General features: G+C 42.5%; 49 protein-coding genes (1 of these 49 running past the window's edge). 26 read left to right on the top strand and 23 right to left on the bottom strand.

Annotation, left to right across the window (positions count from 1 at the left end; genetic code table 11):
• The first annotated feature begins 326 nt into the window (after positions 1-326).
• On the top strand, positions 327-773 hold the full coding sequence (locus tag MSSIT_RS07160; RefSeq protein ID WP_048171202.1) for a universal stress protein: 447 nt from the start codon (positions 327-329) through the stop codon (positions 771-773).
• 225 nt (positions 774-998) lie between these two features.
• A complete protein-coding gene (locus MSSIT_RS07155) occupies positions 999-2249 on the top strand; it encodes an MBL fold metallo-hydrolase (protein WP_048171200.1) in 1251 nt (416 codons plus the stop codon).
• Positions 2250-2689: 440 nt separating this feature from the next.
• On the opposite strand, the gene MSSIT_RS07150 is transcribed toward MSSIT_RS07155, so the two are convergent.
• The gene (locus MSSIT_RS07150) at positions 2690-4096 is read right to left on the bottom strand and encodes a lipocalin-like domain-containing protein (protein ID WP_048171198.1); all 1407 of its coding nucleotides are present in this window, start codon (positions 4094-4096) and stop codon (positions 2690-2692) included.
• A gap of 676 nt (positions 4097-4772) precedes the next feature.
• Here MSSIT_RS07150 and MSSIT_RS07145 point away from each other — a divergent pair.
• Entirely contained in the window at positions 4773-5318 is a 546-nt protein-coding gene (locus MSSIT_RS07145) for a ferredoxin domain-containing protein (protein WP_048171196.1), read from the top strand.
• A 71-nt stretch (positions 5319-5389) separates the two neighbouring features.
• Here the strand turns inward: MSSIT_RS07145 and MSSIT_RS07140 are convergent, their stop codons facing one another.
• Positions 5390-7381 (bottom strand): DUF460 domain-containing protein, encoded by a 1992-nt coding sequence (locus MSSIT_RS07140; RefSeq protein ID WP_048171194.1) that lies wholly within the window; start codon positions 7379-7381, stop codon positions 5390-5392.
• A 508-nt stretch (positions 7382-7889) separates the two neighbouring features.
• Positions 7890-8846: a serine/threonine-protein kinase RIO2 gene (locus tag MSSIT_RS07135; RefSeq protein ID WP_048171192.1), complete on the bottom strand. Its 957-nt coding sequence runs from the start codon at positions 8844-8846 to the stop codon at positions 7890-7892.
• A gap of 387 nt (positions 8847-9233) precedes the next feature.
• Here MSSIT_RS07135 and MSSIT_RS07130 point away from each other — a divergent pair, with 387 nt between their 5' ends.
• Positions 9234-10412, top strand: coding sequence for a hypothetical protein (locus MSSIT_RS07130; protein ID WP_048171191.1), 1179 nt, complete (start codon positions 9234-9236; stop codon positions 10410-10412).
• Positions 10413-10868: 456 nt separating this feature from the next.
• On the opposite strand, the gene MSSIT_RS07125 is transcribed toward MSSIT_RS07130, so the two are convergent.
• On the bottom strand, positions 10869-11480 hold the full coding sequence (locus tag MSSIT_RS07125) for an orotate phosphoribosyltransferase-like protein (protein ID WP_048174579.1): 612 nt from the start codon (positions 11478-11480) through the stop codon (positions 10869-10871).
• Positions 11481-11874: 394 nt separating this feature from the next.
• Here MSSIT_RS07125 and MSSIT_RS07120 point away from each other — a divergent pair, with 394 nt between their 5' ends.
• From MSSIT_RS07120 to MSSIT_RS07110, 3 genes are all read left to right on the top strand, one after another.
• Positions 11875-12306: a metal-dependent hydrolase gene (locus tag MSSIT_RS07120; RefSeq protein WP_231590459.1), complete on the top strand. Its 432-nt coding sequence runs from the start codon at positions 11875-11877 to the stop codon at positions 12304-12306.
• A gap of 224 nt (positions 12307-12530) precedes the next feature.
• Positions 12531-13097, top strand: a complete 567-nt coding sequence (locus MSSIT_RS07115; RefSeq protein ID WP_048171187.1) for a plasmid pRiA4b ORF-3 family protein — start codon at positions 12531-12533, stop codon at positions 13095-13097.
• 567 nt (positions 13098-13664) lie between these two features.
• Complete coding sequence (locus MSSIT_RS07110; protein ID WP_048171185.1) at positions 13665-14177, top strand: metal-binding protein; 513 nt, start codon at positions 13665-13667, stop codon at positions 14175-14177.
• On the opposite strand, the gene MSSIT_RS21140 is transcribed toward MSSIT_RS07110, so the two are convergent.
• Positions 14159-14632 carry a hypothetical protein gene (locus MSSIT_RS21140; RefSeq protein ID WP_052721563.1) on the bottom strand — a complete coding sequence of 158 codons (474 nt, stop codon included), beginning with the start codon at positions 14630-14632 and terminating at the stop codon, positions 14159-14161. The two genes, MSSIT_RS07110 and MSSIT_RS21140, sit on opposite strands and share 19 nt — an antisense overlap.
• Before the next feature lie 22 nt (positions 14633-14654).
• Positions 14655-14822, bottom strand: coding sequence for a hypothetical protein (locus MSSIT_RS23000; RefSeq protein ID WP_156158809.1), 168 nt, complete (start codon positions 14820-14822; stop codon positions 14655-14657).
• 341 nt (positions 14823-15163) lie between these two features.
• Between MSSIT_RS23000 and MSSIT_RS07100 the strand changes: the two genes are divergently transcribed.
• The 3 genes from MSSIT_RS07100 to MSSIT_RS07095 all read left to right on the top strand — a co-directional run bounded on the left by MSSIT_RS07100 (position 15164) and on the right by MSSIT_RS07095 (position 17703).
• On the top strand, positions 15164-16339 hold the full coding sequence (locus MSSIT_RS07100) for a multidrug effflux MFS transporter (RefSeq protein WP_231590458.1): 1176 nt from the start codon (positions 15164-15166) through the stop codon (positions 16337-16339).
• A 33-nt stretch (positions 16340-16372) separates the two neighbouring features.
• Positions 16373-16501, top strand: coding sequence for an antitoxin VapB family protein (locus MSSIT_RS24630; RefSeq protein WP_231590457.1), 129 nt, complete (start codon positions 16373-16375; stop codon positions 16499-16501).
• A gap of 269 nt (positions 16502-16770) precedes the next feature.
• A complete protein-coding gene (locus tag MSSIT_RS07095; protein WP_048171180.1) occupies positions 16771-17703 on the top strand; it encodes a hypothetical protein in 933 nt (310 codons plus the stop codon).
• An 87-nt stretch (positions 17704-17790) separates the two neighbouring features.
• Here the strand turns inward: MSSIT_RS07095 and MSSIT_RS07090 are convergent, their stop codons facing one another.
• A complete protein-coding gene (locus MSSIT_RS07090) occupies positions 17791-18450 on the bottom strand; it encodes a flavodoxin family protein (protein ID WP_048171178.1) in 660 nt (219 codons plus the stop codon).
• A 286-nt stretch (positions 18451-18736) separates the two neighbouring features.
• On the opposite strand from MSSIT_RS07090, the gene MSSIT_RS07085 reads away from it, so the two are divergent.
• Positions 18737-20416: an ABC1 kinase family protein gene (locus tag MSSIT_RS07085; protein WP_048171175.1), complete on the top strand. Its 1680-nt coding sequence runs from the start codon at positions 18737-18739 to the stop codon at positions 20414-20416.
• Between the two features lie 150 nt (positions 20417-20566).
• On the opposite strand, the gene lon is transcribed toward MSSIT_RS07085, so the two are convergent.
• Both lon and MSSIT_RS07075 read right to left on the bottom strand, forming a co-directional pair.
• Positions 20567-22957: an endopeptidase La gene (gene lon, locus MSSIT_RS07080; protein ID WP_048171172.1), complete on the bottom strand. Its 2391-nt coding sequence runs from the start codon at positions 22955-22957 to the stop codon at positions 20567-20569.
• A gap of 101 nt (positions 22958-23058) precedes the next feature.
• Positions 23059-23478, bottom strand: a complete 420-nt coding sequence (locus tag MSSIT_RS07075; protein ID WP_048171170.1) for a MarR family winged helix-turn-helix transcriptional regulator — start codon at positions 23476-23478, stop codon at positions 23059-23061.
• Between the two features lie 466 nt (positions 23479-23944).
• On the opposite strand from MSSIT_RS07075, the gene MSSIT_RS24625 reads away from it, so the two are divergent.
• Positions 23945-24250: a protein-tyrosine phosphatase family protein gene (locus tag MSSIT_RS24625; protein WP_231590456.1), complete on the top strand. Its 306-nt coding sequence runs from the start codon at positions 23945-23947 to the stop codon at positions 24248-24250.
• 106 nt (positions 24251-24356) lie between these two features.
• On the opposite strand, the gene MSSIT_RS07065 is transcribed toward MSSIT_RS24625, so the two are convergent.
• The gene (locus tag MSSIT_RS07065) at positions 24357-25649 is read right to left on the bottom strand and encodes a Fic family protein (RefSeq protein ID WP_048171167.1); all 1293 of its coding nucleotides are present in this window, start codon (positions 25647-25649) and stop codon (positions 24357-24359) included.
• Positions 25650-25951: 302 nt separating this feature from the next.
• A complete protein-coding gene (locus MSSIT_RS07055) occupies positions 25952-26158 on the bottom strand; it encodes a hypothetical protein (RefSeq protein WP_048171162.1) in 207 nt (68 codons plus the stop codon).
• Between the two features lie 346 nt (positions 26159-26504).
• Between MSSIT_RS07055 and MSSIT_RS07050 the strand changes: the two genes are divergently transcribed.
• A complete protein-coding gene (locus MSSIT_RS07050) occupies positions 26505-28343 on the top strand; it encodes a M3 family oligoendopeptidase (protein WP_048171161.1) in 1839 nt (612 codons plus the stop codon).
• Between the two features lie 575 nt (positions 28344-28918).
• Here MSSIT_RS07050 and MSSIT_RS24620 read toward each other — a convergent pair.
• A complete protein-coding gene (locus tag MSSIT_RS24620; RefSeq protein ID WP_082089118.1) occupies positions 28919-29155 on the bottom strand; it encodes a hypothetical protein in 237 nt (78 codons plus the stop codon).
• A gap of 242 nt (positions 29156-29397) precedes the next feature.
• Here MSSIT_RS24620 and MSSIT_RS07045 point away from each other — a divergent pair, with 242 nt between their 5' ends.
• Positions 29398-30579 carry a tetratricopeptide repeat protein gene (locus MSSIT_RS07045; protein ID WP_048171159.1) on the top strand — a complete coding sequence of 394 codons (1182 nt, stop codon included), beginning with the start codon at positions 29398-29400 and terminating at the stop codon, positions 30577-30579.
• A gap of 149 nt (positions 30580-30728) precedes the next feature.
• Here the strand turns inward: MSSIT_RS07045 and glgP are convergent, their stop codons facing one another.
• Positions 30729-32408, bottom strand: coding sequence for an alpha-glucan family phosphorylase (gene glgP / locus MSSIT_RS07040; RefSeq protein WP_048171157.1), 1680 nt, complete (start codon positions 32406-32408; stop codon positions 30729-30731).
• Positions 32409-32835: 427 nt separating this feature from the next.
• Between glgP and MSSIT_RS07035 the strand changes: the two genes are divergently transcribed.
• Positions 32836-33006 carry a hypothetical protein gene (locus tag MSSIT_RS07035; RefSeq protein WP_156157334.1) on the top strand — a complete coding sequence of 57 codons (171 nt, stop codon included), beginning with the start codon at positions 32836-32838 and terminating at the stop codon, positions 33004-33006.
• A gap of 54 nt (positions 33007-33060) precedes the next feature.
• On the top strand, positions 33061-34275 hold the full coding sequence (locus MSSIT_RS07030; RefSeq protein WP_048171152.1) for a HEAT repeat domain-containing protein: 1215 nt from the start codon (positions 33061-33063) through the stop codon (positions 34273-34275).
• Here MSSIT_RS07030 and MSSIT_RS22995 read toward each other — a convergent pair.
• On the bottom strand, positions 34268-34438 hold the full coding sequence (locus MSSIT_RS22995; protein WP_156158808.1) for a hypothetical protein: 171 nt from the start codon (positions 34436-34438) through the stop codon (positions 34268-34270). The two genes, MSSIT_RS07030 and MSSIT_RS22995, sit on opposite strands and share 8 nt — an antisense overlap.
• A 238-nt stretch (positions 34439-34676) precedes the next feature.
• Here MSSIT_RS22995 and MSSIT_RS07025 point away from each other — a divergent pair, with 238 nt between their 5' ends.
• The 6 genes from MSSIT_RS07025 to MSSIT_RS07000 all read left to right on the top strand — a co-directional run bounded on the left by MSSIT_RS07025 (position 34677) and on the right by MSSIT_RS07000 (position 41142).
• Positions 34677-35669 (top strand): GAF domain-containing protein, encoded by a 993-nt coding sequence (locus MSSIT_RS07025; protein WP_048171149.1) that lies wholly within the window; start codon positions 34677-34679, stop codon positions 35667-35669.
• Between the two features lie 377 nt (positions 35670-36046).
• Complete coding sequence (locus MSSIT_RS07020; protein WP_048171147.1) at positions 36047-36487, top strand: pyridoxamine 5'-phosphate oxidase family protein; 441 nt, start codon at positions 36047-36049, stop codon at positions 36485-36487.
• A gap of 423 nt (positions 36488-36910) precedes the next feature.
• On the top strand, positions 36911-37315 hold the full coding sequence (locus tag MSSIT_RS07015; RefSeq protein ID WP_048171145.1) for a pyridoxamine 5'-phosphate oxidase family protein: 405 nt from the start codon (positions 36911-36913) through the stop codon (positions 37313-37315).
• A gap of 175 nt (positions 37316-37490) precedes the next feature.
• Positions 37491-37700 carry a hypothetical protein gene (locus MSSIT_RS07010; protein ID WP_048171144.1) on the top strand — a complete coding sequence of 70 codons (210 nt, stop codon included), beginning with the start codon at positions 37491-37493 and terminating at the stop codon, positions 37698-37700.
• A gap of 155 nt (positions 37701-37855) precedes the next feature.
• Complete coding sequence (locus MSSIT_RS07005) at positions 37856-38752, top strand: DUF1638 domain-containing protein (RefSeq protein ID WP_048171142.1); 897 nt, start codon at positions 37856-37858, stop codon at positions 38750-38752.
• A 182-nt stretch (positions 38753-38934) separates the two neighbouring features.
• Entirely contained in the window at positions 38935-41142 is a 2208-nt protein-coding gene (locus MSSIT_RS07000) for a sensor histidine kinase (RefSeq protein ID WP_048171140.1), read from the top strand.
• A gap of 109 nt (positions 41143-41251) precedes the next feature.
• Here the strand turns inward: MSSIT_RS07000 and MSSIT_RS06995 are convergent, their stop codons facing one another.
• Positions 41252-41983 carry a YkgJ family cysteine cluster protein gene (locus tag MSSIT_RS06995; RefSeq protein ID WP_048171138.1) on the bottom strand — a complete coding sequence of 244 codons (732 nt, stop codon included), beginning with the start codon at positions 41981-41983 and terminating at the stop codon, positions 41252-41254.
• 256 nt (positions 41984-42239) lie between these two features.
• Here MSSIT_RS06995 and MSSIT_RS22990 point away from each other — a divergent pair, with 256 nt between their 5' ends.
• Together MSSIT_RS22990 and MSSIT_RS06990 are read left to right on the top strand one after the other, a co-directional pair.
• A complete protein-coding gene (locus MSSIT_RS22990) occupies positions 42240-42383 on the top strand; it encodes a hypothetical protein (RefSeq protein WP_156158807.1) in 144 nt (47 codons plus the stop codon).
• 499 nt (positions 42384-42882) lie between these two features.
• The gene (locus MSSIT_RS06990; RefSeq protein ID WP_048171136.1) at positions 42883-45018 is read left to right on the top strand and encodes a sensor histidine kinase; all 2136 of its coding nucleotides are present in this window, start codon (positions 42883-42885) and stop codon (positions 45016-45018) included.
• A 31-nt stretch (positions 45019-45049) separates the two neighbouring features.
• On the opposite strand, the gene MSSIT_RS06985 is transcribed toward MSSIT_RS06990, so the two are convergent.
• From MSSIT_RS06985 to MSSIT_RS06965, 5 genes are all read right to left on the bottom strand, one after another.
• Positions 45050-46165, bottom strand: coding sequence for a transglutaminase domain-containing protein (locus tag MSSIT_RS06985; protein WP_048171134.1), 1116 nt, complete (start codon positions 46163-46165; stop codon positions 45050-45052).
• A gap of 139 nt (positions 46166-46304) precedes the next feature.
• Positions 46305-47141, bottom strand: a complete 837-nt coding sequence (locus MSSIT_RS06980; protein WP_048171132.1) for a helix-turn-helix transcriptional regulator — start codon at positions 47139-47141, stop codon at positions 46305-46307.
• Positions 47142-47237: 96 nt separating this feature from the next.
• Entirely contained in the window at positions 47238-48473 is a 1236-nt protein-coding gene (locus tag MSSIT_RS06975) for an ABC transporter permease (protein WP_048171130.1), read from the bottom strand.
• A 35-nt stretch (positions 48474-48508) separates the two neighbouring features.
• A complete protein-coding gene (locus tag MSSIT_RS06970) occupies positions 48509-49942 on the bottom strand; it encodes a COG1361 S-layer family protein (RefSeq protein WP_048171127.1) in 1434 nt (477 codons plus the stop codon).
• A gap of 9 nt (positions 49943-49951) precedes the next feature.
• A complete protein-coding gene (locus MSSIT_RS06965; RefSeq protein ID WP_187151879.1) occupies positions 49952-50890 on the bottom strand; it encodes an ABC transporter ATP-binding protein in 939 nt (312 codons plus the stop codon).
• Between the two features lie 1503 nt (positions 50891-52393).
• On the opposite strand from MSSIT_RS06965, the gene MSSIT_RS06960 reads away from it, so the two are divergent.
• Complete coding sequence (locus tag MSSIT_RS06960; protein ID WP_048171125.1) at positions 52394-52675, top strand: DUF4405 domain-containing protein; 282 nt, start codon at positions 52394-52396, stop codon at positions 52673-52675.
• Positions 52676-52761: 86 nt separating this feature from the next.
• Here the strand turns inward: MSSIT_RS06960 and MSSIT_RS06955 are convergent, their stop codons facing one another.
• From MSSIT_RS06955 to MSSIT_RS06945, 3 genes are all read right to left on the bottom strand, one after another.
• Positions 52762-53988, bottom strand: a complete 1227-nt coding sequence (locus tag MSSIT_RS06955) for a helix-turn-helix transcriptional regulator (protein WP_048171123.1) — start codon at positions 53986-53988, stop codon at positions 52762-52764.
• A 127-nt stretch (positions 53989-54115) separates the two neighbouring features.
• Positions 54116-55144 (bottom strand): hypothetical protein, encoded by a 1029-nt coding sequence (locus MSSIT_RS06950; RefSeq protein ID WP_231590455.1) that lies wholly within the window; start codon positions 55142-55144, stop codon positions 54116-54118.
• A gap of 158 nt (positions 55145-55302) precedes the next feature.
• Positions 55303-55710 carry an ArsR/SmtB family transcription factor gene (locus MSSIT_RS06945; RefSeq protein WP_048171118.1) on the bottom strand — a complete coding sequence of 136 codons (408 nt, stop codon included), beginning with the start codon at positions 55708-55710 and terminating at the stop codon, positions 55303-55305.
• 1367 nt (positions 55711-57077) lie between these two features.
• On the opposite strand from MSSIT_RS06945, the gene MSSIT_RS06940 reads away from it, so the two are divergent.
• Positions 57078-57671, top strand: the 5' portion of a protein-coding gene (locus MSSIT_RS06940) for a hypothetical protein (RefSeq protein ID WP_048171116.1). The gene runs 396 nt beyond the window's last position; the window shows 594 of its 990 coding nt (coding positions 1-594); the start codon lies at positions 57078-57080; its stop codon lies beyond the right edge, outside the window.

Below are 57671 nucleotides of genomic sequence, written 5' to 3'. Positions count from 1 at the left end.
CTTATATTTAGCTATTAATTTAAATGAGATCCACGAGTTCAAGAGAATAATTTCTCATCCTTGCAGGTATTTCTACATACCATACATCTTTTAATTGTGCTATCTTTTTAGCTATTGTTTTTTCTTGGTAATGAGAGGGTGGTCAAAACTTTGCCTGCGCAAAAAGGAGAAAACAATTAAGTATCATTTTCGGATGTACTGGATAATATCGACAGATTGATCAGTAGTTTTTGTTTCTTTTAGAATAGTAGTAGAGGAAACCGTGAGTAATTTTTTCGTATTCAGGAAGTTGAATGTAAATTAAAATCTAAAATGGGGAACAATATATGTCGAGTGAATTATACCGAAACATAGTGATCGCATCTGATGGGTCCGAGAATTCCCGGAGAGCTATTTCTTGTGGTATTGAGATTGCAAAGCTTAGCGGAGCTACCATCCACGCCCTTTATGTGGTTGATACACCCTCTGTAATTTCTGAAGATTGGACTGCTGGCAAAGAAGCGATCCGTGAAATGATGATGAACTCTGGAAAAAAAGTAATATCCAAAATTAAGAAGATTGTAGAGGAATCGGGTGTGGAGGTCAAAGAGGTTCTTTTAGAGGGATATCCGGCTAATGAAATAATCAATTTTGCAGAAAATAACAACATGGACCTGATAGTAATGGGAACACTCGGAAAAACAGGATTTGAAAGGCTTCTGATGGGAAGTGTTGCGGAAAAAGTAGTAAGACATTCAAAAGTCCCTGTAGTAGTTGTCCGGGATGGGAATTAAGAGAACTCGAAGTGCTAAATTATACTCCAAAAATGTTTCTGTAGAATTGCGGGTCAAGAGAAATAAGAGAATTTTTCTGGTGCAGAGGAAGAAAACTGAAAATACCATTTTCGGAGAGGAAGATTACCGGATCATAACTTTTAAGGGCTGTAAAGCCAGATTTATTTCAAAAAGAATTTTGAAAAGCTTATTTGAGAAATTGAAGCATAAAAAAATATCCAAGGAGTGTTTGTTCTGGAGTTTAGTTTTAAAGGAGGATGCAGGGAAGTCGGACGTTCGGGTTTGCTTGTCAATGAGGAAATTCTGCTCGATTACGGTATAAAAGCCGGAGAAATCCCCGAATATCCCGGAAACGGCATGGAACCGAAAGCCGTGCTTGTATCCCACGGGCATCTGGACCACTGCGGGGCGGTCCCTAACCTGATGTATATGAATCCCGAAGTTTTCATGACGCCGCCAACGGCAGATTTTACCAATCTTCTTGGGAGAGATACCCTCAAACTTGCAGAAACAACCCTTTCGGGTGTAGCACCTTTTGACCCCAACGACCTTCAAAGGGTTAACCAGCTGACCCGAAGAAAAGATTACGGGGAGACCTTCAAAACTCACGGGTACAGTGTCTGCTTCTATAACGCAGGCCATATCCCCGGAGCTTCCGGAATCCATCTTGAATCCGAATCGGGAGAAAGTCTCTTTTATACGGGTGATTTCAGCATGAAGGAAACGAGGCTTGTGCCGGGAGCAGAAGAGTTTCCAGAAGCTGATACGCTTGTGCTTGAGAGCACATACTTCGGAGAGGAGCATGTCCCGAGAAAAGAAACCGAAGAAAAGTTTATTGATTCTGTCCTTGAAACTCTGGAAAGGGGAGGAACTGCCCTTATCCCTGCTTTTGCAATAGGCAGGACGCAGGAGATCCTTATGCTGCTCGACGCCCATGGGATCACGGCTTATGTGGACGGAATGGGCAGGGATGTATACAAACTCCTCCGGAAATATCCCGAGTACCTGAGGAATCCGGAACTTCTGGACAGGGCTTTCGACCGGGCTATTTCCGTAAAAGATAAGCAACGGGAATCCGTTCTCAAAGAACCTTCGGTTATTGTCACTACAGCCGGAATGCTGAACGGCGGGCCTATACTCTATTACCTGAGCCAGCTTTACAGGGACTCGAACTCTAAAGTCCTGCTCACCGGCTATCAGGTTGAAGGCACAAATGGCCGGCTGGCACTGAAACACGGCGTCATCGAGACCAGAGGAGATGTCCTTGCCCTCAAGCCCAAAATAGAGCAATACGACTTTTCCGCACACAGCGGGGACAGCGAGCTTAAAAAACTTGTGAAGGATTTCTGCAAAAAAGGCACGGAAAGGGCCTTTGTAATGCACGGGGACAAAACAGAGGCTTTCGCACAGTGGATCTCTGAGGAAATCGGTGTGGAAGCTTATGCACCCGCAAACGGGGAATCTTTTACCTTTTAAAGATAAAAGGAAAGGATAAACAGTTATTAAAAAAGATTCTTAAACATCTTTTTCTATTTGTGGTTTTATTGCACTCGTTGGACAGAATTTCTGGTATTTAAAGCATCCAGATATATTCATTATCAACAAGGGCTTGATCACCATCCATTTCAGAAAACACTCATCGAGCACTGATGGATCATCGCGAGGTAGAACTACTCCTTAAAGAAGGCCGGATGTCCGCTGGGCTCTATCAACAGGGTTGCCGTCCGGTGGTGAGCCGGATAGCCCTTATCCAGTCATTATTAGGCCCTCGGTCGGGTAATCAAGTCCTGCCACTGGAGATTTCCAGTTATTCAAGTCCCCCACCACGGACAGACCGAAGCCTCCCCAGTCGATTTAGCGTCGCCGACGTTCCACATCGGCGACGCGGTTACCTGTCCAGGTCCCAGAAGAGAGGTTCAGTTTTGTTTCTGCACGCTGTGGTTCAGACCGCCGTCGAAACGGATATCTCCCGGAGCAGTAGCTTCGGGAAGCCCGCGGGCGTTTGGCGCTCCTAGTGGAGGTAGCTGCGCCAGTTCACAGAACCCTTCTGCTACCACCGGTCCGTCAATCGAGCCACTATGGAGCTCCAACGCTCCCTCTATAAATGGACCCGCAGCGCCAGCGCTCTCCTGGGAGGGAGTGGCTGACGGGGATACGTAGAAAGTCCCTTTAGGCGTCTTTAGTTCGCCCCACCACGGGTACGACATATTCGTTATCGGCGACGTCCACCACTTGATCGGTGTGTACACGATGGACGGCCCGAACGCGAACTGCGGTGGCTGGCCCTTGGGTACGAAAGCGAACCGGTTTTGTTGAATCTGCGGAGAGTCCCAACCCATCATACCAGCTGTTATGTTGTAAGGTATGGTGGTAGGTACAACTCCCGCAGGACTGCCGTAATACTGCCGCCAGGTGAATGAATCCCCATTGGGGAAACGGGCATAACCCCAGAAGTATCGGAGCTGTTCAGGTGACTGGAAGTTGCCCCACTGGTGTTCGAACCAGGCCGTGCCTTCAATCTCATGGACAACGCCGTCATCCAGGGTTACCGTGCCGTTCATTTCCATCTCCGGGGCTACGTAGTAGTATGAAAGACCGTACATAGTCGAAGGGTTCTGGTCGTACTGGTCATTGAATCCGATGTTTTCCAGCCCCCAGTAAGCCATTGGAATGTAGCCTGGGACCTTTACGACCCCGGTGACGTCAAAGTTGTACGGAGTGCCGGCGGTCATATTACTCTCGTTTGTCGCCCACCCTTTGAAATTCCACCGTTCCTGGGAATAGCTGTAGTTCGTGGCAAAACCCTGCTCCTTACCAACCTCACCGACCGTATAATTAAAATCCCCATTGGATCCCGTGGTCACAAACTTGCCCGTCGGGTCAATGGCATGACCGTAAAACTTGGCTTCGTCTTTGTCGAGGTAGGCCATGAGAACCCTGGTGTGGGGCCTTTGTATGTCATTGCGCCAACCCTGTTGGAAATCGCACACAAACAAAGATATGTTGTGGCCTGTCGTCAGGTCCTTGCCCAGTAATGTGAAGTAGTGCCACTCATCGAAATCGTTAAAGTGGTAGGTCGGTCCGCTATGCCACTGGTGGTCCCTGGGAAAGTGGTAGAGTCCCTGTTCTTCCGTGTTCAGCCCCGGGCTCGTGAGCCACGGTGCGGATTCTTGGGCCGAAGTTGTTGTGTTCATTGAAGTTTCATTATCTGCTTTGACTGCGATGGTTCCTGCAGGTTCTGATGCTTGCGCGGCGCTAAGAGGAATAGCTAAGCATAGCAATAGTAGAGAAACTATCAATCCGATTTTCAATCCAATTTTCATTCTTTACTCCCCGTATGCGAATAGACCATTGGGTCTGCTTTATGAATTCGTTAAGCAGATTTTGCTCTATCAATAAATCATCCAGATTCATTTTTTTAGAAGATTACTATTGGATAAATTCTATCCCCATATTATATGCCGAAAAAATGGGTCTAAATTATAGCAATATTAGTATCTAGAGAATATAATATAATAAGAATTATAGATATGGATACCAATATTCAAAATTCGAATAGGATACTCGATATTAATGAAAAACCGACGTTATCTAGTCGGTGTTTCAGAATATCCTCTACAATTGCATGGAGCCGAAAACAATCATGATCTCGCATGGGTACCTTGACCACTAAGGGCTGTCCCTAACCTTATGTACTGAATCCTGAAGTCTTAATGACTCCGCCTACCTTAGAGTTTACCTTCCTTCTCGGGAGAGATACCCAAAACTTGCAGAGACAACGCTTTCGGGTGTATCCCCATTTGACCCTGATGACCTCCAGAAACTTTTACGGATAACCAGAAAAAAGATTGTGGGGAAACTTTCAAAATCTACGGCAACAGGGCTTGCTTCCACAACGCAGGCCATATTCCGGGAGCTTAGGGAATTATAGAAAAAAATGCAAAAGCTTTTCCGAAGCCTGCGAAATGCTTAAGCCCCGAAAATTCCAATAATCCATGCATGATTCTCAATCCCGAATCCGATGTAATCGAGACACTTGCAAAGAGCATCCTTCTGGCTGCCCGGACTGCCCCGAAAGCCAAAGGAGTAGACGACATAGTAACTGCCCTCGTTGAAAAAGAAGATATTGAAGTCCTTGCCTCGGCCATGGAAAAGCTGGCAGATACAAAAGGCGAAGGCTTTGCCTTCCTGAAAAGAGATGCAGGAAACCTTAGAAATGCCGGGTCTGCTATCCTTATAGGAGTAAAAGCCAGTGGAGCTGCAGGCTTAAACTGCGGAGCCTGCGGGTTTAAGACCTGTGCAGAAATGCTGGACCGGCAGAAGGTTGAAGCAGAATTTAAAGGGCCGAACTGCATGCTCAAGTATGCGGACCTGGGAATCGCTGTAGGAGCAGCTGTTGCAAAAGCCAAGGACTTCTGTATTGACAACAGGGTCATGTATTCGATAGGTGCGGCTGCAAGGGTCTCCGGCCTTCTGGATGCAGATGTTGTTTTTGGAATTCCGCTGAGCGTTACCGGGAAGAATATCTTTTTTGACAGAAAATGAGCTTCCGAGGAATAAGATAGGAAGAGGGACAGGAGGGAGGAATAGAGAAAGGGAACACGATAGAAGGAACCTTAAATGAGGCCTCTCCTCCTTTCACTTCTGTACTCATCAAAGAGACTCTGAAGTTCGTCTTCTTTGGCTTTTTGCCGTCTTTTTTCAGCTTCTTTTTCCCATGCAGCAATTGCAGCCTTCAGGGCTTCCGGTTCTGCCATTGCAAAATCTTCAGCTCTTTCAAGCTGGACATTCCTTAAAACCGGCACATCACCCTTGAAGAAAGTCTCCTCTGCTGCGTGAGAGATCTCTTCAGGAATAATTACAGCCCGGGCTCTGGCTTCTACAAGGATCTGGGCGGTTGCAGCTCCGCCTCCGCTCGGATTATCCAGAAAAACGATGTCTCCTTCTTTGAGTCCGTATTTTTCTTTAGTTTCGGCAATTGACTCCTTTGTAAAGGCGGAAATAACCTTTACAGGAGTGCCCTCGCCTCGAATTTCCATTTTCTGGATTTTGCGCAGTTTGTTGCTTCTGCGCCTGAGTTCTTTTACGGTTTTGTTTTTGTTGCTGAGCTCTTTTTTCAGGCTCTCTATAGTGCTATCCCTGATCCGGATCTCTTTTGATTTCCGGACTTCGCCATAAACTTCCTTTTTGAAGCCCTTCAACCTGAACTCAAGTTTTGAGATTCTCCGGTCTTTTGCTAGCAGGGCATGTTTCAATTCCTCCACGTAATCCTGAAGGTTCTGAATCTGTTCTCCCTGCCTCAGGACAGTATCTCGCATTTTCAGGAGTGATTCGTCAACTGCCCTTTCCTCCGGCTTTTCAGGAGCTGCCCGTGCTCCAGGTTTTTCAGGAGCTCTTGCTGCAGCCCGGACTTTTTCGATCGCAGATTCGATCGAGTCTCCGCGGATTACGTGGAGCTTTATCAGCTCAAGGTCTGCATTCTCCGGAGCTTTCTTTTCAATCCGCGTGAAGATGTTCTTGTAGCTCCTGTAGGTGAGAAGGGCAGCAGTTAAGGCGTCCCTCTCGTGGTCATTGGAATAGCCGAAAGGTCTTCCAAGCGCGATTTTTTCCTCGGCAGAAACCTCAATCCCTGGGCTTGCAGGGACTGCGTTGAAGCTCCTCCTGATTTTTTCAACCGATCCCGGCATTGGAGTCACATCGCTTGCGATCACTGCAGGTTTTCCATATTCGGCAATGAGCTTGACAACTTCATCAGGAGCTATTCCCCTGAAGCTTTTCAAATAAAGAAGCTCGCCATCAAGAGAAAGAATAGCTATGCCCACGGTTGTTCCCGGATCGATTCCTACGATTGTGAATTTACGCCGGGGGTTTTTCGGCTTCAGGGGGACATACCGGATTTTATCACGTTCGACACTTCTCACACTTACCTGCGCATCGTTGCTTGCCATAGGATGTATTGGAATCTCTCCACGCTTTGCATAGACTGTAAATTCTGACCTCACATAGCCCCCGAACCCTTTTACGTTTACGGTTTCGAACCTGATGCCTTTTTCCCGTGAAAGGTCCTTGAGGACATTTTCAATCTCCCTGCTCCTCTGAAGCACGGCTCCGTGCACTTTTCTTCTGTACCGGTTCTGGCTCCAGCCCCCCCGCCCGAGTGAACGGGCTCGGCTAACCTTGATTTTCGTAATGTCTTCAAAAAGAGAGACTTCGTGCCCCACTCCAAGGTCTGCAAGCCGGGCACAGGCTTCGGCTTCATCATTGGGGTTTTCAGGGTTAAAGGAAAAACCATGTTTTTTCGCAAGCCTGACAAGAGGTTCCGGGCGAAGCCCACCGGTAACCTGAACAAGTTTAACCCCATCGGGCAGACGTTCCATTATCGAGATAAGTTCGTTTCTGTCCGCAGCCAGTTCAAAAATATTGTCCACAGCTATGATATCCGGCCTGTCCCTCTGGATCATATTCAGAATCTTCTGACGGCGAAGCATACTGTAATGGGTAACTTCTCCGTCCTTCAGTATAGCCAGAGCATAGCGAGGAAGTTCCTTTGCCCTTGGGGAACCCCGGGCAATATCAATTCCGTAAATTATTCTGTTTTGCATGAACACCTATATTTTATTTCTTGTTGAATATATATTTAACTGATTTCTACCTTTATTTTACAATATCAACATAATCTATAAAGTCCAGCTCTTTTATCTCAGCTGACCAAATTATCTCAGCTAGCTTCAATTTGCTTTTTTAACTTCAAATAGCCCTGAATAACTTCAATTCCCTTAGCTTTCTTTAATTAGCTCCATTTCCCACAATTAACTTTTTCATCGAGAGAAGTTAAAAAATAAAGCTTTAAAGAGAGTTGGAAAAGGAAAGCACATTTACAACTATATAGACAGTTCAAAACAAAAATCTGTTCGGTGGAACAATTTAATTCCCCGAATTTACCAGGCAATTACTCCCTTTCACATATCAAGTGAAATCGACAAGATCCCAGGTGAATTTAAATTATTAGTGTCTGAAATGAAGTAAAATTAATAACTTCCGGGATGAAGTGAAATCAATAAGACCTGGGGATTATTCAAATAGAAAAAAACCTCAGGCTTTACATTTAAGTCACATTTAAGTTTCTTCAGTTTCTTCAGTTTCTTCAGTTTCTTCAGTTTCTTCAGTTTCTTCAATGCTTTTCTCTGCTGCACTTTTGATCTCTTCAAGAACTTCTTCAAGTTCTCTTTCAGTGTTATATTTTCGGGAGAAATGGGTCAGGACATTTGAGACATCCCGTTCGAGAATTTCGTCAGCATGAGGATGATCCGGAGTTACATACTGAGGCCAGTCGATGAACTGGACACTATCTTCGGATACAAATATGTTATATTCGCTTAAATCGGCATGGATGAAACCCAGCGAATAGGTTATTTTTACCTGCCTGAGAATCTCATCAAGATACCATTCAGGATCCAGAAGTTTTGTTTTTGAGAGCAGATTGCCTTTTGCGAGTTCCATAACAATTGCATGCCTGTTCTGGTCCAGGGGTTTTGGGAGAGACACCCGCGGGTACAGCTGGGTCATAACCTCATATTCCCTCTGAGCCGCAAGCCGGGAAGCATAAATCCAGGAGAAATGCTCTCTTTCCCCGAGGTGTTCACGTACTCTTTTTATCTGTTTGAAGCTGGTCCTGCCTTCCCTGTGGAACTTGATTATGACCGGATAAGGTTCCCCTATTGCAAGCTCAGACTGCCGAATCGCTTCATAAACAACAGACTCCTTACCTACCCCGATTTCGTCCCCTATAGCGCTGATACTTTTTCTTTTCACAAAGGCATTGAGTGCAAGGGCATCGTAACCCTCAAAATAAATCTGAAGACCTTCATAAGGCCGGACGGTTCTGACCACAAGCTTGTCCTTGACAAGCCTCTTCAGCCTGTATTCCAGTTTATCGAAAGGCAATTTGGTGTATTTATTCAGTTCTTCTACTGGCACCCACTCAAAATGTTTCATTCCTGTCTCGATGCCTGTAAGTATCCTGAAATCCTTTGCATCGAGTTTCTTGAAAACTTTTAGCACTTCGTCGATCATCCTATCCAATTATACATATCACCTTCGATATTTAAATGATCGCCCGGATCTCGATACGCTGGCACACTACCGGTCCTGGATCTTTATTTTGAAAGTGTGTTAATATAGGTGAACTTTGATTTTGCTCCTCAGTTTTCCTGGCAGTATATAATAATAGTATATCCAGGATAGAACATTATCTAAATATAAATAGAGTACCTCAATTAGAATATTTAGTGAAAATAAAGAATTTCCTGAGCGAAATTTATTGAAAAAGAATGTAAGTTTTCAGCAAAAGTAATCCCAAAGTAAATAATACCAGGAGATCAATTTAATACCAGGAGATCAATTTAATACCAGGAGATCAATTTAATACCAGGAGATCAATTTAATACCAGGAGATCAATTATGCGATTCCCTAATAGAATTTCCGGAATCAAATTTGCAGGATTATTAACCATCGTTGTTTTAGCTTTTTCTACTTTTGAATATACGAACTCGGACCCGGATAAAAACGGTTCAAACGCCAGTTCAGATGAAAAAATGAGAACTGCAAAACCTGATGAAAATATTACGTTTGTTACTGCTGGTTCATCATTTTCGCCAATTATAACAGTTACAGGTAATCCTGAAATACAATGGGTATTTGGTGACGGTTCAACATCTGATTCTACGTCTCCTACTGTAAATTTTGGTTCAAGGAAGAGCAGGGAAAACACTTTGGTAGTAACACCGTGGAGTGCAGTAACCAAGATCAATATAGGCTATGACGGTTCAGATGGGGGGGTAACTCCAGGTTCCGATACAATAGAAAATTTAAAACAACAGGATGTAATAGCTGTTACTGGTCTGGAGAATGTTGCACCGTACCTCCAGGTATGGGCCTCTAGTTATAATCCAATAACTTCGCTGGATTTCAATAACTTCACGGCACTGCATACGATTGAGTGTTTTTATTGTACATCACTGAATACCATCAGACTCCGTAATGTTCCTTCTCTGACCAGGCTTTGCCTCGAAAATTGCAACATTTCCGAGCTTGATCTATCGGAAGCTCCTTCTCTGGCTGATCTTCGCGGAGCATCTCAAAGAAGTCGAACATACACAATAAATTGGGGCACTACCGGGGCTAATCTATGGCATATATGTGTTCGAGATAACCCACAGATGACCACCACACTCCCGGTCAGCCAGTTTCCACTCATTAAAGACTTTTATGTATGGAACGGAAATCAAAGCGGCACTCTGCACCTAACTTCAACAAATTTGAAAAAAGTTCTATCCTCCAATAATCAATATACTGCAGCTAATTTTTCTGGTTGTTTCCCAGCTGGTGGAAGATGTACTGTGAATATTTATGATAACGACCTTACAAGTTTAGACATTTCCGATGACCCTGGTTTATTTTATTTAAATGCCAGTCTTAATTCACTAAATCAAACAACAGTAGACGGGATACTCCAGATACTGGACTCTTACGATACAAATGGTGGGTACGTAGACTTAACCGGAAATGCTGCACCTTCAAGAACAGGAGTAGCACATGCAAATAATTTAGCTGCCAGGGGATGGAAAGTTCAAAGTTGAAAATACACCGGCTGAAAAGGCTGTCCGACAATTTACTTTCAGACAAAAAACAGAATTCTACTTGAGACTGATTCTTTTTTGAAAATAAGAAGCCCTTATATAGCCCGATCTTTTCCGCCATATATACCTGGAACATGCACATAGACCTGGAAGTTAGTCTAAGAAAACCAGAGCTATCCGTTTGGAATAAGGATAGATATTAATGATGACAGGCATGAAGACTTTGCCTTAGTTTCACCCATAGGACGATAAACCCTTCAGGTAAGGATTGACTTTCTGAGGGTCAAAAGCGAAATAACTTAGAGCCATTTTTACACTGTCTGTAACTATTTTTCACAAGCACCCAATCGATTTTGTTCTAAGATGATTTGTTCTAAGATGATTTGTTCTAAGATGATTTGTTCTAAGATGATTATGTGTTGTCTAAGTTATTTCATAACGGACCCCAGTTATTTTTTAGTCCACACGCGCAATTCTTACAAGAGACCGAATCGGAACATTATATATTGTATCTACACCTTTTTTGTCGACCAATACCGCTACAACTCTTGGCTTTGCATCCATTTCTTTCAGCTGCTCAATCACTTCCATACTGGTTGAACCGGTGGTAATAACATCGTCCACGATAACGCAGTTTTTACCGGCAACGGACCCGAAATTTCTGCTTATGGTCCCTCTGTTGCCTTTGTGAGCGAGATCCTGCCCTTTACGATGATAAATCGCTAAATCCGCATCCAGTTCATATGCAATCATGCTTGCCAGGGGAATCCCATTGGCAGCAATGCCAACGACCACGTCTACCTCGGCGTCTGCCTTTTCCAGGGTTTCAAGCACCATGTCGCAGAGTGCAAGCGAGACGTTGTGGAGACGTTTGGCACTTTTCCCTATGCTGCTCCAGTCCACAGAAATATCTTTTGGAGCGGGAGTTACTTCTTCTTTTTTTGAACGGGTTAAAAGCCAGGTAACCGTTTCTCTTGAAACATTGAGTTCATCGGCAATCTGAGCGCTAATAAGCCCATTACTCTGTAATTCCGCAGCTTTCTCGATTAAATCTTCGATATTCTTCATACTTATATTCCTACCTGAAATTTTATCCGGCTGCATTTCCGGAACCTCTAAATTAAGACAGGATATAATATTAAGCGTTATATCTTTTTTCAGCTAAAGATTGATTCTTTTATAATTTCCCCTTTTTTAAGAGGAAAGCTGCAGATGAGGGTAGATATCCCCTATATTGAAATTTTTCTGCAGTCCATACACCGCTTTTGCCAGATAACGATATTCTTAATATTTTTTATTCGTTAACCGATGACAAAATATACACCAACTCGGGACCAATAATCCATTCCAGCCAGTTCACTATGGCGCACTTTAAGTCAATACGTTGCTATTTCTGTAAAGTTCTGCAAGAAACAGATATTTATACCATATTTATATGTAACTAAAGTACCTTTTAATGTTGATGCTTCTTTTTGGACACATTGGCGTCACGCTGGGGGTATTTTTCGGAGTTGCGTTTTTCATACCGCAATTAAGGACTATTATCGATCCGACATATCTGGTTATTGGATCGCTCCTTCCAGACTTAATAGATAAACCGCTGGGAATGGTTATCTTTTCTTCTACCATTGCAAACGGACGGATAATAGCTCATACATTGTTATTTCCTTTTACCCTCTTTCTGACAGGTTTATACTTATATAATGAAAGAGGAGATATCAAAGTTCTTACCCTTGCAGTCGGTTCCATTTTTCACCTTATGGAAGATAAGATGTGGGCATCACCTCGAACTTTATTTTGGCCTTTCCTGGGATGGCGTTTCCGCAAAAATCCGCATCAAACTGGACTAAAATACTTATTAAAGCTTTTTAAAAGATCTTTTAGAGAGTTATAAAACAACCGATACTTATCATTTGTCACATATTAAAGAACATTTTAGATACTGTATATTATTTTCTGGTTTTTTAACGATCCCAGAAGGTATTAAAAAATATCAAATTTTGAGTATGAAAAGTAATTTTCGGATATCATACATATGAGATTCCATGAAAAGAGGACAAAAAGATCCCAAAAACTAAAATAGAGAGATTCCGATAAATTATTTCTGGTGAATATTCTATGAAAAAGACTTTCGAGAAAGTTTATCAGCTAAAACTTTCCATGAAAGGCATTACCCCTCAGATCTGGAGGCGTATACAGGTACCGGAAAATTATACCTTCCTTAACCTTCACAATGCTATCCAGGCTGTAATGGAATGGGAAGATTACCATCTGCATGAATTCGAAATGCCAAACCCGAAGACAGGGATGCTGGATAAAATCGGGACGGAAGGCGAAGATTTTGAAGGATTGGGAGAGCCTCTAGTCCCGGAAAATAAGACTAAAATATCCAAATATTTCACACCGGAAAATAAGATTGCTCTGTACACCTACGATTTCGGGGACAACTGGCAGATAAAAATTAGGCTTGAAAAAATTCTTTCACGAGAAGAAGGAGAGGAGTATCCCGTATGTACTGCCGGAAAAAGAGCAGCTGTCCCAGAAGACATCGGGGGAATATGGGGCTATGAAGATATGCTGGAGATCCTGAAGAACCCGGAACATGAGGAATATGAAGATACTGTAACATGGCTGGGAGAAGATTTTGACCCCGAATACTTTGACCCGAAAGAAGTTTCTTTCTGAGATTCAAAAATTTCAAGTTTGTACTTTCAAAAGGGTTTAGACGTAAAAATCCACTTGCAGTGCAGAGATGCATGGTTTGCACTGAAAAGGTCTTAAAATGAATCCTTGAATGAGTCAGATTTTTCCATTCCAGTCCTGTAATCGCTCATAATTGCTTTTTCCTTTTTCTTTTCCCGTTCTTTTCCTTTTTCATTTCCTTTTTCATTTCCTTTTTCTTTTCTAATCTTCTACCAATTTTAGCTTCCTTATTGTTTCTTTACAAAATCTATGTCGGATATAATAGATCCTTTCATTCCACAGTAAAGGGATTCCATAGTACGCACTCTGGCTACACCAGAGATAGAATTTGCAAATTCGTAGCAAGATTTACTAGACACGGACTAAAAATGGAACCCATTTTATTCGAACTCCATCGGTAACCGCCCAAATGAATTATTAACCATTACTGTCTAATTAAATAAATTATATAAATCGTTGTATAAAAAATTGAGGAAGTATAAGTATCAGTTAGATGAGAAAAGGTTTCGAGTCAGATAGCTACTCTCCGATTTAAAAACGGTGTTCAGAATGCCCAATGGAAAAACTCACACAAAAATAAACATCACATTGCTGTTTGCTATATTGCTAAGTTTACATACTCACTATATAAAACTGCATATTCCACCGGAATATCTTGAGTTTGATACTATTGCAATATTTTCGTTTGCACTTATATTCGGGACATATTATCTCAGTCCTGACCTTGATATCAAAAGCGGACCCTTCAAAAGGTGGGGAATCCTCAAATACATCTGGTGGCCTTATCAAAAAATATTCAAGCACCGTGGAAAACTGCACCATCCATTATCAGGTCCCATCATAATTATTTCAACTGTAAGTTTATTCATCATAGCGCCTGTTGTCAAGTTTCTCGACCTTGACATAACTCAAATCCCGACAAAATATTTTATTTCATTATTAACAGGAATTGTTGTCTCTATTGAAGCACATATAGTTGCGGATATGATATACACCAAAGTAAAAACAAAATCCACGAAAATAAAAAAGAAACTGAGAAATATTCACACCAGCAGGTCGTAAAAATAGAATAAAGCAGCTGTCAATTCATTTTCGAAGAATAACATGCCGCTGATCTTTAGATACCCTAATGTGATACGAAGGTCAGCGGAAAAGTCAAAATCGATATGCGGGAAAATTTCTTTGAATGCATCATAGCTGCATTCGAGCAGTTCATTTTCATGAGGATGCGAATCAACGGCATCCACTCCCGACATCAGTTTTCCAAAGCTGCAAAAGACTTCATCCCTGTTTTTAGCTGAAGGGTTGTTCAGAGTTTCATTCAGGGCAAGGAAGCTTTCCCAATCTTCTTTTCCTAGCCGTCTTATCCGGGTCTTCATTATGTTTACGGCATACTTTTCTTCGCAGGGGCCCTTTACGATTAGAATCAGTTTTTTACCAACTGAGGGATAGTTGTGAATATAAAACCGAGCATAGCCCCACAGGAAAAACCTATCAAGGTTATCGCAGAGCTCCAATTTCTTCCAAAACTTCTTTAAATTACGTTACCTGACCTTCAAGAGTTGTTTTCGTCTGGAGGAGGTCAAGGACTCCTCGAAGGGCGGAGAGTTTCCTTGCAACATAGGCCATTTCTCCGGAGGCACCTGGTCCGCCGTGAGTGAAGGCTATAGCAAAGAGCAGATTTCTATATTTTCTCAGATTTTCCATACCTGTACCAGGTTTAAGCCTCTATGGTTTAAAAATTGATTGATTTTCAAAATTATTGAGACCGACCTTTACTTTCGAAACTGTTATATACAACTCGTTTCCTTCGATAACCATTGTGGTTAGTTACACATGTAACTATATGCCCGATTGACAATCAGATATAATAAAATTCAAGATAATAAACATTTCAAGATTAACAACCATTTAAAAAACAATAACTATTTAATAATTGCTATACTGATAAAAACGAAATAAAGGATCCCATTATGGCTTTTCAACAAAAAAGAAATGATAAAATAGATTCTAAAATTAATAAGGCAACTAGTTCAGGAGATTATAATTTGAAGCGAAATTTAAAAGGAACCTTACCGCTTCTGGCCCTTCTTACGGCCTTTCCTCCTCTTTCCACGGACATGATCTTGCCGGCCATCCCCTCCCTTGCCGAAACCTGGGGCGTTTCCCTGTCGGTAATTAACCTGACCCTTATCTGCTTCTTTGTGACCTATGGGTTTTTCCTGCTCTTTTACGGCCCTATTTCCGACAGATTTGGCCGCCGCAGGCCCCTTCTTTTCGGGCTTGCGGTATACATAGTGGCAAGCTTGCTCTGTGCCTTTGCGTCCAGTGCTTCCATGCTAATAGGCTTACGAATACTGCAGGCTGCAGGAGCGGCTGCCAGTTCCTCTATCTCCATGGCCATGACCAAAGACATTTTCTCCGGACAGGAAAGAGAGAGGATTCTGGCTTACATTGCGGTTATAATGGCGCTTGCTCCCATGCTTGCTCCGGTCATTGGCGGTTGGGTCCTTGCAGATTTCTCCTGGCCCTGGATCTTCTTCATTCAGGCAGTTATGGGTTTAATCGGGTTGATCGGAGTTCTCCGCTTTCCGGAAACGCTTCCAGAGGTTTCCGATACTCCACTTACCCGGATAATGCACACCTACAGCCGGCTGCTGTTCAACCCTTCTTACATAGTCATGGTCCTTGTAATGTCAGCAAGTCTTTTTCCCCTGTACAGTTACATCGCGGGCTCTTCTGACATCTACATAAACGGGTTTGGCATGACCGAGCAGACATACAGCTACTTCTTTGCTTTCAATGCCATGGCTCTGATGATCGGTTCCTTCTCCTGCCTCCGGTTGACGAGAAACATCAGATCAAAGCACCTGATGACGGTCGGGTTTGCAGGAATTTTTCTGGGCGGACTTTTCCTTCTGTTCACTGGCCAGCACGGTCCCTGGAGCTTTGCGCTTCCTATGTTCCTGATCACATTTTCCCTGGGCCTGAGCCGCCCTCCGAGCAACAACCTTGTGCTCGAACAGGTCGACCGGGATACGGGCTCGGCTTCTTCCCTGCTGATCTTCTGCTACTTTACACTCGGGGCTGTCGGTATGTGGTTTATCTCCCTGGAATGGGCGGATAAGATCCCTGTACTCGGAGCAATCGCCCTTGGCTGCGGAGCTATGGTACTTGCTACATGGGTTGTTTTACAGAAGAGAGGGATCAGGGGAGCTGTCTGAATACCGGGCAAACGTAGAACTTTACTTCTGTGTATGCATACACAGATACATGAATACAAAGACGATTCCAATCCGGGACGATACATACAACCTGCTGAAAAATGCAAAACTGAAGGAGAAAGTTTCAGCGACGTTATTGACCGCCTGCTGGTGAAAGAATAAGGAAATCTGTCGGTTTATTTTGGGGCATTGAAATATGAGGAATTTCTGGAGGGACTGGAAGAGGATTCCAGGAAAATAAGGGAACTTTCAATTTTTTGATCTAAGAGCCTGCAAAGTGAGCCTAAATTATTTATTATTTTAGCATGTAGAGTGTACTGTTACAGGCAACTAAGAGATATTATTCCCGATATTCTTTAAAATTGAACTTCTAATTCGGAATAATAACAAGCTCTTCAGTTTACCGACGTTTTCCCGGAGTTGAGAGTGCCATGAAAAAACAAAAAGCCATACTGATATTACTATTATTCCTTCCCCTCCTTTTTGTACTGTATTTATTCGGGCCTTTTATACTAATGTCTTTTATCGACAGTTCCTGGTACTATTCCGAGGACGTAGATATCGGGTCTCTTGATTACAGTTCCGTGCTAACGAAAGCGGAGAATGCCGGCTATGAAGTGGAAGGTTCCTGGCCCTGGCCCGGAAACTTTTCGGGTTTTGAACCGGGGGATGTGTCTGAGGTCAGGGAAAACTTCGGAAGTGCTGCGCTTGTGCAGAATATAAGGCTTAATAGCGAGAACTCCGAGCTTATGGTCTTCGTCTGTGAAAACGGATCTGAATCCGGGGGCCAAACCTGTGTGGCTGTTTCGAACCTCAGCCACGCTGACCCCGAATCTCCCTTACAGCTATCAGAGTTCCCGGAAGATTCCTGGATGCTTGAGAAACTCGGACTCCTCTTCGGCCCGGATGAAAATGCTCCGGAGAAGTATCTTGCGGCTCTGAAAAAAGCCGCACAAAACCAGACCTGGGATGCTGAAATACAGATGAACGAATCTCCCAATTTCCCGGCTGTATATGCCTATCTTTTGGAAAACAGTGACGAGCCCAGCTACGAGTCCGGTTTTGGTCTTAATGCATACCCAACTGAAGTCTTTTTAAAGGACGGGAAACGGCTGGGTTCCGTAAAATACTCCATCCCGAAGGCAAAGGTAACGACTTATGATGAAGGGAACAGGTACATAGTTGAACTCGATTCCTCAGGAAAGGTCAAACTCGAAATCGTAATGCCTGTAGGAAGCAGCGGGGAATCGATACCCGAAGAGGAATACCGGGCGGTTTTCAGGGAGATGTTTGAAGAACTGGGGTTTTCTCCTGAGGCAGCTGACCGCTTTGAATTTTTTCACAGCTCTTCACGAATATGGTGAAATAACAGATATGAAAAGTGAGAATAGGTGAAAAAAGCAATATTAAGGAGCTTATCATTTAACTCAAACATTATTGCTTTTACTTCTTTACTCAAGAGCTTTTTGCCGTTTCACGAACCGTGCTCCCATCTCAAAGGCTTTTTTGCAGTCCTGCGGAAACACTTCTTTTCGCCTTTTTGCTTTTTCCTCGGGATCAAACCTGTCAGCAACGTACTTTGAATAATCATCGAACTGGTAGGTATCGGTGCTGTAAAGTGATTCGGAATCTCCGAAGATTCTCTTAGCAAGATTCTCATTCAATTCGATAGTTTTCCTGAGCCCAAACATATCAAAATATTCTTCCTTTGCTCCCATCGTGTAGATGAAACCAACAGGGGTGTTTTTTGGGTAGAGGGAAGGCAAGCTATTGGAATATGTGAGGTATGGAAATACATAGCGTTCCATGAACGATCTCATCTCGCCTGTCAAATTCCCAAGATAGATTGGAGATCCCAGGATTACAGCATCAGCATCTTCCAACCTCTCAAGTACAGGTGTCAGCTCATCTCTCATTGCGCATTTTCCATAGCTTTTCCCGCCTTTCAATTTGCAGGCAAAACAACTTGTGCAGCCTTTAAAATCGAGGTCGTAGAGGTGGATTATTTCTGTTTCCGCGCCCTCCGAAGCTGCGCCTTCAAGAGCTTTTTCCAGCAGGGTGGCTGTGTTCCATTTCTTTCTGGGGCTTCCGTTTATGGCTATTACTTTCATGGTTTTACCTTCATTTTCATTCTATTCAGATTTTTAGGAATAGGGACCGATCAGTTAACAGAGAATAGAGTTTCCAGTCAGTCTAATAATGTCCTGTTTTTATATAAATAAGCATAAAACCCATGAGTCTTTAGCTGAGTGGTAGTTCATATAACTCTTTGACAGGATGATCCAGAATTGAGAGGAACCTTAATTAGATACAAAAAAATATTATATGTGTTTTAATAAACTCATTCCCGGAATAACTTCGGTACTCATCACAAAAACATCAGGCTAATGACTTTATATGCTGCATAAAAGATTCCGCCGTTATTCAATGTTGAAAAGATACGGCCAGATAATTGAGGTTCTCCAGAAATACGGGTTCGGATATATTGTTGACCAGATTGGTCTGGGCAGTTTCGGAGACTTTACTTCCAGGCTCAAAAAACAGGAAAAAAGAGATGAACATAATCTCTCAGGCCCGGTTAGAACTCGCAGGATCCTCGAAGAACTCGGTCCGACCTACATCAAGTTAGGCCAGTTGCTGAGCATGAGGCGGGACCTCGTTCCTCTTGAATACGCCGCCGAATTTTCAAAACTTCAGGACGATGCCCCTTCCTTTGGTTTTGAGGAAGTTGAGCTGATTATAAGAGAGGAACTCAGACTTCCTGTTGAGGAATTGTTCGAGTCTTTTGAGAAAAAACCACTTGCATGTGCGTCAATCGGACAGGTGCATCGGGCAAAGCTAAAAAATGGTGACGACGTCGTTGTGAAGGTCCAGCGTCCTGGAATAAAAGAAGTAATCGAATCCGATCTGGATATAATGTACAGTTTATCCGGGCTTTTGACCGAACACATCCCCGAAGCCAGACTTTACAGGCCGGTTGAACTTGTTGACGAACTATCGCGCAGTATTCTTGCAGAAATAGATTATTCGCAGGAAGGCTGGAACACAGACCGGTTTGCAGAGAATTTTAAGGACAGCGAGCAAATCCACATCCCCAAAGTGTACTGGGATTATACAGGCACCCGTGTGCTGACCCTCGAATATATCGAAGGGATAAAAGGAGGGCGCGTGGATTTACTTGAAAAGCAGGGGTTTGACAGGAGTGCAATAGCTCTTGCAGTTGCAGGTTCTTTTCTTAAGCAGGTCTTTGAAGACGGTTTTTTCCATGCTGACCTGCATCCAGGGAACATCCTGATAATGGAAGATGGAATAGTAGCATTTCTTGATTTCGGAATGGTTGGGCACCTATCTTCAGAAACAAGGGATATGTTCCTGAACGGGATGACGGCAATGGTTAAAGGGGATAGCTCTCTTTTTGTTGAAACCCTGCGGGATATGGGAGGTATAGACTCGCATGTGGACACAAAAGTCTTGAAAGTGGATTTTGATTACTTCCGTTCCAAATATTACGGCAGGGCTCTGAAAAATCTCGATGCTTCGGTAATAATAGAAGAGTTAATAGAGGTCCTGAGAATGAATCAGGTTAAAGTGCCTTACAATATTACGCTGCTGGTAAGGGGTACGCTTGCTGTTGAGGGGTTCGGGCTGATAATCGATCCCGATTTGAATTTAGCCGAGCTTGTAGAGCCTTATGCGAAAAACGCAATAAAAGAAAGTTTTTATCCGCAGAACATTGCCAGGGTACTTTACGACAACATTTCCAGCTGGTCCCGCATATTCCAGAAAGCCCCGACAAAAATCTCCCATATCCTCGATAATGCCGAAAATGGTTATCTGGGAATAAAGCTTGAGTCCGAAGAGACTAAAAGGCTGATCTCAGAGATAAATACCGCAAGCAACCGGTTGTCTTTCAGCCTGATCATTTCTGCCATAATCGTTGCTTCATCCCTGATAACTCAGACAAACATGAAACCCCTTCTCTGGGGAGTGCCTCTTCTGGGAATATTCGGTTTCCTTCTTGCCAGCATTTTTGGGATGTGGCTTGTATTCAATATCTTCAGGACAGGCAGGATATGACTTTCGGCTATTTTCCCATTTTTGAATTAAGAGTTTGAATTCAGCTTTGAGTGGATGGACGGGGTAGGTTACGTTTCTGGAAGCTTTAACCTAAACCCCATCTTTGAATATCTCCCTCCCCGGTCATTGCCCTGTCCTGCACTTTCAAACTCAAACATTCTGGGTAGCTGCGAAGCTGTTCCCTGAAAACGACGACGACAGCACCTGTCCGGGGAGGTCAATGCCAAGTGCCTCTTTGAGGACCTCCTCAATGGTCTCTACAGGCACGAATCGAAGCTCGTTTCTAACGTCTTCGGGCACGTCCTCAAGGTCTCTTTCGTTTTCTTTTGGCAGGATTACTTTCTTTATACCTGCCCTATGAGCTGCCAGGACTTTCTCTTTTATGCCTCCAACGGGAAGTACGGAGCCGCTCAACGTTATTTCCCCTGTCATGGCAAGTTTGGGGTCAACAGCTTTGCCGGTTATGAGGGACGTAAGGGCGGTAAAGAGGGTCACACCTGCTGAAGGGCCGTCTTTTGGGGTTGCACCCGAGGGCACGTGGATATGGACATCGCTTGCCGTAAAGTTAAAGCTGTTTTCGGTGCTGGCAAGTCTGGACCTGACAAGGCTCAAAGAGATCTGTGCCGACTCTTTCATCACGTCCCCGAGCTGGCCTGTAAGGGTAAGCTTACCGTTTCCGGGCATGAATGTGCCTTCAATGAAAAGGATGTCTCCTCCTACAGGGGTCCAGGCAAGGCCGGTTACCACTCCGGGAACATTTTCTTTTCTGGCTTCTTCCTGCCTGATTATCTCTTTTCCGAGAACCTCTTTGAGCATGTCCGCTCTGACCACGTAAGGGAGATCGGTTTTTCCCGACACGATCTTTTCAGACACAAACCTTGCAGTCCTGGCAAGCTGTTTTTTCAGTCCACGGACCCCGGCTTCGCGGGTGTATTTGTCAATGATTCCTTTCAGGGCTTCATCTTCAATTTTGAGCTTGTCCGCATCAAGGCCGTGTTCTTCCAGTATACAGGGCAGCAGATGATCTTTTGCAATTGCAAGTTTTTCATTTTTCGTGTAACCCGAGATCTCGATAGTTTCCATTCTGTCAAGCAGAGGCCAGGGGATACTTGCCAGTGAATTGGCAGTGGCTATGAAGAATACTTCGGACAGGTCATACGGGACTTCCAGATAATGGTCCGAGAATGTGTTGTTCTGCTCGGGGTCAAGGACTTCCAGAAGGGCACTTGCCGGGTCTCCTGCGTAGGAAGTTGAAAGCTTATCGACCTCGTCGAGGATGAAGACCGGGTTTTTCGTACCTGCTTTCCTCATGCCCTGAATAATTCTTCCGGGCAGGGCTCCTATATACGTTCTTCTGTGGCCTCTTATCTCGGCTTCGTCCCTTACGCCTCCGAGGCTAATCCTGACATACTCCCTGCCGAGGGCATCTGCAATACTTTTTCCGAGGCTCGTTTTCCCGGTGCCGGGCGGGCCCGTAAGGAGCAGAATTGAACCCTGTTTTTCCTTTTTCAGTTTCATTACCGCCAGGTGCTGGATTATCCTTTCCTTGACCTTTTCAAGCCCGTTATGGTTGCTTTCAAGGACACGGCGAGCTTCGTCAATATCGATGTTCTTTTTCTCCTCCGTCACCCAGGGAAGGTCGAGCATGAGGTCCAGGTAATTTCTGATAACAGAGCTCTCAGGATTGTGGGGGCCCCCGGTTTCGAGTTTCTTCAACTCTGACAATGCCTTCTTTTTGACCTCTTCAGGCATCGTTGATTTTTCAATCCTTCCCCGGTATCCGCCCTCACCGGCAGAATCGTCAGTTTCGTTAAGCTCTTCCTGAATGATCTTGAGCTGTTCCCGAAGCATCGCTTCCCTATGCGATTTGTTTACCTTTTCGGAAACTTTTTTTGCCATTTCCATCTGGATTTTTATGTTTTCTTTCTGCTTCATCAGGATCTCGAGGAATGCGAGGTATCGCTCACGGACAGAAACTATCTCAAGAAGGGCCTGCTTTTCTTCGAGCTTTATAGGGATATACGGCATGACAAAGCCCATTATCTGGTCAATGGAATTCATCTTCTCGATCGGCCGCATAAACTGCTCCGAACTCTGGAAACGGCTGCTGATCTCATGGATTGATTTTTTGACATTAGCCAGCATTTCCATCTGAACGTCTTCATCGAGGTCCGGAAGGTCCATTACAGGTTCGAATGCAGCGTAGAAAATCCCGTCCTTCCGGGTAAGCGATACTGACTCTACCCTCTGGACAGCCTTTGCAATAACAAGATAGCCCTCATCTGCAGGCTGGACAAATCCAATTCTCAGGAGATTTCCTGTCCTGTACAGTTTATCCTCTGTCAGGTCGGAAGGTTTCGTGCCGCTTTTTACTGTCAGCCCGATGGCATATACAGATTCGGCGTTTTTCATGTCGTTCAGGAGGATTTCTCCCGTGACTTTGTCAGCAAGGAATTTGGCCCGGCTTTTCGGGTAGGCCACTACCTCAAAAAGCGGCATTACAATGCATTCTCTGTTTTCATCGGGTTGTTCTGGATACATTGTCAATCGTCTCATTTTTTCTAAAGTTGTTTTTTCAGTCTTTCAGGCCATTCCAATTATTTAGTTTGAATTAACCTAACTTTTCTGCCGGACAAAAAAAATTACCACACCTTTTCAAGGAGGTCGATAAGCGTGTCAATTTCCTTCTCGTCCAGAGAACCTGCCATTTTTTCAATGACCCTTAACAATGCGTTTTCTTCGGCACGAGCTATTCTCCGTCCTTTTTCAGTCAGGCGAATGTAGAAAATTCTCCCGTCCTCCGGGGATTTTTCTTTGTACACGCAGTCCATTTTCACGAATTTGTTGACCATCTCTGTGACGGTTGGCTTTGAATTTCGGGTGATTTTAGCAAGCCTGCTAAAAGTCACGTCTCCATGTTCATCAATAATCTTCAGATATCCGATCTGTTTAATAGTGATATCAGATAACCCACATTCCGAGAGGATCTCACAGGAGCATTCGCTTTTGGTTTTGATCAGGCTTTCAAAGACTAATAACAAATGCTCTTTTTTCTCTGTCATGCTGGGTCCGGGTTATTAGTTAGGTATTACCTAATTAAATAGTTTTTGGTGGGAGGTAAGTTTGGCTTTATTTTTATCAATTCGATTCATCTTGATAGATTCTGATAACAAACCACTCAGAATGGAGAACCTCAATCAACCTTTTTGAATACGAAAATAAACTCTTTTCCAGCCTTCCTTTTTTCAACATATTCCAGTTCTTCCAGATGAAAAAGGTCACTTTATATTTCCTGCCCCTCATACTCTTAGCATTATGCCCTCTTTGTTGAGTCCAAGGGAGATGCCTTCAATAGAAGGTATCCGAATTCCACTGAATTTCTATGTCGTGCTCAAAGAGCCTGTTCTTCTTGCCGGCATGTCTCGGCCACGGGAGTCTACCCCCTGGGAGAAAATTGGGGAAGCCGGTTTTTCAAACGTAGTCTGTCTCAGCAGTTAGGAGGTTACTTACGACCCTTATCCTCTCAAAGTGCTGTTCTCTGCAGAATTAGAAGACCTTTATTTCGGCTATGGGCCGGAGAACCCTGAAAGAGAGGAGCGGCTTATCAGGCAGGCAACTGCTGTTATAAGAGCAAAAATGGATGAAGGAGAAGGGATTGTTGTCCACTGCCTGGGGGGCATAGGCAGGACAGGCACGGTTCTCGGATGTGTGCTCAAAGACTTTGGTTTTCCGGTGGGCGAGGTACTGAACTATCTTGATGAACTAACTATGCATAGGGGCTTTGGAGGGTGGCCTGAAACTGAATGGCAGGAAGAAATGGTACGAAAATATTAACAAAATTTTAAGCTTTGTTTGACGACTTTTTGATGAATTCTAATAAAAATTGATGAGAGTGCTTTTTTAATAGATTCCGATAACAAACCACTCAGAATAGAGAATCTCAATCAACCTTCTTAAACATGAAAATAAACTCCTTCCCAGCCTTCCTTTTTTCAACATATCCCAGTTCTGCAAGCCGGAAAAGGTCACTTCTGGCTGTAGCATACGCCACACTGTAAATGGTCACTATTTCTTTGATTGTGATGGGTTTTTCAGGCTGCTTCAAAAACTGCTTTAGGATTTCTGCCTGCCTTAAAGTAAGATTTCCGGATTCGGTAATGATTTTCAGGGCTTGAGCCTGCTCTTTTTGTTTTCTTTCCAGATACTCGAGGGTGTCATCAAGGGCTTTTTGTATGCAGTCGAGGTTGTATTTGATGAAGTACGTGAGGTCGCCGGAATCCTCGGGGGTACGGTCGGATTCGGTATAGAGGTAGGCATTTTGATACCTTTTTTTCGAATTATTTATTACTCTTGAGACTGCCATGTACTCGAAAAGCCAGTAGTCGTTTTTGATGAGATACCAGTAAAAAAGAGCCCTTGCGGTCCTGCCGTTTCCGTCGTTGAAGGGGTGGATGTATCCTAGCAGGAAGTGGATGATTATACCCTTTATCACGGGATGAATGAAATCTTCATCCTTGCTGTTGGCAAAATCACATAATTCATTAACCAGCTTCGGGACTTCGGTGTATTCCACAGGTTTATGAAGCAGTGTCCCATCATGGGAAAAAACTGCAATTTCATTGTTTTCCCTGAAATTGCCTTCGTATTGGGTTTGTTCAAGTGTTCCGCCTGTAATCATCCTGTGAATTTCTAGAATTCGCTCAGAGGTGAAGGCTTCGTTTTTTAAATCCACGATATACTTTACTGTATCGTAATTGTTTACAATCATTTTTTCGTCTTTATTTTTGGGCTTCCTTTTCTCCTGCAGCATCCTTTTTGCAACTTCCCTTGTAGTTGCTGCTCCTTCTATCTGGCTTGAAGCGATTGCCTCTTCCATCAGGGAGCTGATAATGTATTTCCTTCTATTGTCCTGCAGGGCTTCAAGACTACTGAGCAAGTTTTCCGCTGCTGATTTGTCGAGGATATGGAGTTTTTCCTGAAATTCATCTATTAAGTTATATTTAAAAACCCAGTTCCCAAACTTCAGGGATTTTGCTTTTAATTCCCTCAACATTTTCATTAAATTCCATACGATTCCCGGGTCAAGAGGGAGTTTTCTGTGTTTTAACTCCTCCCAGTGCAGATACCTTTCATTGTATGCATAGACTAAATCTGCAATTTGATCGTCATGAAGAAATTTTTCAGCTTCTTCAAGGGTTTCATTTGAAAATTCAGGAACTTCCGGGAGTTTCATATTACCAATCTATCAATTTGATCTGTTTTGATAGATATTGATAGTTATATCCTATATTTTTTTCTATCAATTTGATTGATTTTGATAGATATTGATAGATTTTGATAGTAAAATCGAGGATAGACGGCTTGACATCAGCCAATAAAAAAAAGAATAGGAGAGGTAATTCAGAGATGTAATTCAAAAATAATTCTGCTTCTTCAATTTCAAAAAGAGTTTAGTGCATAGCTAATAGTGTATAGCTAAGTAAGTACCTTTAGTACACTTATACTACTCTTTCCGGATTCCTGTTACTTATTTTTTCAGGCATTATAGGCATCATAGAGCTGCCAGACCCATATAATCGCCCATATTAAAAATCCGGTTCCGAAGAAATGCATGGCTCCTGTAACCATGAAAGCTAACCAGATGCCGATTGCTTTAAGAAAATCTCCTTTTACAAGCTGCCCCAGACCGGGTACGAAAAAAGAAAATAGGGCGGGAACTCCGTGTGTTCTCCTGCATTCCATATAACTTACCTTTTTTAAGAACTTATCTTTCTAAGAACTTGTTTTGTAAAAACTTAATGAGAGGACGGATATAAATACTTCGATCCTGATGAGTCTTTTTCCTTGAACCAGTCTCTCAACCGCAATCCGTAGAACTGCAATTATAAGCTTTAGATTTTAGTTTGCGTTTCTGAACACTTTTTGAACAGCAGGTTCATATGAGTTAGTCCCGATATAATGAGTATTAGTCCCGATATATTCTCAGTCAGAAATATATGTTTTCAGTAAACTGGTTTTTACCGTCTTTTCAGGGTATGGGACTTCCGAAAAAGCAGAGAAAGCTTCCGGAAGCACAGGAGAGAATCACATGTTTAAAGAGCTTAATCCCGATGAGGTTACAACGGAATGGAACGATGCCTATATTTTCAGCAGCAGGGATGCTGCCCTTGAAAAACTTGGAGCACTAAAAAAGAGCCTGGAAGAGATAAACGAGACGTATCGTCCGGAATTTGAGAAGCTGTCCGGGACTGTTTTACTCGGATATCTGGAAGCCGAAAAAGAGTTTTCAAGATCTATTGACATTCTCTATACCTATGCATACACTCAGCTCAGCAAAAACGTGAATGAGCAGTTCTTTATGTCTCTTCTTTCGGATACTCAGGACCTGCTTACCGAATATAAAAAGGTTAGCGCCTTTTCAACCGTGAAACTGACCTCGCTCAATAAGGAGGATTGGGACCGGCTCTTTTCCGAAGAGCCCGGACTTGAGTCATACAGGGCTTATCTTGAAGCAACCTATATGAGGTTTGTAGAGCACAGGCCGGGCGATGAAGCTCAGGCCGTATATCTGGCAGAGCTCGAAAATCAGCGTATGAAACTGGAGACCGAAGCCCTTTCCAGAATCACCAATACAGTCACCATGGCAGGAAGCATAACTCTTGATAACGGGGAAGAGTTTTCAGTAAATTCCCAGTCTTACAATACCCTGCTTTCAATTGACCGGAGCCGGGAAAACAGGAAAAGGTGTTATGATAAGAGGTTTTACCACCTGATTGACGAATCCGATTCAATGGCTTCTTTGTATGCGGAAAAAGCCCGCTTTGACGATCTTGTTGCAGCACAGCTGAATTACCCTGACTTTTATGAAGCCAGCCTGTATAGTCTTTATCTCACAAAAAATCAGGTTGATGATATGAATACGGTTTTTAAGGAAAGAAAAGCCGTATTTGAAGCTTATAATGAGTTCAGGAGGAAAAAACTAGGGCTTGAAACACTAAAGCCTTATGACCTTATGCTGCAGTTGACGGACCAGCCCGCTAAAAATTATACTTACCTGGACGCTGTGCATGAGATCCAGAAATCCTATGCCGGGATGGATCCTCGTTTCAACGAAATTTTCTTAAAAACGGTAACCGGAAATTTCATCGACGCATATCCATCCCCCGAAAACGGAAAACAGCCAGGCGGTTACTGTTACGGCCTCTATGCCCTGAAGGCTCCTGCCCTGATTTTCATGAACTACAACGGCATTATAAGTGACCAGAAGACCCTCACCCATGAACTGGGGCACGGAATCAACTTCTATCTGATGGGCAATTCCGTGGATTATCTCTACTGCACGGGCCAGATCTATGAAATGGAGGTCCCGTCCACTTTCAATGAAGAACTCTTTGTCGATTATGTGGTCGAAAACTCGGATAAGGAAACCGCAGTCGCTGTGCTTGCCCAGCACATTGGGGAATACCAGAATTATTTTACCCGCCAGCCCATGATTACGGAATTCGAATATAAGGCTCACCAGCTCTGTGCTGAAAAAAGCAATGAAAACGGAACTGTCAGCGGAGCAGAACTCAATGCCCTCTGGACCGCCCTTTCTAAAGAATACAGGAGCGACTCGGTAGAATATTACGCTGAAGATTCTGCGGAATGGACCTACATTAACCACATCTACCTGACAAATAATTACTATACATTCAATTACGCGATTTCAAAAGCAATAACACTCGCCCTCTTCAAGCAATACAGGGAGGAACCTGAATCCTTCAACAAAAACTACATTGCCTACCTCTCAGCAGGTGCAATAATGCCTCCCGAAGAAAAACTCAAGCAATACTTCGGGATAGAAATCAACAGGCAGCTCTTTGAAGATGCCATGGATGTCGTGGAGCTGAGAATTCAGGAATTGAATGAACTGGGAAATAGATGACGACGGAAATAGATGACGAAACTGAATTTCCCTTAAACCTTTTTTCCATTTACTCTTTTTTGGCGGTTCACAAGGAAATAACGAATTCTGAACTTTCTTCCCTGTCCAAAGCACATTTCCCTTGATCCCGGGAACCTGGTTTAAATAATCCACTAAATTTCAGCGCCTCCGCCAGCTTGTCTGGCGGCTTTTCCCAAAAAGAAGAGAATACAGATTTGAATGAAAAATAAGACATAAGACCTAAATTTGTACTCATTTGGCCTTTGTACTCATTTGACCTGTTTGCTTCTCTTTTTCACTCACAAGCGTTTCAGAAGCTTTTAATTGCCTTACATGCTGTTTTTATTCTTCTTTACGTTCTTTTTTTCTTCATTTTTGTGGGAAAGACCGCTCTCCTGCGTCGAGCGGGAAAGAACGACAAAATACAGTGAATATGGTTTCGCGGGTTAGAGAAATCGTAAAGAACCCACCTGAGCGAAGTAAGTGAAAAGGACCTCGTGCTTCGGAGCGGAAATAAGGTAGATCTAAGGCATGTGAGAGTAAAGGCATGTGAGAGTAGATGACCTATTTTGCATTCAGGCGTTGTAGGCATCATAGATCTGTGCGACCCATACAACCATTCCCATTAAAATCCCGATTCCGACAATGCTCATGAATGCACTGATTAGCAGGGCTGCCCAGACGCCAAGTGCCTTTGATACCTGCCCCTTTACAAGCTGGCCCAGGCCGGGGATGAAAAAAGAAAATAATGCTGGGGCTCCATGTGTTTTCTTGTAGCTCGTAAGTTTACCCTCCCTTCTTTTAGAAAATATGTTGAAAATCTGCTGACTGATTGCTGGTTACCAAAAATATTCGTTACTTTAATTAATTTGTTTATTTATTAAAATTAGGGTAATAAGTTCTTAGTAACATGAATGACTTCAAGCTTCAAAAGGACTTTAAGAAAAGCTTTGAAAGAAAACACTGAAAAAAGCGACAAAAAAGACTTAAAAAGACTTATATTCTCGGAACTCGAAAACACCGGTAACTCAGACCAAAAAGTTCAACGAAAGTTATGATCCGCAAAAAACAAATCGAAAAGCCCTTTGAATGGGACCCGCCTGCTCCTTCAACAGTCTATATTAAAATCAAAAATATCCCCTACGAGACTTTTAAAACTAGGCTGAACCAGGGGCTGGTTACTACCGATATTGACCAGATACGGTACCGTCTGGAGAGGCACATCTACTGCTGCGGGGTCTGTTCGAAGTACATAAACGGGTACTGTATAATCACTAACCGAAGGGCCGAACCTGGCTGGATCTGCAAGTCTTTCGTGCCAAAAGAGGAGTTCATATATCTTGATGCCAGGTCTGCCCGGGGGGGCTCGGAAGGGTTCAGGTACCTCTCGGAAACCGGGCTTGAAAGAGATAGAACGGAAGATAAAGGGGAAGCCGGAGGTACGGAAACCGGAGGGGAAGAAGGCATTTACGAAGAAGGAGTTGCTCTTTATAGGCAGGGGAGGTTGAGGCTTGCACTCAAAGCTTTTGACCGTGTGCTGGAAGAAAATCCTCTGGATTTTCCGGCCCTGTACCATAGGGGAAATTCCCTCCTGAAACTCAAACGCTATGAAGAAGCTCTTGAGACCTTTGAAAAGGCTTCGGAAATCAAGTCTGAGAATGCAGGGCTCTGGACTAACATGGGTTTTGCTTTAAAAAAGCTTGAACGTTTCCGGGATTCACTTGAGGCTTTCGAAAAATCCATTTCCCTGAACCCTGTGCAGAAAAACGCCTGGGAAGGCAAGGACTCCGTGCTCTCTCTAGTAAACCTGTGTGAAGAAAAGCTCAGTGAGTATGAAAAAACCCTGGGAAAAAATCCCGGGGACCCCGATGCCCTGTTTGAAACCGGGAAACTCTGGCTCAGGCTTGGTGAGCAGGAAAAAGCTATGCAGGCGTTTAAAAAAGCCCTTGAGGTGAAACCTGAAAATGCCGAAGCCTGGCAGCTCCGGGGAAAAATCCTCTTTAAAGCCGGTTCGGAAAAAGAGGCTTTTCATGCTTTTGAGAAGGCAACCCGGCTTAAGCCCGATAATCCCGAAGCCTGGTATGAAAAAGGAAAGGTTTTCCTGAAACTAGGAAATCTGAGAGCTGCTGAAAATGCTTTTAAGATTGCAGCCGACCTCTGGGAGAGTAAAGGGTTTAAAACAAAAGCTGAAAATGCTCTTGAAAGTATTCGTAGAATGGACCCAGGAAAAGCATAAGTTTTTCCGGACTTTTTCCTGTGGTTGACCTTTTCTTTAACTTGCTTTTTCTTTAACTTGCTTTTTCTTTCAATTGATCTTTTTCTTTCAATTGACCTTCTTTATCTGACTTTCTCCTTCAACTTTTCCTAACAACCGATTTTTAGAAATTACAGGTAAGCATGCGTAACATAACGCCGCATCATCCGGTGGCTGTTGAAATAATATGCAATCATGCCTATCGAGTTGTTAATCAGTTTAAACCATTCGTCTCTGCGTTCGTAATAGGTGGGAACGATAATGTAGTAGAGTTTGTTGTAAAGGTCGTCAAGTTCGGCAAGCCTTGCTTCCTCTCCCGAGAGGCGTTCTTCGAGCCTGGGTCCTATGGACCAGCCGGTTACCCCTTCGATCCACCCTTCAATCCACCAGCCGTCAAGCACGCTGAAATTTACGACCCCGTTATGGGCAGCTTTCATGCCGCTTGTGCCCGAAGCCTCATAAGGGCGGGTCGGGGTGTTCAGCCAGACGTCAACTCCGGAAACCATTTTTGCGGCAAGTTCCATGTCATAGTTTTCCAAAAAGACTATCTTGATCTCGTTTCGGAGCGTTTCGATACTTCTGAAAATATCTCGTATAAGCTGTTTGCCGGCTTCGTCACGCGGATGGGCTTTGCCTGCGAAGATCAGCTGAATTCTTCCCCTTCTGTTAATCTTTCTAAGCCTTTCAAGGTCGGATAGGATCAGGGTTGCACGTTTATACTCAGCCATACGCCGTGCAAAACCTATTGTCAGGGTCTCATAGTCCATGCCTGCTCCTGTCCTTTTGTTGACCTCATCTATGAGGGCCTTTTTTGCATTTCTGCGGGCTTGCCAGATTTCATCATCCGGAATTCCTCCTATCCTTACCAGAAGTTCGGGCTCATTTGCCCATCCTGGCAGATAGCGGTCAAAAAGTTTCCTGAAAAAAGGAGAAGTCCAGGTATAGGAGTGGACTCCATTTGTTATTGCCTGAATTGAGTAGCCGGGGAATAGTTCGCTTGAAACCCGGCTGTGCCGCTTCGTGACGCCATTGACATAGTCAGACAGGTTGAGGGCAAAAAGGCTTGTATCAAAACGGTCTGTTCCTCCAAATCTTCTGAGGATTTCCTCATCGTTTTTGTCCCGGATAAGGTCTTCTACAAGCCTGTAATCGAACTTGTCATGCCCGGCTTCTACGGGGGTATGAGTGGTAAAAATGCAGAGGTCCTTTACTTTAGTAGCGTCTTTATTATTGCACTTTAAGAGTTCCAGGGCGAGCAGGCTTGAGTGCCCTTCATTCATATGATATTTCCGGACCTTAAAGCCCAGAGCATTAAGCATCCTCACTCCCCCTATCCCGAGCACGATTTCCTGCTTAAGCCTGTAGGAGTGGTCCCCTCCATAAAGAAAATCTGTGATCCCGCGGTCTTCCCATGCGTTCCCCTCTACATTGGTATCGAGGAAAATAATGGGGACACATCCCCCTGTCAGGCTCTTGCAGTTATATTGCCATGCCTGGATTTTAACCTCTCTGTCCTGAATTTTAACGCTCACTTCCTGCTGCATTCTGGTCATAAAACTCGAAGGGGTCCATTCTTCAATTTTTTCAGTCTGGTTCCCCATGACGTCAAGGCTCTGCCTGAAATATCCTTTATTGCTGACCAGAGTTACCGCAACAAGCGGAATTTTTAGGTCTGAAGCCGAGCGAATTGTATCGCCTGCGAGCACTCCAAGCCCGCCTGCATATGTAGGGATTTCATTGCGAAGTCCTATTTCCATTGAAAAATAAGCTATTTTCTGACCTTTCAATACTCCTTGAAAATCATTTTCCATGTCTGTAAATCCCCCTGTCATTATATTAGCGGGTACATTTAAAAAAAAGATTATATAAATGCTTTCAGCACAGTCTTTTAGAATGATCTCTCTGTTTTTCTCTACAAATTTTCTCTCTACAAATTATATTTATAATGATGTCTGCGGTGATATATTAAATTGATCTATGACTGCCTGAAGGACTCAAATAAAACTTAAAGTAAGCCAAGCTTCAAATAAGTACAGTAAGGCTTTGAGTAAGTGAAATCAAACCTAAACCATATCAAGTAAGGTTTTGTGTAAGTCAAATTAATATTCAATACGTTAATAAAATTTAACCTTTTCAGGCTTTTAAGGAATCTGAACCGGAATGTGACTACAAAATATGCGGAAATAAAATGCCTGAAATCCTGGAATATGTGTGAATTTCTTTAATTTTTCAGGGGATGTGAAGATCCCAAAAGATTTATCTTCAACTGCTCCCAAATCAAAAATAATCGCAGGGCAAACTGACGAATATGCTTTACTGCTAATTTTAATTTTTTTAGATGAAGATTTTAATTTCATAATGTTTTTATATATGATTAAAATAACAAATATGAATATATTAAACAGGTAAATCATATTCCGGTAGATGTAGAATTAGTGGTAGAAATAAAGTAGGTGGAAAGAAATGCCTGAAAGTATTATATCTCTCCCCCCCGGAGATCCTGATGATAAGGAGGTAATTTCTTTTAGGTCTCTGGAGTTGCTTAAAGCTCGGGCAGTGGGAGAAAAAGATCATACGGATAGACGCGAAGTCCTTCTCACCCTTGCAAAAAATTCTCGTGAAAATGGAGATATTTTTGAATTCATTAAAGAGCGAGCTGTTGAGGATAGCCATTATTCGGTTCGAAAGGTTGCCCTTCAGGAGCTGGCAAGGTTCTGGCATGAAAACCCGGAAACCCTGCCTTTTCTCCGGGAAAGAGCTACCGAAGACTGTAATTATGAAGTAAGGAGGGCTGCTGTCAAAGAGCTGGCAGAAAACTGGAAACATTTGCCTGAAATTCCTGAACTACTGAGGTATTGGGCTGAGAATGCGGGAGATAAATTCGTCCGAAGTACATCTCTCCAGGAGCTTTCCAGATGCTGGGGTAAAAACTGTTGCAGCCTTGATTTTATTACAGATAGGGCTGTAAAGGAAAAAGACGGTTTTGTCAGGGCTATTGCAATCCAGAGTGTTGCAAAATACTGGAGTACGGAGCCTGCCGCCCTTCAGCTACTCATGGATAAAGCCCTGAACGACGAGCACTATGCTGTAAGGAGTGCAGCTTTGCAGGAACTGGCTGGGAAATGGCCTTCCAGAGAAGATATCCTTCCCTTTATTAAGGAAAGGGCAGTTAAGGATGACCATTATTCCGTAAGAGGGGTTGCGATTCAGGAACTTGCAAACGGCTGGCGGAATGAGCCTGAAATTCAGGACTTTATCAAGGACAGGTGCATTCACGATGAGGACAACATGGTCAGGGGAACTGCAGTCAGTCTGCTTGCCTCCTTATGGCCTGAAGAACCTGGGACCTTTGAACTGATCATGGATACAGCGATTTCTGACGAACATTATTCGGTCCGGAAAAATGCCATGGAAGAACTTGCAAAAACCTGGCACGAAAAGCCGGAAACACTTCACCTTGTAAGAGATAGGTTGCTGAATGACAGCGATAATTTTGTACGGGTTAATGCAGTTCAGGAACTTGCAAAAATCTGGCATACGGACTCCGGCACTCTTCCCTTGATTAAGGAGATAGCCCTTAAAGAAAAAGATGAATTTGTAAGAGATGCTGCTGTCCGGGAATTAATAGACGGCTGGCAGGATGAAAATGTAAAAAAGTTCGTAAATAAATTTACTTGACTGAAAACTTTTCTTTATTTTTCTTCTTCCTTTTCTTTTTCCTCTTCTTTTTCCTCTTCTTTTTCCCCTTCTTTTTCCCCTTCTTTTTCTCCTTCTTGTTCTCCTTCTTGTTCTCCTTCTTTTTCTTGTTATTATTTTCTAGACACGTCCTCTCCCTAAGCAAGCCTGATTGAAGTTTTGTTTATATATTTTTCCCTTGATTTTTCTTTTTTTCTACCAATTCCAGGGTTCGTATTTCACCTCCCACATACAGCAATGTGCCTCTTCATCATGATCCTGCCTGAAGTTCAAATCAAAATCTATTTAATTTATTGCGTCTTTCTATGTGATTGTAACAAAAATATTAAATACATGAAATTTTCTCATAGCTTCCTGTAAAAGTTTCCTGAATGGAGAATACGATGGCTAAAGCAACTTCAAACTCGGCTAAAAACGGAAGTAACAGCAAACAAAAAGCCTGCAAATATCTCAATGAGGTAGCTTTATGCAGCGCACTTGAGATGGCGAAAGAGCTGATCTCAGTAATAAATAAAGTTCCTGTAACTGTTTTCCTGTGGCGGCCTGAGAAGTACTGGCCTGCTGAGTTTGTCTCAGAGAACATAAAGCATTTCGGGTATACGGTGGAAGAATTCACCTCAGGGAAACTTCTGTATGGGAATATTGTGCACCCTGATGATCTCGAAAGGGTCGAAAGAGAGCTCTCTAGAAGGATCGAGGAAGACTATGTGGATTTCTCTCAGGAATACAGGATACTTACAAAGTCAGGGGAAGTACGCTGGGTTGATGAAAGAACCTTTATCGAAGCCGATGAGAATGGGGTCGTAAAGTATCTTAAAGGTATAATTCTTGATGTTACCGAAAGAAAACGAAAAGAAAAGCTGCTTTATATCCAGCGGGACCTTGGAATCTCTCTTAGCACTTCGCAACACCTGGATGGGACACTTGATATATTGCTTGATTCGTGCCTTCAGATAGATGAAATAGATGTCGGAGGCATCTACCTGGTTGACGAAGATACCGGCGATATGGCCCTAGCCATCCAGAGTGGTTTTTCTCCCACCTTTGTTGAGAATGCCTCTTACTACAGTGCAAATTCCCCAAACACCAAGCTGGTTATGATAGGACAACCTGTCTATAAGCAGCATATAGACCTCCTTCTCACCTCCAGAGACGATGCACTCAGGCAGGAAAACCTGAGAGCTACGGCAATAATTCCGGTTAAGTCCGAAAATGAGGTCATTGCCGCTTTTTATCTTGCCTCAAGTATGGAATATGAGCTTTCGGATAGCGTACGCACGGTTATTGAAACCATCGCAACCCAGTTTGGAGTTTTTATCTCCCGTATCCGACTTGAAGAAAGGCTAAAAGAGTGTGTGAAGAAGCGAAAGTCCTGATTTCTTTTTTCTTTTTGACTTTTTTATATCGACTATTTAATTCTGACTTGTTTTCCCCTTCTGAAAAGGTCAATGCTTCTTTTCTCTAAACCACTCACTCTGTTTTTGCTATCCCTGTTGCATTTTTACTTGCAAGTTCCGTAATTTATAAGAAAAATTTATAAATTTTGTCCCTATAATGTGTATGGGGAAAGGACTGCAAATATCAGTTAGGTCATGAGTAGAAATATCAGTTGGGTCATGAGTAGATTTTTTCCCTTCATAGCACTGATCGAAGAATACCCTGGAATATAGTATCTGGAAAGGCTCGAAGTAAAGTTCGACGTAAAAGATCTCTGATAGGGTCCGACTAAAAGTTACAATTTATGGTGGGGAATATGACAGAAGAGCTCAAAGCTAAGATTTGCGAATACCTTGCAACTCACAATTACCTGAACCTCGCAACCCTCAGCCCGCAGGGCAGGCCAATGGCTCATACGATGGCGTATGTTTCCGAAGATGAAGTCGTATACGTGGCAACCAATAAAAACACCCGGAAAGTCCAGAATATCATTAACAACCCTTATGTAGCCTTTACGGTTGATGAGGACGATCCTGATTGGTTTGATATGCAGGCACTCCAGGTAGAAGGTAAGGCATCGATAGTCAATGATGAGACAGAATTGCGAGAAGTCGGGGAGATCATAGCAGCCAAATTCCCTGTTACTGCAGATATGCCGCCCGATCCGGATACCATCATGATAAAAATAGAGCCTGAGCTTGTCTATTATCTTGATTACAGCGTTGAGTTCGGATACAGGACAAGCGTAACTTTCTGAACAATAGATTTCTGCTATTGATAGGCTAAAAAATGATATTTTTGTTATATCATTTTCAGATCTCTTTTTTGAATATTTTTGGGATAATAAGCAAGATATCAGTTTAAGAAAGACAGAAATTCAGGCATAAGGCTCATCTGTAAACTCAGGAATGGACTCGTACAATTGCAGCCATTTTTCCAGTAAATAACTTTTTCGTTCCTGGAACCAATCTCAAGCCCAATTTTTTCCCGTACCCCCTCAACCAAATTTCTGATGTCTTTATACATCAATTTAATCCCTCTTTTTAGCTTTAATGGCATTTAATATTCCATATTTCATCAGTAAAGGTTATTAAAGTACACAAATATCTCTTCAGGTACAGAATTCTAACGCTTAAATATATAAATTTATACTGCAAATCAACCTGATGGTGAAAATGTTATGGCAAAGTTAAGTGAAGAAATGAAGACTGCTTTTTCAAAGGTAAAGATCTTTCCTGTTGCAACGGCTTCAAAAGAGGGAGTTCCTAACGTAGTACCCATAGGTTTCTGCCAGCTTGTTGATGACGAGACTATCTGGATTGCAGACAATTTCATGGTTAAGTCCCTTGCAAACCTGGAAGAAAACCCAATCGTTGCAATCTATGTGTGGGGGCCGGGAACAGGCGGGTGCTACCAGATAAAAGGAAAAGCTACAATTATCAGGTCAGGCGAAAAATTCGATAAGATGAAAGCAATTGTGAATGCTGCAAAACCAGGTCTTCCTGCAAAAACCCTCATCGAGATCATGATAAGTGACGTTTTCCAGTGCGCTCCCGGTCCTGCAGCAGGAACTAAACTCCTCTAATCGGAAAATTCACCCTTAAAAAATCGGAAAATACACCTTGAAAGGCGCTGGCTAATATACCATCCGTACAGGTTAACCATTTGTCAGGTATCCTCTCAAAGAAGTGAATTTATGACAAATCCAAATTGCATCTGTGGGATACCTCTTGAAAATACAATGAATCAGGAGTGAGGATATGGTTGAAGATAAGGGAAACCCCCCTATTTTTTGTGAAAAGCTCTGCATAGTATGTAAGGGTGCAAGAGCAGGCAATAGTATCTGTAAATCTATTCAGAACCTTGAGCTGAAGATCTTCGGGGAAAATGGTTGTATCTGGGGAGCGGCAAGGACAAAGTATTATGGAGTTACTCCTGATAAGAAAATTCCTGAAAAATCAAAAAAATAAATCTGGGAACTCCAGACCCTATTTCCAAAAACCCCCTCGATTTCTCATTTTTAGCTGTTGAGTTTGATTACATAAATATTGAATTAGCCTAAAAAGCACGGAATTTTGCTATAAAAGCTAAGGGTGTAGACCTGAAATACAATTGTAAGTGAAACATGCCTGTGTTAAGCATTATCGCCTGTGGTATGCTCGAAGACGAGCTTGTACATGTGCTTTCTAAAGACTGCGAACTGAAGCAGCTAATCGTCGTGGAGAACAGGAATAATTTGGGGTTTCTTCGGAAACTCAGGGCCGGAAAATGTATCCCCAGGACAATTCCTCTGGACAGAGTTCAGATGTTTTTTAAAACCGGGTGTAACCCCGATTTCGAAACTCTCGCAAAGTTCCTTGCCCCCTTTCCGTTATTTGGAAAAGTCTGTGAGAAAATGAATGCAAATGCGGGACAGCAGATAAGTGTGGTTGTAAATCTGCTCAGGCTTGGGTTACATGCCGACCTTGAGCTTCTGAAGTCCGAAGTTTACCGAAATATCCGGGAAATGGCTGCGTTTTCCGATGGAATCCTTATTTTCTACGGTACCTGTGGGCACGTTCTTGGGGAACTGGAAAAGGATTTCATAGACCTTGGATGTCCACTTTTTTTCCTGAAGGATAAAGCTGGAGAGATTGTTGAAGATTGTATCAGTACGGCGCTTGGAGGAAATGAGGCCTATGCCAGAGCTATGCTTGCCTGCAGAGGTAAAGGCACGATTTACCTTACACCCATGTGGGCTTCGAGCTGGAAAAATTTTGAGAAGGAGTCCGGAAGTAGAGACTTGAATAACAGGTATCTGAAAAATTCACGGTACTGCCTGGCTGTAAAGATAGAAACAGGAATTTCATATGAGCCGGGTTTTAGTGAAAATATTCAGGAGTTTGCCCGTACCTTTGGTATGAATACCATAACATTAAAAGGAAGCTCTGAAATTGCAGAGCAGGGATATTCCGATGCCAGAAAAATTATGGTCAAAAATCCTGGTCGCTTGCCCAAAAATCATCAAGACCCAGTATTATAAGTTTTTGATAGTGCTTATTTAAGTTCAGTCTCACTTTTTCTCTGAGATGTTTGAGTTTCAATAGTATAATATTAATGATTTTTGTATTATTAATTTTTTAATGTGTCTCCGAACTCTTATATAGTTTATCTTCTTTTAATAATAAATAATATAATAACTTCAAGCTCCTCGTTACTTCTAAGTTGTTGGGGGTATACGCGATAGATATTAGCAAAAAGGTTCTTATTATCACCCTCTTAATTTTTGCAGTACTTACAGCCTCATTTACATTTACACATAACATGCAGCTGTCCAACTTTTTGGAGCTTGAACGGGCTGATACATTAGAGAATGTAGAGCGAGTGCAAAACTCTGTTGCCACAGAACAGGGGTACCTGGACTATATTGTTCAGGACTGGGCTTGCTGGGATGACACCTACCAGTTTATTGACGATAAAAATCAGGAATACATAAATGTTGACCTGCAGAATCAGACGCTTGCAGGGATTAACGTTAACGTCATGATTTTCGTTAATAACTCCGGGGAAGTGGTTTATATCAAGTCTGTGGATACTCATACTGCGGAAGAAATGCCTGTTTCTGACGATCTGCTTGCAATGATAAAAGACGGAAGTCTTCTTACAACCGGAGAAGAAGACTTAATAAGCGGTTTTGTTTTGCTTGAAGAAGACCCCATGTTTATCTCCTGTCACCCTATCCTCACAACAACATATGAAGGCCCCTCTAAAGGCACCCTAATTTTTGGGAGATATTTTGACGATGAGCTACTTGATTCTTTTAAAAGGGTTACCCGCTCTTCCCTGCTGATGTACAGGGCAGACGAGAATATGCCTACCGATTTTCAGACAAAAATCAAAAACGCCTCGGAAAATCCTGACCGCATTATAGTTGAACCTCTGAATGAAGATCAAATTGCAGGTTATTTCGGGTTAAAGGATATAAAAGGCAATCTTGCTCTGCTCATCAGGGCAGACTTCCAGAGGGAACTTTATCAGCATGGTGAAAGAACCCTTAGTTACATGTACTGGTTCCTGATTCTGACCGGGCTTATGACAGGGGTCGGCGTCAAATTTGCGCTTGACAAATTATTTATTTCGAGATTAGTAGAAATTGACGATTTTGTCACAAAGGTAAGGTCAGAAAAAGACCTTTCCAAAAGGTTGGATCTCAAAGACAATGATGAACTCTATCGTCTGTCAAGAGAAATAAACGGGATGTTAAATGATATCTATCTTGCAGAACAGGAGGTAAAAGCTCAGGCCCGTGAAAAAAAAGTCCTGCTCGACTCGCTTAACGAACTGGTCGTTTTTGTGAGCCCCGAATTAAAAATCATCTGGGCAAACAAAGCTGCTCTCGAATATATGAATATGGATCTGGAGTCGGCAATGGGAGTCTGCCTGAAAGCCACTCCAGGGATTAGCGGGCCTTTAGTTGAATTCATGTATCTTGAGCATATCTTTACAGGTAGGGAGAAAAAATCAGGTGAATTTACTGCAAAGGATGGAAAAGTCTGGTTTGTCCAGGCAACTCCTGTGACAGATGATCAGGGAAAGATCATAGGCGTGCTTCAAACCTGCAGGGATGTTACTGAAAGGAAAGAATCCGAAAAACTGCTTCAGGAAAAACAGGTTGCTGAGGTCGCAAATCGTACTAAAAGCGAGTTTCTGGCAAATATGAGCCATGAGTTGAGAACTCCGCTTAACTCAATCATAGGGTTTTCTGACCTATTATATGAAAAAATTTATGGAGATCTCAACGAAAAACAACTCAAAGCTGTCGGAAACATTTCAAGGAGTGGAAAACACCTTCTGAACCTTATTAACGATATTCTTGACCTCTCTAAGGTTGAGGCTGGAAAGCTTGAACTTGAGTATAAAGAGTTTGAGCTCAGCAGTAAACTCAATTCTATAAAAAATCTGCTATCTCCTATTGCAGACAGGAAAATGATTGAGGTTCAAATCCGGGTGGATGAAAGCCTTAACACTATCCGGGCCGATGAGGCTCGTTTTGCTCAGATCATGTACAACCTGCTGGATAATGCTATTAAATTTTCTAAGGAAAACGGACTTGTGAAAATAGAGGCTAAAAGGAAAGGAGATATGGTAGAAATAAAGGTCAAAGACTATGGGATCGGAATCAAGGTTGAGGATCAAAGCAAGCTTTTCAAACCTTTCAGCCAGGTAGCTTCCTTTTCATCAAAAAAAGTCCAGGGAACAGGGCTCGGACTTGCCCTGGTAAAACAGATTGTTAACCTGCATGGGGGCTATGTCTGGTTTAATAGCAGGATAGGAAAAGGAAGTACCTTTGCTTTCACAATTCCGATAAACGGAAACAAAAGAACCGAAGGCGACGGTGAAGTAGAATCATCCAACCGTTCAGAAACGGCTTAATATCCTGAATTTTCAGGGAAACTTAAAAAGAATAGATAAAATCCCGGCAACTGCTTGAAAATCCCCGGTATGCAGTTTCGTCTTTAAGCTATAGATTCTCCAGTCCAGGTCAAAAGGTAGGTTTCTCGATTTTCCTACTGAAATCAATATCGGAACCTGCTGTTTTTATCCTGTACATTTCTAACTTTCCTTCTACCCTAAATGTTTCAATCTGATCTATTTCTACCTGATACGTTTCAACGCAATCTTTCTGGAGGCTTAAAAGTTCTGCCAGAGTAAAAACGGCGTGCGGACTTTTTCCCGTTCTGGATTTTCTTAACCGTTCATAATCAAAATAAAGGTCATCATAACTTACTACATGACAGAACCATTCAATCGGGATAGGGAACCGGGCCAAAAGGGGAATCGCAGATTCAAAATAGGTCCTGCAAGCTTTATTTTTTGATAACTGGCACCAATTGTCTATCGTGAAATTCACTTTTCCAGCCTCAACCGTAAAAACAACAGGGTAGATTTTACAGATTATAGGTTTAAAATCACTGCATTCGCATTCTCCGGTTTCTTCATTCAGAAAAGGACATAATTCCCCAAGTTTTAAGACGTGAACAAGAGTTCCGTCGTCCATTTCCAAAACATCCAGGTACCTGAGCTTGAATTCTGAAACGCTTATACCAATTTTTTTTGCCATATATTCTTTTTCACCAGGGAGTAGGGTTCCTATTTTATTGTGCTCGCAAGCCCCCCCACATGCCTTGCAAACATTAAAAGTATTCTGGTTACTTCCACTAAACATCTTATGGAAGTTCTCGTACATGTACATAGGTATTTTCCTGAAAATCAATCTAAAAACCTCAAATATGTAAAACTGGGTTATTGGTTATATTTTTTATAAGTTATATTTACATGTATGCATCAAGAAGCTTTTTTTACAGGTTTAAAAAATAAAATAAAGGGGTTTGACTTACAAAGAAAAATGTTATTAGATTTTCTGCTCTTGAAAAAGGAATTAGGTATAAAAAATTTACCAGGCTAACTAAAATTTTTTATGGTTTAAGCTGGAAGTAGCGCTTGAACAGGACATTTAGGGTTGTAAAATAATGGAAAAATACATATTTTTAGTGCCAGTTTACACAGGTTTATTGTTACTATTATTCGGACTTTTCAAGCAGAAGTATGCTGTTTTTATTATCTTATCTGGCCCAGAAAAAGAATGCATTTCCGGAACCTGCCCCGAATCCTGATTTTTCTCAAAATCTCATGGTTTGATTTCGATATTCGTCTATTTTTATGAAATTGTGAAGTCAGGGCAGAAAATTATCCTCAAATTATAATTTAAACCTAAAAATGAAGATCTTCTTAATCGGTCTGGAGAAGATAAAAACACAGTTTATTTCCGGAATGATAAAAGAGATACCAGTAAGCTCATCTCAAAAGCAATTTTATCCTTAAGAACGTAAGATTTCGAAACCTTTTTTCAAAATCAGAAATTAACCCTGCTATCCGAACACAAGATAAAGAGAATTGGTTTTAAGTTACCCGGGTTCAGTTCCAGAAATGTTCCGGTCCCGATTATCGGCACGAATTCTAGAGGAATTTATGCTCTAGTTAGCAATCTTTATATATTTTTTCACTTCATTTTTTATACAGATAGCTGCATTTTAACTTGTACAGGGTACAAAATATTGCGCTACCCAGTTGCATGTATGTGGTTTCACTTCCGGCAACATGTTGGTGATATGTATGGATGTAAGTAAAAAACTATTGATAGTTATTTTCACAATGTTTGCTTTGTTAACTGTGCTTTTAATAATTGCAGCCCATACAATCCTGTTATCGAGTTATTACGACCTTGAAACCCGGGACACCATCAAAAATACCGAAAAAATAGAACAGGCAATTGCCTGGGAAGCTTTGTCTATAGACAGAACCGCCAGAGATTGGGGTTTCTGGGATGATACATATAAATTTGTAGATACCTTAAGCCCTGAATACATAGAGTCAAACCTGGATGACAGTACTCTTTACGATCTGGACCTCAACGTTATGCTTTTTATAAACAAATCCGGGGTCCTTGTCTATCCGATGTCTGTGGATCTGGTAAACATGACAAATGTTCCGGTTCCTGAAGGGCTTCTGAAGCAAATTGACAGTGGAACTCTCACAACCCGGGAAAATACGGATCAAATACAGGGAATCATCCTGCTTGATGAAGGGCCGATGCTTATCGTTGCCCGCCCAATTCTTACAAGTTTCGGAGAAGACCCTTCTGCGGGAACCCTGATTCTTGGAAAATATATTGACAACTTCTACATATCTTCTCTTGAGGAACGTACCCAGACTTCCTTATCTTTTTACACCATAAATGAGGAAATGCCCTCTGACTTTCAAGAAGTATTTGACGAAGCTGCCAGCAATGATGGGAGCGCTGTTAAAATCCTTGGAAGTGATAGGGTAGCCGGGTATTTTATGCTGAGAAATACAACAGGAGAGCCCGTAGCTCTCATGAGAGCTGATTATCCCCGTGACCTCTATGCACAGGGTAAAAATACCCTGGGTTATATTTACGTTTTCCTGCTACTCAGCGGGCTGGTTATAGGAACCGCAACCAAATTCAGCCTGGACAGTCTTCTGGTATCAAGGCTCATCACCATTGATGGTTTTCTTGAAAATGTAAAAAGAGAAAAAGATATTTCAAAACGCCTTGAAGTGGAAGGAGAAGATGAGATTCACAGGCTTTCGAAAGGTATCAACGAAATGCTTTCCAGCATCAGGCTTGCTGAACAGGAGCTTAAGGCCAGAGAGTATGAAAAAAAGTTTATTCTTGATTCCCTTGAAGAAATGGTGGTGCTCAGGGATCCGAACTTTAAAATTCTCTGGGCAAACAGAGCTGCCCTCAACAATAAGGATCTTTTAATGGATGGAGCCGAATCTCCGGCAGCGGATAGCCCTGAAGCTCCGGATACGGACAATATCCCTAAATCTCGGAATCTTCCGGCCCCCGATTGTGAGGACCATGAACTCACCTCTTCTGAAGGAAAAACCTGGCTTATCAGGTCAAAACCTGTATGTGACGAGATCGGAAATAGAATTGCGGTTCTTGAAACCGGTGTGGAGATAACGGAACGAAAGAATTATGAAATCGAACTCTTCCGCGCAAAACAGGAAGCTGAAGTTGCAAACCGCGCGAAAAGCGCATTCCTGGCTAATATGAGCCACGAACTGAGGACCCCGCTCAACTCAATTATAGGCTTCTCCGACCTTCTGTATGAAAAAGTGTATGGGGAACTTAATCCAAAACAGACCAGATATGTCGGAAATATTTCAAATAGTGGAAAACACCTGTTGAACCTGATTAATGAAATCCTTGACCTTTCCAAAGTAGAAGCCGGGAGCTTTGAACTGCATTACAGCGCTTTCTGGATGGCCGAAGTTTTTGCTGAAGTTCGGGACATGACCTTTCCATTTGCCACCAGCAAAGGACTAAAAATAGAACTTGAGATTGAAAGCAACCTCCCTCGAATTTATGCTGACAAGGAAAGGATCCTGCAGGTTCTCACCAACCTGGTGACTAATGCAATCAAATTTTCAAGTGAAAACGGGAGCATAAGGGTTAAAGCAGCACAAATGGACAGTTTTTTGAAAATAACCGTAGCTGATGATGGAATAGGAATTGCAGCTGCCGACCATGAAAAGCTCTTCAAGCCTTTCAGCCAGATAGACTCCTCCTCTTCGAAAAAGTATCAGGGAACCGGACTAGGGCTTGCCCTTGTAAAAAAAATTGTGCAACTCCATGGGGGCACTGTCTGGTTTGAAAGTGAGGCCGGAAGAGGAAGTATCTTTGGCTTTTCTATTCCCCTTCCAGGCAGGAACGAATAACTCCCGAATTAAAAAAGAGAGGTCGGAAATATTAGAACCGACCCGATTTCATTTTTTGATAGCTTTCTGGAATGTTGTTCCAGGACACCGGCGCATTTTCAAGTTGCGTATCCAAATCTATGAAATACTCGTTATTGTAGTAGTACCAGACTTCCACAGCCGGGTACGTGCAGTCCCTATACTGGTCATAGTCGATATCCGAAGAATCTGCAGGTATCAGTTCTGAACTGTCGTCATCATAGTAAGGGCCGTCAGTAGCATCCAGGGGGAGCCATTCTCCGTCCTCGTAAACCTCTACCCAGGCGTGCCCGCCACTGACATCTCCGAAATCGACTTTTCCTATGGCAACCCTCACCGTGCTCTCATTGTATTCTCCTGAAGCTATCAGAAGGGAAGCAAGGGTATTTGCCTGTTCCTCACAGTCGCTGGCAGGCTCTCCATACACCGGGTTGCTGGAATAATCAGGTGTCTCTTCAAGAAACTCAGTTGGAGTGAGCCACTGTTCCTCTTCATTATTCAGGGTTTCGTCCGAGACCCAGGTCCAGGAGAGAGCAGCTTCATAAATATCATATTTATCGTCAAGGTCGTTTTCTTCAAGATAAGATTCTACAGCCTCAGCGTCCGGAGTAACATACATCTGATAGTTCGAGGTTACATCCGTACTTTGTAGTTGCTGTTCCTGCATGAAATTATTCAATTCCTCTCTGTCCGGGATTCCCCTTCTTACAGGATCTTCTCTGCTCATGCCGGGAGGCAACTGCTCAGATCTGTCCCTGCTGAAAGCCAGCTGGTTATTTTGCACCATAGGCTGCCTATTTTGTATCATATCTGCTCCCCTGGAAGGCAGGTCGAATTTCCAGTTATAGATTCCGACAGTATTACCCGTAGTTTCAATAATATCCATCAGGTTGAAATACCGGCTTCCCGAAATCCGGCTCGCAACGGATGAACAGTAAGAAGTAATACCACATGCAACGGCCTTATTGGGGGGAACATTGCTGGAAGCAGCCTCATAGAAACCGTCAACATTTTCCCGATTGATTCCGAAATTTCCTGCATCCAGGCTTTCGCAGGCACAGACCGATCCTGCCAGTATGAAGGCAGCCAGTAAAACTATATTAATTTTTTTCATTCTGTTACCTACCATCCTGTTTTCTCTCTTTTCAATCTCCTGATATTGATTTGGTTATATTTTCTTCATTCAAAACTTAGTTTTTCTCTCTTTGAGTTTCTCTCTTTGAGTTTCTCTCTGTGGATTTCTCTCTGTGGATTTCTCTCTGTGGATTTCAGGTTTTCACAGTTTTCTGGTTTTCAGTTTCAATATGATTGGAAGTTTCAATATGGTCAGCAATTTCCATTTTTTTAGAAACTTCCGTATAATGTAGATGCAATTCTCTTCCCCAGTTCAAAGCTCCGGTTTCGGAAAAAGTGATAAACTGCTTGCTCCGTTTTCCGCTAAGCAGGAAAAATTCCATTGCTATGAACCGGTCTGTCACTACAAAGATAGGCAAATTTATATCCTCACTGCAAACAAACAGTTCAGTGTTTTTGGCTTCCTGAAACTTTTTTGTTTCAACCGGGAATTGATTGAACAATCTTTCAGCCACCGGTTCTGTCACACATAAAGAGAACTTTAAGCCTTTTTCCGTAAATTCGGAATAAATGAGTGGGATTTCCGGATGCAAACAGGAGCAAAAAACCGAAATTTCCTCTGAAGCCCTTAAATTTTCCAGAATTTCCGGAGGAATTTCGAATAAATACTCCGCATTTGATTTTATCAGTTCAGACCTGCCCAGCTCTTCAAGCCTTCGCAACAAAAAATCGGGTACAGGGGTTAGGTCGTGTTGATTCCAGTACTCAATGTTTTCTTCAAAGAAAGCCAGAGAATCCAGCAGTCCTTTTATATTCCAAATTATCGGCATTGCTATTTCCGACAACCTGTATTCCCCGTTTTCTTCCTCAAGAAGCCCGAAATCTAGCAGTTTTTTGAGGTGGTACCTTAAAGAGCCTGAACTTATGTCAAGCGAACTTTCAATTTCCTCAAAACTTCCCTGTTTCTTTTCTATAAATAGGAGTATATCTCTCCTTTTTTCAGAGAGAGCTACCAGGTCAATAAGATTCATTTTATCCTACTCTCGGTTTTATCCTTGACAAAATATTAAGAAAGGGTTGACCCTTTCATTTAAAAATTTTCTTCAAGCTTAATTCTCTTTTTCCGCTTATTCGTACCTCAATGCGTCTACCGGCTTTAGTTTCGATGCCCTGTAAGCCGGGACTACTCCTGAACCCACACCTATTACGATTGCAAGGATCAGCCCGAAAGCCATCAGGTCAGGGGAAAGATATAAACCTGAATCACTCCCCCCACCCATCATGGTCATGCCCAGGTAAGGGAATAGAGTTGAAACAAAAGCTCCCAGGATTACTCCAAGTACACCGCCAACAAAACCTACCATTGCAGAGTTAAAGATGAAAATCATGAGGATATCCCTGTTTTTCGCTCCAATGGCTTTCATAGTCCCTATCTCCTTTGTCTTTTCCAGGACTGAAGTAAACATGGTGTTTGCAATCCCCACGGCTCCTACAAGGAGGGAAACGGCTGCAATAGCTCCCAGGAAGAGGGTCATCGAACTCGTCATCTCGGTAACGGACTCAGCCATAGACTTTGAAGCGCTTACGGAAAAGTCCCGGTCATCTTCCTGAATAATATGCCTTGAGATCATGAGCTTGTCCTCAATATCTTCCATCAGCCCGTCTACCAGGTCTTCACTCTTGGCTTTTACCGTGATAGTATCGAAGACATCGTCTTCCGCATCGTCAATTATGTTTACTGCCGCATCGATTGGCATGTAAATGCTTCTGTCACCCCGCCCCTCTTCTGTAAGGATACCGACAACTCGCACCGATTTTCCGTTGATTGTTATTACCTGATTGATTCCAATTTCCTGGTCATAAGTCTCAGTGGCAACACCGCTTCCTATTACTGCTACATATTTGTCAGACGGTTCGAGCAACCTTCCTGATTGCGTTTCAAGCGTGGTCATATATTGCCAGACCTGGGGATCCACTCCTGTGATTGTCATAGTAGCATTTTCCCCTGCATAAATCACCGGTTCACTGCCGGAAATCTGCCCGGCTATATATTCGATTCCGTCCAGACCTTGAAGCGCCGTGATATCATCATCGGTTAATTCGACATCCGTTGTCGTGCCTCCTCCACCCCCGGGGCCGGGCATGTTTGACGATGCTCTGGTATATCCGGGGGAAATGGTTATTAGAGTCAGGTCCATTTCGGCAAGTCTGCTCTGCACCTGCTCCTCCATAGCATCCCCAAGGGAGAGGATGCCAACAACAGACCCGATCCCGATAACTATCCCGATAATGGTCAGCCAGCTCCTGAGTTTACTGTGCAGGAGCATGTTAAGGCCCATTTTCAGGTAGGTTGAATTTCTCATCTTGCATCCTTCCGTTTTCTGTGGATGTTGATCTTTCAGTCTTTTGACGTCTCATGGACGTATTTCTGCTCTTCAGGCTTTTTACTACCCGCAGTTATTCTGTTGCCTTCAGGTTTCTTGTTCCCGGGTTTTTTCTCTTTTCTTTCCCTTATCTTTTCCTGTATTTTCTTCCGGTACACGAATGCTCCGCCCGCAAGTATTATTACCGCTATATAGGGCAGGTACGAAGTGATGCCACCGCTATTGCCAGGTCCTCCCGTCTGTGGACCCATGGTTCCGCCGGTAATCTCAAGTTCTACCTCCTTATCGACGGTTATTCTCTCTCCTTTTGCATCCGTATATTCAATCTGGACTAACAGGGGATTGTTTTCCACGGAGGCAACGGTTAAATTTTCTCCTTCAGTACTTGCTTTTGCAGTACCCGGTCCATCTGTACTACCTTCAGCTCCTAAGGCACCCTGTGTGCTCGCAACGTCAAAGGTAGTGATTGTATAGTCTCCTTTCTCAAGATTTCCTACAATTGTTGAGGAACTCCCCGATACCTTGTAATTTTCCTGGTCCGGAACCGAGACTTTCACTGAATAAGCAATGTTATTACCTACGTTTGCAACCGAAAGCGAAATTTCTCCCTCATCACTTTCCGAGAAGGAAACGTCAAAGTCGGTTTCACCACCTACGAACACTCCTGCTGTAGTATTGATAGTTTGTTCATTTGAGTCATAGTCTTCAAGGGTAAGGGTTATGTCCAGAGTATAAAGTCCGGGATCCGCATTGACATCTGCCATTACGGAATAAGTAACGGTTACGGACTCTCCTGCATCCAGGTACTTGATGTACTTGGTGTTGTCCGAATATACCGGCAGGACCACGCCGTCAGGGTCTGTCCAGGATATCACCATGTTTTTCAGAGGGGATGTTCCGGTATTCGTTACGATGAACTCAAGTGTTTCTTCTTTTGCGATGTCGATGTTTGCCTTATCTATGGTCACGATCTGAGCGTATTCTTTCCCTCTTACATCGATGTAGACAGTTTTTGTGGTGGTGTATGTGGTTGCCGAAGATCCTGATCCGGTTTTATAGGTAGTTGTAATGTCCACGGGATACGTACCTGCAGAGGCATTGGAATCTACCAGGAGCTTGAATTTAAGGACACCTCCCTCATCATCATCTTGCCGTGCATTCAGATAGGAGATCTCTTTTTCAAGAGCTTCGCTGGAAATTTTTGAGAAAGGATATTCCGGATCGACGGTGACAGTAATATCTTTTGCATCCTTTGTTCCCACATTCTGCACGCTAACGGTAAGCTCAACAGTTTCTCCGGGGCGAGCAGTGTCCGGGTTCTGATTGGTTAAATTGACTTCCAGGGATGAAGACGTTATGTCCCCTGTAGAACCTAAGGCTGTTCCGGCCCCCAGGCATATGAACGCTGAAAACAGCAGCAAAATTGTTAGCAAAGAAAACTTTTTCATTTTTATTCCTCAATTCATATCCGATTCGTTTATCGTACCTGATTCGTTTTTCGTGCGTGTTTCAATTTTTTCGATTTCACCGTCTCTGATGTACACAACTCTTGTTGCATATTTTACCAGGTTCAGGTCATGGGTCACAATGATGATCGTCTTGCCTTCCTTTTCATGCATCCCGTCCAGAAATTCCAGAATATAATCTCCGGTCTTGCTGTCCAGGTTTCCTGTAGGCTCGTCTGCAAGGATTATAGGCGGGTTCACAGCCAGGGAACGTGCTATAGCAACCCTTTGCCTCTGTCCGCCTGAGAGCTGGGAAGGCAGGTTTTTTTTCTTGTCCGAAAGCCCGACTATGTCAAGCAGGTATGCAGCTTTCTTTCGTGCTACATGCGCGTCCGCTTCCTGAAATTCCAGGGGTAAGAGGACGTTCTCTTCCGTGCTCAGTGTGGGAATCAGGTTGAAACTCTGGAAAATAAAGCCGATCATCTGTCCTCTGATGCGGGCAAGCTCGGATTCTTCAAGTTCCGAGATGTCATTTGAATTTAGGTAAACAGTGCCCTCTGAAGGTATGTCAAGACAGCCCAGCAGGTTCATAAGTGTGCTTTTTCCACTTCCGCTGGGGCCGAGTACTACAAGAAATTCTCCTTCGTAAATCTCCAGATCTATCCCCTTTAAGGCTGCAAACTCAACCTCCCCCATCTGGTAGATTTTCCAGACATCGGTTAGTTTGATAAGTGGTTCTCTTTCATCACTGGTGAGCCTGCTCATTTCAGAGCTTTGGGAAAAACCGGCGTCTGAACTTCTTTCCGGGTTTTGTAGCTCCTCCCATGAACCACTTGCCTCTGAATCGTTTTCGGATTCATCGTAGAAACTCGCAGTTTTTTCGAGCGAATCCATGATTGTTGAGGGATTTAACTTCATTTTGAAGTTCTCTATAAGTTCAGTAAGTGTCATAAATTACCTCTAAAAAGTTAGTCACATCTGAGCTGAAGCTTTCAGGCCGAGCTGAATCTTTTCAGAGTAGCTTTAGTTTGTTTTGTTCGTCTGGTGTTTATTTTCTCACGACCTTTTTCGTGATTGGATCTGATGCTCTTCTCAAGATATAATTCATGTAATTCATGTGGTCCAGTTGGATCCTGAAAGCCCAATTAGACGGTTCAATGAGGTCTTGATGATTTTGAGACACCTGCGGGATGCAAGGTGCCTCTTTCTTCTGGGGTGTAGGGTTTCTGTTTGACTGCTCCTTTCCTCTTGTTCTTAAACGGGAACACCCGGACGTTATGAAGGGTTCCAGTTTTCTGGTGGCGAGGTATCCTTTCCAGATGTTTCCCGTTTTCTCCTCCTGACAGAAGCACCTTTAGACCGGTACTCAGTCAGATGACTGCTTAGGAGGGACTTGAGGCAGTCAACCCCCATCAAGGGCATTTAATAATAAAAGCATACTTAACCGAAAAAAGGGAATTTAAGGAATAAATTTAGCAATGAAGCTTTTCTATGGGGTTTCTGACTTATTTATTCTTTAATAAGCCCTTAATCAGTAATTATACTCCCTATAAAGTATTATTATCTGTCATGATTATTCGTAATCACACAACAGCCTTCTCTGGGAACTGTTTTCTATGGATAAAACCCCGAGTTCAGATATTGATATGTTCCCACTCTTGATCTGAATACTCATAGAGAGGTAGAAAATAACCCCCCTATACAAAAATAAAGAAAAAAATATATTTATAGTCTGAGAACATTCAAAATAATTTAAAAAATATACTATTCTTCTCTTGAGCCCCAAACATAAATTGATCTCCTCTACTATTTGCGCACTGAGGGTCGAGTAAAGTTAAAAAAATTGTTTGAAATTCTTCTGAAAATCTTTTGCCTTTTATGCTTTTTGTGAGGGGGCGCCAGAAGTTGGTGGAGGTGTTGATGTTTACATGTAAATTGAAATGTAGTTTCCGGGGTTAAGGAAAAATATTCCCTTGAACCGGGGGACATTTATTCAGTATATCGTTTCTCTTACTTGAAGCACTTATTTGCAGCTTATTCTTTTACCTGACTGGCAGGCTGGCAGAGGTTAAGCGCGGGGCGGGGTGAGAAAACTGAAATTTTCTTCATGGACTATGCAATCAATTAATCAATTTCCTTGTATATAATATAATTATAAAAACTCATGCCTTTTGTGATTCCTAAAAATAGGGCTTAAAACAACTAATTTAAGATTTAAAAGTAAGAATCAAGAATTAAATTTGATTTATATTCTTAATAAAGTCAAAAAATGAAAATTAATTTCTTTTTGAACTCTTTTTTTGCAAGTATCTTTTTCTCTTTTTCTGGCAATTAGAGGGATGTAAAGCGGTAAGCTGAGTTTAACAGCGTGGCTGTAATTGATTATGCGAAGAATATGGGAAATTACATAGAAATGTAGAAGTTACAAAGATGTAGATACAATGGAGTAAAAGAATGAGTCGAACAAAAATTAACTACGTCGTGGACCTTGCCTTACTCGGACAATTTGTGCTGGTTGGCTATTCAGGTCTTTTATTGTTTATCGACGGACATGGAACGTCCCATTTCTGGAAGTTTATCCATGAGAAGATTGGGATTCTGATGCTGGTCTTCTTTATTGCCCACTTTGTACTGCACTGGGGCTGGTTAGTGTTAAACACAAAGAAATGTTTCAGAAGAAACAAAGAAATAAAAGCTGATGAGATCATTGAGGCAAAACATACTGCTATCGACTAATCTGGAGTAACCCAATATACAGATATGAAAAAAGTAGTGAGAGATGTGGGAATCAGGGGATATGGGAAGCTAGAGATATGAGAAACTTATCTCTCCTCGTCCCTGATGATCACAACATTTCCACGTCCCCGCTTGAACTTTTCTATCAGCTCTCTTCTTTCCAGATCTGCAAGCATGAGGCTGACTTTCCCTTCGGAATATCTTAATTTACTGCGGAGATCTTTCTGTGTGATCCTGCCTCCCTGGCCCCTGATGATGTCCATGATTTCCTGGAGGTCCGCAGGGAGAGGAAGGTTCTTTTTGACAGCAGGGGCTTCCGGTTCGGGCAGTTTTGCGGGTTCAGGCACCTTTTCCGGTCCCTCAGGAGACTCTTCAGGAGATGGTTCTTCCGAAGCCTTTTTCCGGCCTTCCTCTGCTTCAGGTTCAAGTTCTGCAGGTTTTATTTCAGTTCTGGACGGCTCTGCTTTGCTTTCTGTCTCTTTTTCCTTTTCCTTCAATTCAAAGTCCGTCTCTTCAGGAAGCCGGGTTTCTGAGGGGTTTGCCTGGATTTTCTTTTCGATTGACGGTGTAACTCTTTCATCAGGAAGCTTTGCTGAAAAGGTGGGCATACTCTCGGGTGCAGAGAGTTTTTCTGCTTCGGATACTGCTGTTTCATGCACAGCTTTTCCTTCCTGAAGTCTGTTTTTCTTTAGTTTATTTGCTTCCAGTTGACTTTTTCCCGATTTCTCTTTTTCTGGTTCTTTTTTCTCTACGTTTCTATGTTTCTGGAAACTGTAGCCGGCAGCTAAAAGGAGAGACAGTGCAAGGGCAGCAAGCAGATAATAGCCGGTCGAAAAGGTAGAGCCGGTTATTTCTGTGCCTTCAGGGAAACTTACATTAATATCGCTCGAGTTCTCGTCATCTGAGTTGATATCAGAATCTGAATTATTACTCACCGGTATGGAGGTGCTGGAATTATTCTCTCCTTCCATCAATATTGTGGAATAAACAGGGAGGAGCAGGAGGTCACGTACATAACTTCCTTCCCCTTTAATTGTGACCGTTACTTCGCCAGAATTAACAAGCGTACTGTTTTCATAATAACTGGCTTTAATTAGGTAATCCCCAGGGTCAAGCTCAAAATAGTATACACCGTATTTAGCTACCATGGACTGGGAGGGGGTGGAGTTTACTTCAACCACGGCATTTTCAAGCGGTTCGAAGGTATCCCAGCTATACACCTCTCCGTGAATTGTGGCTGTGTTATCTGCAAGGACAGGCACAGCAAAAAGTACGGCGGTAGCAACGCATATTATGTAAACTTTCAGATTCATTTTTATCAGGAAACCCGGGTCACGGTTGGATTCTCAATTATCTTTTCGGACTTTATGCTTATATCTTTTTATGACTTTATAGATTCTCTTTAATAAAGTTGATTCCCTTTGATAAAGCTGATTCCTTTCAATAAAGCTCTTTTCTCCCGTTTTCCTGAACATGCATGCCCACCGGAGAAAACTTGTTTTCCGTCCTTTCCGGTTTATCTGGGCCCATTTCTGCGACTAAAAGTACTTCAGATGCCCATTGTTCTTCTGGCTTTGTTCCGGCGGCACCTTCAACAGTATAAGTCCCATTCCCGAAGAAAACCGCATATCCTTCTCCTTCTGACTCAACAGTGATATTTTCACCAATGAGCAATAGTGTTTTTTGGGCACCTGAAATCTCCACATCCGCAGAACGTATATGGTAGATGAGTATGTTTTCCTGCCGCCCATCTTTAATTTCAACTGTGTAGTCCCCTTCGATCTGCATTACTGAATCAGGGGAAAGGTCCATTATGGCTATTTCACCTCCCTGCAGGTGCAGGCTGAGATCAAAACCTCCCATTAGAGTAACTCTCCCCTCCCCTTCCGCATTTAGCCTGGCCGTCTCGTTCAGTTCTACACTTCCGGGCATCAGGCGTTTAAACTCGTCAAATATGTCTTTAAGCACAAGATTGGCTTGAATCATGCTCTTCTGGGATTGTATCAGGTACTCCTTTTCCGAGCTCTCTACTGTCATTCCATCTTCTGAAGCTTCATTCATCTCGGAGATGACATAGTCTTCACCAGATTCTGATGCTGCAAGGGCACGATAAATTTTTGCTTCTTCTATGAGCCTTTTGTATTCCTCAAGCAGGGCTTCAAGCCTGCTCACATCCTTTCCCTGCTCTTTGAAGTACTGAATTCCGGGTTCTATCTTTTCAGCTATGAATTCTGCCTTTCCAATATTCTCGTCAAGCAGGTGGGTTGCATCTCGCAGAGAAGGTGGTCCATCCACATCAGGATTGAGAGGAGGATGGGACGTCAGGAGTCCAGCATAGGGGTAGAAAATGCTTCTGTAAAGGTCGCCTGGAACTTTTGTATAAGGCTGCACCTGTGAATTTGTATAAGGCTGTGCCTGTGAATCAACACAACCTGAAGTTACGAGAACTCCCATTATTATAAGAATCAAGGACAAGAGTTTAATTTTCATGCTTGTCTACGCCTTCTGGTAAATAATCACTGGACACTACATTCCATTTATTGTTTTTGTATATTAAAATATTGTTGAAGTTCAAAATTTTTTTAAAGCATACCTTAAGCAATCTCAGATGCGTGCTTGCGGAAATTTCAGATTCCGGGCTCACAATAAACTCCCGAAATATCCGATCCTTCCGGGTTTTTCAGGCTGTGCTGCCGAAGCATCGTTAATATGAGGGACATGTCCGGACTTTTTTTCCCTGGCAGAAGGATAATTACTTTCTCTACTGCTTCGTAGATTTTTATTTCTCTTCCTTTTCTGCTCCATTTTACCTGCCTCACTCTGATCAGCCCGGCTTCAAGGAGCGAATCCAGGTTGTACTTGAGGGTATTCAGGCGCACTTTAAGCTCATCGGCAATATCAGCGGCTGACATCGATCTTCTGTAAAGCAGTTTGAGAATCCTGATCGAAGTCTCATTAGAGAGGAGCCTGGCAATTTTCCTGGAATCTTCGGAAAGCTGCAGGACCAACAAATTTTCCTCCGGGTTTTCAGGCATCTTTCTGTCTCTGTATGTTGGATGATCTGATTATATTTTATGATATCTTCTGAAGGGTTTGTTAGCTGTCAGGAACATCCGAAGCTACTATTTTGAAGGTATATGATATAACATATATGATATAACATATATGATACAAACATATGGTCTCTATTTTTTGCTTCAGCAGTATCTTCCATGAGCAGTATCTTCCATGATATATAACACGAAACATTACTGCTTGAAGGCATATTTTGAATGAAGGCATATTTTGAAGGTTTTTCGTTTTGAGAGTTTGTTGGGTGAGGATTGTACTGGGTTGGATGTGTATTATTCGGTATATTCCTGACTGCAGATGCTGTATCTGGATTTAAAGATAAAAGCATACTTACTTTTCCAGTTCCATCATAGTATTGGGTTTAGTAAACATCCTTTAAGGGGGATTATTTTTGTGTTTAATGCTTTATAATTCTTAAATCTCACATTTTGGGAGTTTGAATTTCCTTAAAGCTCTTGAACAACCCTATATTCTATTTATAAGCCATTTTCACATTTGAAAAGTGCCCTCTGATTTTTCAGGTTTTATATCTCAACGCGACCTCCGTAATGATCCCATTCTTTTCTCCAATTTTTTCGTCCTTTTTTCTTCCTCTTTTTCGTTCTCTTTTTCTTCTTTAGATCTATCTCTTGATTTCTCTACCAGTAAATGAATCCGAATAAAATTAATCGCGAGGACAACTAACAACGAGAATAATGAATAGCGAGTACAATTAATAACGAGAATAATGAATAACGAGTACAATTAATAACGAGTAAAATTAACAACAAGTACAGACTCATTAAAAGCTGTATCTTTTTCCGATCTTTTTTATCACACAAACTTGAGGCCAATATACATCTCTGTAAAAATGGGATGGTAATCGGGTGAGTTCCGTACCCCAGTAATCAGAAAGGTGCATGTTTTCATTCCTGTTTATGGTGCATCTCCGTATTGATGTGATTTAATTATCAACTTTAAGATAACTTTATTCTTGTAGGGCAGGCTACCCCGACTATTCAGGTATTTAATTTAGTGGATATATTTACCAGTTAAAACATAAGTTTTTTTAGAACTTAAATAAGCATCATATTTGATAATTAAGCTTAATTTTCAAAATAAAACTCTATAAAAGCTTATTCTCTAAATTTATTTCGTAAAAGATCCCTATTCCTGAAAGTATGCTTATATTTAAGCCAGCTTATTACAGGAATGTCGAGCGGCGAAAAGTTGCTTGAGTTCAACAGATAAAAAGAACAAAGTAAGTTAGACAAATTAATCAAATAAGTTAGACAAATTAGTCAAATAAGTTAGACAAATTAGTCAAATAAGTAATTGACGGAGGTATACTATGAAAAAACAAGCAGTAAAATCGACTGCCAGTTTTGCGGTGGTGCTGATGGTCTTAAGCATCATTCCTTCTGGTGCTTTTGCTTTAGAAAATGGGACCACAACTCAATTAAATTCAACAATTGAAAATGAATTTGGAAAAATGATGCCGGGAGGCATAAGGCATGGGGGTGCGGGGCTCGATGGAATGCTAGGCATGGGGGTCGGTTCCGCTTCAAATATTACTGAAGAAAACTTCGCAGAGATTCAGGCTGAAATTCTTAACTCAATTACTGAAAAGATTGCTGAACTTCAAAGCAAGTATGAAAATGTAAGTGAGGCTTCAAGTGCAGAAGAACTGCAGGAGGTTTTGCTCGCAGACAGGCCGGCAAATGCTGAAAGTGCGGGCTTTGGAGAAAAGAATGGATTACCCTGTGAAATGTACGGGTCATGCCTCTTTGAAGTCGCGAACTTAACTGATGAGAACTTTACCGAGGTCCAGACTAATATGCTTGATTCTCTTCAGGACATGACCGAACAGCTTGAAGAAATGCAGACCAAGCTTGAGGAAGCAGGTGAAGACGACAGGGCTGAAGAGCTCAATGAGAAAATCGCT

The organism is Methanosarcina siciliae T4/M (assembly GCF_000970085.1).
GTDB lineage: Archaea > Halobacteriota > Methanosarcinia > Methanosarcinales > Methanosarcinaceae > Methanosarcina > Methanosarcina siciliae.
This window is presented reverse-complemented; position numbering and strand designations above follow the sequence as displayed.

Excerpts from the sequence above, each read along its gene's own strand:
- MSSIT_RS07160 (WP_048171202.1), top strand. The coding sequence starts at position 327 with ATGTCGAGTGAATTATACCGAAACATAGTGATCGCATCTGATGGGTCC.
- MSSIT_RS07150 (WP_048171198.1), bottom strand. The coding sequence starts at position 4,096 with ATGAAAATTGGATTGAAAATCGGATTGATAGTTTCTCTACTATTGCTA.
- MSSIT_RS07145 (WP_048171196.1), top strand. The coding sequence starts at position 4,773 with ATGATTCTCAATCCCGAATCCGATGTAATCGAGACACTTGCAAAGAGC.
- MSSIT_RS07135 (WP_048171192.1), bottom strand. The coding sequence starts at position 8,846 with ATGATCGACGAAGTGCTAAAAGTTTTCAAGAAACTCGATGCAAAGGAT.
- MSSIT_RS07130 (WP_048171191.1), top strand. The coding sequence starts at position 9,234 with ATGCGATTCCCTAATAGAATTTCCGGAATCAAATTTGCAGGATTATTA.
- MSSIT_RS07125 (WP_048174579.1), bottom strand. The coding sequence starts at position 11,480 with ATGAAGAATATCGAAGATTTAATCGAGAAAGCTGCGGAATTACAGAGT.
- MSSIT_RS07120 (WP_231590459.1), top strand. The coding sequence starts at position 11,875 with ATGCTTCTTTTTGGACACATTGGCGTCACGCTGGGGGTATTTTTCGGA.
- MSSIT_RS07115 (WP_048171187.1), top strand. The coding sequence starts at position 12,531 with ATGAAAAAGACTTTCGAGAAAGTTTATCAGCTAAAACTTTCCATGAAA.
- MSSIT_RS07110 (WP_048171185.1), top strand. The coding sequence starts at position 13,665 with ATGCCCAATGGAAAAACTCACACAAAAATAAACATCACATTGCTGTTT.
- MSSIT_RS23000 (WP_156158809.1), bottom strand. The coding sequence starts at position 14,822 with ATGGAAAATCTGAGAAAATATAGAAATCTGCTCTTTGCTATAGCCTTC.
- MSSIT_RS24630 (WP_231590457.1), top strand. The coding sequence starts at position 16,373 with ATGCATACACAGATACATGAATACAAAGACGATTCCAATCCGGGACGA.
- MSSIT_RS07095 (WP_048171180.1), top strand. The coding sequence starts at position 16,771 with ATGAAAAAACAAAAAGCCATACTGATATTACTATTATTCCTTCCCCTC.
- MSSIT_RS07090 (WP_048171178.1), bottom strand. The coding sequence starts at position 18,450 with ATGAAAGTAATAGCCATAAACGGAAGCCCCAGAAAGAAATGGAACACA.
- MSSIT_RS07085 (WP_048171175.1), top strand. The coding sequence starts at position 18,737 with ATGCTGCATAAAAGATTCCGCCGTTATTCAATGTTGAAAAGATACGGC.
- lon (WP_048171172.1), bottom strand. The coding sequence starts at position 22,957 with ATGTATCCAGAACAACCCGATGAAAACAGAGAATGCATTGTAATGCCG.
- MSSIT_RS07075 (WP_048171170.1), bottom strand. The coding sequence starts at position 23,478 with ATGACAGAGAAAAAAGAGCATTTGTTATTAGTCTTTGAAAGCCTGATC.
- MSSIT_RS07065 (WP_048171167.1), bottom strand. The coding sequence starts at position 25,649 with ATGAAACTCCCGGAAGTTCCTGAATTTTCAAATGAAACCCTTGAAGAA.
- MSSIT_RS07055 (WP_048171162.1), bottom strand. The coding sequence starts at position 26,158 with ATGGAATGCAGGAGAACACACGGAGTTCCCGCCCTATTTTCTTTTTTC.
- MSSIT_RS07050 (WP_048171161.1), top strand. The coding sequence starts at position 26,505 with ATGTTTAAAGAGCTTAATCCCGATGAGGTTACAACGGAATGGAACGAT.
- MSSIT_RS07045 (WP_048171159.1), top strand. The coding sequence starts at position 29,398 with ATGATCCGCAAAAAACAAATCGAAAAGCCCTTTGAATGGGACCCGCCT.
- glgP (WP_048171157.1), bottom strand. The coding sequence starts at position 32,408 with ATGGAAAATGATTTTCAAGGAGTATTGAAAGGTCAGAAAATAGCTTAT.
- MSSIT_RS07030 (WP_048171152.1), top strand. The coding sequence starts at position 33,061 with ATGCCTGAAAGTATTATATCTCTCCCCCCCGGAGATCCTGATGATAAG.
- MSSIT_RS07025 (WP_048171149.1), top strand. The coding sequence starts at position 34,677 with ATGGCTAAAGCAACTTCAAACTCGGCTAAAAACGGAAGTAACAGCAAA.
- MSSIT_RS07020 (WP_048171147.1), top strand. The coding sequence starts at position 36,047 with ATGACAGAAGAGCTCAAAGCTAAGATTTGCGAATACCTTGCAACTCAC.
- MSSIT_RS07015 (WP_048171145.1), top strand. The coding sequence starts at position 36,911 with ATGGCAAAGTTAAGTGAAGAAATGAAGACTGCTTTTTCAAAGGTAAAG.
- MSSIT_RS07010 (WP_048171144.1), top strand. The coding sequence starts at position 37,491 with ATGGTTGAAGATAAGGGAAACCCCCCTATTTTTTGTGAAAAGCTCTGC.
- MSSIT_RS07005 (WP_048171142.1), top strand. The coding sequence starts at position 37,856 with ATGCCTGTGTTAAGCATTATCGCCTGTGGTATGCTCGAAGACGAGCTT.
- MSSIT_RS22990 (WP_156158807.1), top strand. The coding sequence starts at position 42,240 with ATGGAAAAATACATATTTTTAGTGCCAGTTTACACAGGTTTATTGTTA.
- MSSIT_RS06990 (WP_048171136.1), top strand. The coding sequence starts at position 42,883 with ATGGATGTAAGTAAAAAACTATTGATAGTTATTTTCACAATGTTTGCT.
- MSSIT_RS06985 (WP_048171134.1), bottom strand. The coding sequence starts at position 46,165 with ATGGTAGGTAACAGAATGAAAAAAATTAATATAGTTTTACTGGCTGCC.
- MSSIT_RS06980 (WP_048171132.1), bottom strand. The coding sequence starts at position 47,141 with ATGAATCTTATTGACCTGGTAGCTCTCTCTGAAAAAAGGAGAGATATA.
- MSSIT_RS06975 (WP_048171130.1), bottom strand. The coding sequence starts at position 48,473 with ATGAGAAATTCAACCTACCTGAAAATGGGCCTTAACATGCTCCTGCAC.
- MSSIT_RS06970 (WP_048171127.1), bottom strand. The coding sequence starts at position 49,942 with ATGAAAAAGTTTTCTTTGCTAACAATTTTGCTGCTGTTTTCAGCGTTC.
- MSSIT_RS06965 (WP_187151879.1), bottom strand. The coding sequence starts at position 50,890 with ATGACACTTACTGAACTTATAGAGAACTTCAAAATGAAGTTAAATCCC.
- MSSIT_RS06960 (WP_048171125.1), top strand. The coding sequence starts at position 52,394 with ATGAGTCGAACAAAAATTAACTACGTCGTGGACCTTGCCTTACTCGGA.
- MSSIT_RS06955 (WP_048171123.1), bottom strand. The coding sequence starts at position 53,988 with ATGAATCTGAAAGTTTACATAATATGCGTTGCTACCGCCGTACTTTTT.
- MSSIT_RS06945 (WP_048171118.1), bottom strand. The coding sequence starts at position 55,710 with ATGCCTGAAAACCCGGAGGAAAATTTGTTGGTCCTGCAGCTTTCCGAA.